Origin of the sequence: Enterobacter sp. 118C5 (assembly GCF_034107645.1) — a bacterium.
Classification (GTDB): domain Bacteria; phylum Pseudomonadota; class Gammaproteobacteria; order Enterobacterales; family Enterobacteriaceae; genus Enterobacter; species Enterobacter nematophilus.
In genome coordinates this window covers 1-57,268 of record NZ_JAWNEU010000012.1, presented here as the reverse complement: position 1 = coordinate 57,268, position 57,268 = coordinate 1, and the positions used below count along the sequence as shown (strand labels likewise).

The window sequence follows — 57,268 nt, the reverse complement described above, 5'->3', positions numbered from 1 at the left end:
TTTGAATCTAACGTCAGGAGTTATCCGCGCAAACTGCCTTTAGCGATTACTAAAGCAGAAGGCGTGTGGATCACCGATGCAGATAATAAAGAATACCTTGACTGTTTAGCAGGCGCAGGGACCCTTGCGCTTGGCCATAACCATCCTGATGTGCTGAAAAGCATCCAAAATGTCATTACCAGCGGCTTGCCGTTACACACTCTGGATCTGACTACGCCTCTGAAAGACGCGTTTTCTGAATACCTGCTCTCTCTGCTGCCAGGCCAGGGCAAAGAGTACTGCCTGCAGTTCACCGGTCCATCCGGTGCCGACGCCGTTGAAGCGGCGCTGAAGCTGGCGAAAAAAGTGACCGGCCGCAGCGGTATCATCAGCTTCTCTGGTGGTTACCACGGCATGACCCACGGCGCACTGTCCGTGACCGGCAACCTGTCTCCGAAAGAAGCGGTTGACGGCATGATGCCAGAGGTGCAGTTCATGCCTTACCCGCACGAGTACCGCTGCCCGCTGGGTATCGGTGGTGAAGCGGGCGTGAAAGCGCTGACTTACTACTTCGACAACCTGATCAACGACGTTGAAAGCGGCGTGCGTAAGCCTGCTGCGGTAATTCTGGAAGCCGTTCAGGGCGAAGGCGGCGTAAACCCGGCTCCGGCCGAGTGGCTGCAGCGCATCCGCAAAGTGACTCAGGAACACGGCATTCTGCTGATCCTGGACGAAGTTCAGGCTGGCTTTGCCCGTACCGGTAAATTCTTCGCCTTCGAACACGCGGGCATTGAGCCAGACATCATCGTGATGTCTAAAGCAGTCGGTGGCGGTCTGCCGCTGGCCGTGCTCGGCATCAAAAAGCAGTTCGACGCATGGGCGCCAGGCCACCACACCGGCACCTTCCGCGGCAACCAGCTGGCGATGGCAACCGGTCTGACGACGCTGAAAATCCTGAAAGACCAGAACATCGCAGGCAAAGTGGCTGCTCAGGGCGAATGGCTGAAAGGCCAGCTGAAAGAGATGGCGAAACGTTATCCGGTAATCGGTCACGTTCGCGGTCTGGGCATGATGATCGGTATCGAGATCGTTAAGCCGCACGAAGCCGCTGACCACATGGGCTGCTTCCCTGGCGACGGCGAGCTGTCTGCGCTGATTCAGAAGAAGTGCTTCGAAGCCGGTCTGATTCTGGAGCGTGGTGGTCGTAACGGTATCGTTCTGCGCCTGCTGCCTTCTCTGCTGATCAGCGATGAAGAGCTGAAAATCTTCCTGGATAAATTCGAGCAGGCACTGCTTGCTGCGGGCGTTCGCCCGGCGTAACCGGAGTAGTTGATTACGATGTCAGATTCAAACCCAATTTTGTTCTCCTCTGCGCAGAGCATTGAAGCTTACCAGCAGGCGATTGAACAAAGCACTCAGGCTGTGATGCAGTGGCTGAAGCAGCCTGAGATGTACCAGGGCAAAACGGTCGCGGAGCTGCGCGACCGTATTAAGCTGGATTTCAACCCGAAAGGGCTGGGCAACGAAGCGGCGATTGAACGCGCCGTAGAGTTCTTCCTGAAAGACAGCTTGTCCGTTCATCACCCGCAGTGCGTGGCGCACCTGCACTGCCCAAGCCTGGTGGTAAGCCAGGCGGCGGAAGTGCTGATCAACGCCACTAACCAGAGTATGGACTCCTGGGATCAAAGCCCGTCCGCAACCATTATTGAGATCAAACTGATCGAGTGGCTGCGTACCCGCGTGGGTTATCAGGCTGGCGACGCGGGTGTCTTCACCAGCGGCGGTACCCAGAGCAACCTGATGGGTCTGATGCTGGCCCGTGACGCGTTCTTCGCGCGTCAGGGCCACTCCGTTCAGCAGGACGGTCTGGTGGGCGATCTGCGCAAGATCCGCGTCCTGTGCTCTGAAAACGCGCACTTCTCCGTACAGAAAAACATGGCGCTGATGGGCCTGGGCTACCAGTCCGTGGTGCAGGTGAAAACCGACGAGTTCTCCCGCATGGATCTGACCGATCTGGCGGCGAAAATCGAACAGTGCAACGCGAACGGCGAGCAGATTCTGGCCATCGTTGCGACGGCAGGTACCACCGATGCCGGCGCTATCGACCCGCTGCGCGCGATCGCTAAACTGGCGGCGAAGCAGAACATCTGGGTACACGTTGATGCGGCCTGGGGCGGCGCGCTGCTGATGTCTGAGCAGTATCGTCACTACCTGGACGGCATTGAGCTGGTGGATTCCGTCACCCTGGACTTCCACAAGCAGTTCTTCCAGACCATTAGCTGCGGCGCGTTCCTGCTGAAAGAAGCGCGCCACTATGAGCTGATGCGCTATCAGGCGGCATACCTGAACTCTGAGTTCGACGAAGAAGCGGGCGTGCCTAACCTGGTGTCCAAATCTCTGCAGACCACCCGCCGTTTCGACGCGCTGAAGCTGTGGATGAGCCTGGAAGCGCTGGGTCAGGAGCAATACGCGGCGATCATCGATCACGGCGTAACGCTGGCGCAGCAGGTTGCGGCCTACGTGAAAGAGCAGCCTGCTCTGGAACTGGTTATGCAGCCACAGCTGGCAAGCGTGCTGTTCCGCTTCCGTGGCCAGGTGCAGATGGACGACGCGGGCATCGCCCTGCTGAACCAGAAAATTGGTGATGCGCTGCTGGAATCCGGCCGTGCAAACGTCGGTGTGACCGAGCATAACGGCATCACCTGCCTGAAGCTGACCCTGCTGAACCCAACCGTGACGCTGGAGGATATCAAAATCCTGCTGTCGTTGGTTGAGCGCACCGCGCAGGAAGTTCTGGCTAAGTAATACAAAACCCCTCTTCCGTCGGAAGAGGGGTTATCTTTATACGCCTGCCCACCACATTCTGATTTTCAATCCCCAGTAGCTCGTCCAGCCCGTTGTGGTACTGACTACTTTCCCCTTTGACACAATCACCAGCGTCGGCGTTACGCTCACCTGCCACTGCTGCGACAAGGCGCCGTTTGCATCGTTAATCACCGGCATACTCAGGTTTTTCTTTTCAGCCCAGCGGGCGAGCTTTGCATCGTCACCGGAACGCATGGCAATGCTCACGACGTTACCACCCTCTTTTGCCAGCTTATCGACCGCAGGTGTCGTATAACGACAGATGCTACACCAGGTTGCCCAGACGTAAATCAGCAGCGGGCGCTGCTGGCTGAGCGCCGCGATATCGTGAATGTTACCGTCGATGCTCTGCATGGGCGTTGCGCTAAAGCTGGCGGGTAATGACGGCTTTCGGTATTGATCCACACCCCACATGACCGCCAGCGTAAGCAGAATGAGTATGATCCCTTCCCGCGCCCAGCGGCGCAGGCGACTCAATTTACGGTTATCCATTATGACCTCTCGATTTAACGGAGGTCATCTTAACGGGCTATTCGGCGTTATGCTGTAAAGAAGTGTCGCGCCGCTTTTATTCCGGGGTATAGCCGTAGTCGTAATGGCTATAACCCGAGTGGTAATAGAACGCAGCGGATTTCACAATATCATTGAGAATCGCACCTTCAACCTGTACGCCCATCTGCTTCAGACGCTTCCGGCAATTCTCGATCTCTTTGACGCTGGTTTTACCGAAACGGGCAACTAGCAACGTGGTTGCCGCGGCTCTGGCGACGAGTAGCGCATCCGTCACGGCCAGCACCGGTGGCGTGTCGACAATCACGATGTCGTATTCTTTGTCTATTCGCGACATTACCGTCTGGAAGCGCTCATTCATAAGCAGCTCGACAGGATGCGAAGGCTGAGCTCCACAGGTCAACACATCAAAGCCACCTTTCTCGAAGCGTTGAATCGCATCCTGCCACTCTACATTTCCCCCCAGCACGCTGGACAACCCATGGCGGTTGTTCAATTTGAAAATGTTGTGGACATATCCTTTGCGCATATCCGCATCAATAAACAGCACACGCTGTCCGGCCTGAGCCGCAATCGACGCCAGCGAGGTGCTCACCAGGGTCTTTCCGCAGTCCTGCGAAGGGCCTGAAACCGCGACTATCCGGTTAGCGGCATCCATCATGGTGAAATGCAGACTGGTGCGTAACCCGCGCACCGCCTCGACAAACATATCTGCCGGACGTTCAACGGGCAGGAAAGGTACGTTTGACGTCCTGTGCTTCCAGTGGGAAGCAAACAGCGTCCTCCTGCGCAAATGCGTTTTTTTCCACAGCCACACCGAACGCGGGAGCGTAGCCAGAAGAGGCATTCCCTGCGCTTCCAGCGGTTCAGACGAGGTGATGCCCCGTTTAAACGCAGAGCGCACCAACACCGTTCCTGCCGAGAGCATCAATCCCACCAGCATACCGAGCACAATGATAATCACTTTGCGCGGTTTGACTGGGGCAGGCTGCGTTACTGCTGGGTCAATGATCCGCACGTTTCCGATGGCGCTGGAGCGCGAGATATTCAGCTCCTGCTGACGCGTCAGCAGCTGCAGGTAGATGGTGCGCCCGGACTCAACGTCACGGCTTAAGCGCAAAATTTCCTGCTGCGTAGAAGGCATGGATGAGACTCGGTTATTCAGGCGCGTACGTTCCTGCTCCAGGGTCTGTTTTTTCTCCCGTAAGGCGCGATAGGTTGGGTGATCCTTTTTGAAAAGCTGAGAAACTTCTGCTTCGCGGAACGTCAGCTCGTTAAGCTGGTTTTCCACATTAACCACCTGATCGAGAACCGTCTTCGCCTCAAGGGAGAGATCGACAGAATCGCGCTGCTCTCTGTAGGCGTTCAGTCGCGCTTCGGCTTCATCCAGTTCGCGGCTGATTTTAGGTAATTGATCCTGTAAAAACGCCAGGCTGCGGGTATCTTTAGCCTCCTGGCGCGCAATGTTCTGGCTGAGATAATTTTCAGCAATGGTGTTGAGCACCACGGCGATCTTGTCAGGGTCCTCGCCCGTCAGCGTTAAGGTGATAATTCCGCTCTGCTTCGCCGACTCCGAAACAGTGAGTCGGCGCTGAAGGGCGTTAATCGCTTCAAGCTTTGTGACGGTTTCGAGGGCAAACCGGGTCCCTGGCGCCGCATTGAGGGAGGTAACAAGCAGCGTTACTCCGTCTTTAACCAGCGTTTTCCCAACGACGCCATCAGCCTCAAGCGTTTTTCCTTCGAGGTGATACCGGCCCTGCTCCTGAACGGTCAGTAAAAGTTCCTGTGGCTTGTCTTCCAGAAGGGGGATGGTAAGCGCGCCAATTGTCAGTTCATCGGCTTTACGCCCTCGTTCCAGCAGCGCCCCAATGACGGACAGCACGCGCCGTTTAACGCTGTACGTTAGCCCCAGCTTGTCAACGGTCTCTCCCAGAATCATCCGCGACCTGAGCAGCAGGAGTTCGGGAGCTACATCAGGTGAAAGATCGGTCCCAAACTGGCTTAAGCTTTTGAGCAACGAATTGTCCTGCTTCGCTTCTATCTGTACAAGGGCATCAGCCTGATAGATCGGTGTGACGCTATACGCATAGATCCCGGCGCATACGGTGAACAGGAGCGTGATGCACGCTATCATTACCCGATGATCAAACATCTCTGCCATCAGCTGAATGAGATCAATTTCATTATTATGCGGTGTCGCAGCACCAAATTTGTCTGATTTATGAGACGACATTACTGCTTCATTCCTTGTTGACGCAAACGACGAGCCCATTCCTGGCTGGCTTTTCCTAACTGCTCGAAAACATATTCGAAGGCTTCCCGGCTTTTGCGATACGGATCGGGAATGTCCTTTGTTTCCAGCCACTGTCCAAACAACAGCGATTTCCCCCGATTCTCCGGCGCGATTGAGGCAATAAAACGGAGATGCTCTGGCTCCATCACCAGAATCAAATCGGATTTTTGTAACAGAAAACGTGTGACCTTACGCGCCACGTGACCTTCCAGCGAAACGCCATGACGTAAGGCGACAGCCCTTGCAGCCGCATCCGCCGGGCGTCCTTCAAGCCCGAAAATGCCTGCCGAGGTCACCTGCGCGTCGGGTAGCTGCTGGCGCAACAGCCGCTCACCAATCGGTGAACGGCAAATATTGCCGGTGCAAACCACGAGAATTGAATTGAACATTATTGCGGCCACGACCTGATGTAACGGACGGTTTCGGTCAGGTCATGTACGCCGCTGATGGTGGGTACCAGCTGGGCGATCACGCGGTTCCAGCGTGAAAGCGGTGCCGTCGTGACATAGACAATGTCGTACGGTTCCAGCTCGAATTCTGTACTCAACACCATGTCTGAGGCATCTTCCGCATTGAGTTGATAGATGTTGGCGATTTTGTCTTTCTCGCCTTTTCGTGAAACCGGGCGAATAACAAAAATCCCGGTTGCATCGGCCATATTCTGGTTCAGCCCGCCTGCATTCCCCAGGGCTTCGGCCAGCGTCATGCCGCTACGATCCATCTTAAGGGTGCTCTGTTTAACCACCTCGCCCATCACGAACACTTTCAGCGCGTCGTTCCGGGGAACAAACAGGATATCGCCCGGATAAAGCAGCTTATTTTGGGTCAAATCGCCATGTTGCATCAGAGCATAGAGTGAAAGGCGCGAGTCCTGGCCATCATGCGTGAGCACGACGTTACGCCAGTCGGCATCCGCAGAGAGACCGCCTGCGGCGTTCACCGCATCCATTACCGTCAATGGAATATTGGTTATTGGCTGCTGGCCCGATTTCTCAACCTCTCCAGTGATATAGGCTTTTTGAGAACGGAAGGAGGCAACGCTGACGTCCACCTGCGGGCTCTCAATGACCTTATCCAGCCGCGCGGTGATCTCCTCACGTACCTGCGAAACCGTTTTGCCCGCCACTTTCAGCCTGCCGACGTAGGGGTAGAAGAGCGTGCCATCGGCGTTAACCCAGTTACCCGCGTCGCTCGCGCTACGGTACTGCCCTGCAGGCGTTGTGAGTTCAGGGTGATCCCAGACGGTGACCGTCAGAATGTCCCCTGGGCCAATGCGGTATTCCCAGTTTTTGAGCTGCTCATCCAGATTAGGATTTGCCTGAGATTTAGAAACGGGTGGGCGCAGTTTTTCAATTAATTCCGGGGTTAAAGGAAAAACCTCCACGCGTTTGTCCAGCGGATCGTTAATTTCTTCACCGGTAGTGACTTTTTTACCGGAAAGACTTAAGTTCTGGCCTGGTGAAAATACACATCCTGTTAGCTGGCTGAGCGTCAGAAAGGACAGTAAAAAAGCAGTTGTATTTTTCATTTATATAAATTGTTGATTTATCGTTGCGCCGGGCATTTAACTTGCAAAAAAAACACAAGCAACACCTTGAAATATAGTTATTTATTATTTTTCCGCATTAGTGCAAAGCGCAAACCCGCTGTTGTTTAAAAAGTTAAACACAGCGCACAATTGCGCAAGAAAACGGAGAGTAATAACAGTTTATGCGCCGCGATATTAAATGTTATCCCTCGCGAAAGCATTCGCTTAACGGTGCAATTTTGACGTAAAAAGTTATTTTCAGAATAGATTAATAAAATGATAAAAATAATAAATATCCCGCACAACTAACATTCACTGCAATGATGAGCATCACCCTAATCGACTACCCAAACCCCTCCACTTTTGTTACATTTTTTATCAAACGCATCATGCTTTGATACTTAAAATAGACTGTCTGCCTTGTGCTGTGTGCCCTGCAGACGAAAGTCTCTGCAACGATATCACTGGAGAAAAAATGGCTAAGCGTAAATTGCTGCTTCTGGGTGTATTACTGTCTCTGGCGGGCTCTGCGTTCTCTGCCCCGCAAACCGCCGCTGCGCCATCGGGCATCAAGGCCTATGAAGAACAAGAGTTCATCGCCGATTTCACGAAGTTTAAAATCGGCGATACGGCACCGGCGCAGTATCAAACGCCGGAGTACACCATCAAACAGTACCAGCTGCGTAACCTTCCGGCGCCGGATGCCGGTACCCACTGGACCTACATGGGTGAAAACTACGTTCTGATTGGCGATGCCGATGGCAAAATCTACAAAGCCTACAATGGAGATATCTTCTATCATCGCTGATACGATCGTAATCCGTTCGTGGCAGGAGAGCGACCGCCCTTTCCTGCGCACGCTCTACCTCCACGCCCGGCGTGAAGCCTGGCCGTGGCTGGACAGTTCTGCGTGGCAACTGGAAGATTTTGACGCGGCAACCCTGGACGAAGAGATTTGGGTGGCGGAGCAGGATGGGCACCGACTCGGCTTCGCCTCAGTCTGGACGAACGATAATTTTCTGCACAACCTGTTTGTCGATCCGCAGTATCAGAGCCTGGGCGTCGGACATGTGTTGCTTGAGCACGTACAGAAGACGTTTACCAGCACGGGCTCACTCAAGTGTCTGGTGAAGAATGCGCGGGCTATTGCGTTTTACCAGCGGCACGGCTGGCACATTGAGGCGACGGGGAATTCTCCTGAGGGAGAGTACTATCTGATGCATTATCGGCTTGGGTAACGTCAGGTGGCGCTTCGCCTACCTGACCTACAAAACCGTATTTCGTAGGCCGGGTAAGGCGAAGCCGCCACCCGGCACTAAAGCGCAGAGGAATTACACCGCGCGGAAGGCGATTTCACCCGGGATCACTTCACCCTGCCAGTAGAGCTGCGCCGCAACGCGCCCCGCCAGCTGGCGATACATCTCCGCAAATTCGCTGTCCGGGCGGCTCACGACCGTCGGCTTTCCGCTGTCCAGATCTTCACGGAGGGAAATATGCAGCGGCATCTGCCCCAGCAGCTGGGTGTGATACTGCGCCGCCAGCTTCTCGGCACCGCCGGTACCGAAGATAGGCTCATGGTGTCCGCAGTTGCTGCAGATGTGCATGCTCATGTTCTCGACGATGCCCAGCACCGGCACTTCCACTTTCTCGAACATCACGATGCCTTTTTTGGCGTCGATCAGCGCGATGTCCTGCGGCGTGGTGACCACGACGGCGCCCGTTACCGGAATGTTTTGCGCCAGCGTCAGCTGAATGTCACCGGTGCCCGGCGGCATGTCCAGCACCAGATAATCCAGATCCGGCCACATCGTTTCCTGCAGCATCTGCAGCAGCGCTTTGCTGGCCATTGGGCCGCGCCAGACCATGGCGTTATCGTCAGTCACCAGGTAACCGATGGAGTTGGTCGCCAGACCGTGCGCCACGATCGGCGCCATATGCGTGCCGTCCGGCGAGGTTGGACGCTGATTTTCCGCACCCAGCATGTTTGGAATAGACGGACCGTAGATATCGGCATCCAGAATACCGACCTTTGCCCCTTCCGCCGCCAGCGCGAGCGCGAGGTTAACGGCGGTAGACGATTTACCCACCCCACCCTTACCAGAACTCACGGCGATGATGTTTTTCACCCCGTTGACGCCCGGCTGATTTTTCACACGCTTCAGCGTGGCGATACTGTGGCTCAGCTTCCAGTCAATCGCTTTCGCGCCGGTAATGCGCAGCAGCTCAGCGCTGGTCTGCTCTTTCAGCGCGTCAAAAGCGCTGGTCCAGACGAACGGCATCTGCAGCTCAACGTGCAATGTGTCGTCCAGCCATGCGACGTGGTGTAACGCTTTCAGCGCAGTGAGGTTGTGCTTCAGGGTTGGATGCTGAAAGTTAGCCAGCGTCCCGGCGACCATTGCTCGTAAGGCTTCCGGTGATTTGGCCTGGGATTGAGAACTCATCCCGACTCCTTTGTTCTTGTGAATAAGACCTTAGACAAACAAGTTTACCTGAAAGGCCGTGGTTTGTGCTTACTTAATAATGCCCCTTTTGGTAATATCGAAAACCCTTTTCACAGTTAAAAGAAGTAATGCCTACTATGACTCAAGTCGCGAAAAAAATTCTGGTAACGTGCGCCCTGCCGTACGCCAACGGCTCAATCCACCTCGGCCACATGCTGGAGCATATCCAGGCTGATGTCTGGGTCCGTTACCAGCGAATGCGCGGCCACGAGGTTAACTTCATCTGCGCGGACGATGCCCACGGCACGCCGATCATGCTGAAAGCGCAGCAGCTGGGGGTTTCCCCGGAGCAGATGATTGCCGAAATGAGTCAGGAGCATCAGACCGATTTTGCTGGCTTTGACATCAGCTATGACAACTATCACTCCACGCACAGCGACGAAAACCGCGAGCTGTCGGAGCTGATCTACACCCGTCTGAAAGAGAACGGTTTTATCAAAAACCGCACCATCTCTCAGCTGTACGATCCGGAAAAAGGCATGTTCCTGCCGGACCGCTTCGTCAAAGGCACCTGTCCAAAATGTAAATCCCCGGACCAGTACGGCGATAACTGCGAAGTCTGCGGCGCGACCTACAGCCCGACCGAGCTTATCGAGCCGAAATCCGTGGTATCCGGCGCCACGCCTGTGATGCGTGACTCAGAGCACTTCTTCTTCGACCTGCCCTCCTTCAGCGAAATGCTGCAGGCGTGGACCCGCAGCGGCGCGCTGCAGGAGCAGGTGGCGAACAAGATGCAGGAGTGGTTCGAATCCGGCCTGCAGCAGTGGGATATCTCCCGCGATGCGCCGTACTTCGGCTTCGAAATCCCGAACGCGCCGGGCAAATATTTCTACGTCTGGCTGGACGCGCCAATCGGCTACATGGGCTCCTTCAAGAATCTGTGCGACAAGCGCGGCGATACCGTGAGCTTCGACGAATACTGGAAGAAAGACTCTACCGCTGAGCTTTACCACTTCATCGGTAAAGACATCGTCTATTTCCACAGCCTGTTCTGGCCGGCAATGCTGGAAGGCAGCAACTTCCGCAAGCCAACCAACCTGTTTGTACACGGCTACGTGACGGTAAACGGCGCGAAGATGTCCAAGTCTCGCGGGACGTTCATTAAGGCCAGCACCTGGCTGAACCACTTCGACGCGGACAGCCTGCGCTACTACTACACCGCGAAGCTCTCTTCCCGCATCGACGATATCGACCTGAACCTGGAAGATTTCGTGCAGCGCGTGAACGCGGACATCGTTAACAAGGTGGTGAACCTGGCGTCCCGTAACGCGGGCTTTATCGCCAAGCGCTTTGACGGCGTAATGGCCGCTGAGCTGGCGGACCCTGCCCTGTACCAAACCTTTACCGACGCGGCGGCCACCATTGGCGAAGCCTGGGAAACGCGCGAGTTCGGAAAAGCCGTGCGTGAAATCATGGCGCTGGCTGACCTGGCTAACCGCTATGTGGACGAGCAGGCGCCGTGGGTTGTCGCCAAACAGGAAGGTCGCGATGCCGATCTGCAGGCCATCTGCTCCATGGGCATCAATCTGTTCCGCGTGCTGATGACGTACCTGAAGCCGGTTCTGCCGCAGCTGGCAGCCCGCGCGGAGGCGTTCCTGAACACCGAACTGACCTGGGATGCAATGGCGCAGCCGCTGCTCGGCCACAAGGTGAACACCTTTAAGGCGCTGTATAACCGCATCGAGATGAAGCAGGTTGAAGCCCTGGTCGAAGCCTCTAAAGAAGAGGTGAAAGCGGCTGCAGCACCGGTAACCGGCCCGCTGGCGGACGATCCGATTCAGGAAACCATCACCTTTGATGATTTCGCTAAAGTCGATCTGCGCGTGGCGCTGATTGAAAACGCAGAATTCGTGGAAGGCTCTGACAAGCTGCTGCGCCTGACGCTGGATCTCGGCGGCGAGAAGCGCAACGTCTTCTCCGGCATCCGTTCTGCCTATCCGGACCCGCAGGTGCTGATCGGCCGTCAAACCGTGATGGTCGCTAACCTGGCGCCGCGCAAAATGCGCTTCGGCATCTCCGAGGGGATGGTGATGGCCGCGGGCCCAGGGGGGAAAGATATCTTCCTGTTAAGCCCGGACGAAGGCGCGAAGCCGGGCCAGCAGGTGAAATAACAAAAAAGCCGGAGATGATCTCCGGCTTTTTTGTTCTCCCTCTCCCTGTGGGAGAGGGCCGGGGTGAGAGCAACATGCCGCACCCATGTCGCATTTACGCCTTTGGGTGATGCACCCGGTGGGTCAGCCCGCGCAGGAAATTACGCAGAAACTGGTCGCCGCACTCGCGGTAGTTTTTGTGGTCCGGCGCGCGCATCATGGCGGTGATTTCCGGCATCGACACGCGGTATTTCTGCTCGGTCATGATCGCCTGGATATCGTCCGTTTTCAGCGAGAAGGCGATACGCAGCTTTTTTAGCACCGTGTTGTTGTTCACGCGACGCTCCAGCGCCAGCTCGGGCGCGGAGTCATCTTTGCCACGCTTATCGTAAATCAGTCCGTTCAGAAAACCCGACAGAATGATGTCCGGGCAGCGGACGAAGCCCTCTTCGTCCTCTTTGGTCATCCAGGTATCAAAATTTGCAGACGTGGACTCCATGTCGGACAGCGCAAGAATGCGCACCATGTCGTTATTGTTTGCTTTCAGGGTGTAGCGCAGGCTACGAAGAATGTCGTTACTTAGCATAGAGCCTTCGAATGTCGATGATGCAATGGCGCGCAGTGTACCAGTTTTACAGGCCAATCGCCTCTTTCAAACTTTTCAGATAGCGGCGGCTGACGGGGACGGTCTGCCCGGCGCGCAGCACCAGCTCGGCCTGGCCGTTATCTTCCAGGCGGATCTCCTTCAGGTGCGCCATGTTCACCAGATACTGGCGGTGGCAGCGAATCAGCGGCGTGCGGCTCTCCAGCGTGCGCAGGGTCAGCTCGGTAAACCCTTCGTTCCCTTCCGCGCTGGTGACAAACACCCCGCTCAGGCGGCTGCTGACAAATGCCACATCATCCATCTGCAGAAGATAGATCCGGCTGTGCCCGGTGCAGGGGATAAATTTCAGCGGCTGCTGGTTCTCAGGCAGCAGCGTCACGTCCTGGACGGTTCGCTCCTGGCGTAAACGGGTGAGCGTTTTTTCCAGCCGCTTCTCTTCAATCGGCTTGAGTAAATAATCAAACGCGTGCTCCTCAAAAGCCTTAACGGCATATTCGTCGAACGCCGTCAGAAACACGATGTAGGGACGATGCTCCGGATCGAGCATGCCGACCATCTCCAGACCGCTGATGCGCGGCATCTGAATGTCGAGGAACAGCACGTCCGGGCGCAGCTTGTGCACCGCACCGATGGCCTCAATGGCGTTGGCGCACTCCCCCACAATCTCAATGTCTGGCTGCTCATGCAGCAGAACGCGCAGGTTTTCCCGTGCCAGCGGCTCGTCATCCACAATCAGCACTCTTAACATGCGTTTTCCTCCAGCGGCAGTCGAACGGTAATACGGGTAAAGCGGTCAGGCTCGCAGGCGACGGTTATGCCACAGTCGTCGCCGAAGTGGGCGCGCAGGCGTTTATCCACCAGGCTCATCCCTAATCCACCTGAGGTGGAAGGCTGGTAAAGCCCGGCGTTATCTTCAATATCCAGCACCAGATGGTGATTGAAACGGCTGGCGGCGATGGTGACCTCCCCTGTCCCCAGAAGCTGCGAGGTACCGTGCTTGATGGCGTTCTCCACAATAGGCTGCAGGGTAAAGGCAGGAAGATGCTGATGCGCCAGCTCGTCCGGAACGGAGAGCGACACCTGCAGGCGGGACTGAAACCGCGCCTGCTCAATTTGCAGATAGGCATTCACGTGCTCAATCTCGTCGGCCAGGGTCACGATCTCTGACGGGCGCTTCAGGTTCTTGCGGAAAAAGGTCGACAGAAACTGCACCAGCTGCGCGGCCTGATCGCTGTCGCGGCGGATCACCGCTTTGAGCGTGTTGAGGGCATTAAACAGGAAATGCGGATTAACCTGGGCATGCAGCAGCTTAATCTCAGACTGCGTCAGCAGGGCTTTCTGCCGTTCATACTGCCCGGCCAGAATTTGCGCGGAAAGAAGCTGGGCGATCCCCTCCCCCAGCGTGCGGTTGATGGAGCTGAACAGACGGTTTTTCGCCTCATACAGTTTGATGGTGCCCATCACCCGCTGATTTTCCCCGCGCAGCGGAATGACCAGCGTGGAGCCCAGCTTGCACTGCGGATGCAGCGAGCAGCGGTAAGGCACTTCGTTACCGTCGGCATATACCACTTCGCCGGTTTCAATGGCGCGCAGCGTATAGGTCGACGAGATCGGTTTGCCCGGCAGATGGTGATCGTCTCCGGTGCCGGTAAACGCCAGCAGCTTTTCGCGATCGGTAATGGCCACCGCGCCGATATCCAGCTCTTTATAGAGCACCTGCGCGACCTTCATACTGTTCTCTTCGTTAAATCCCTGACGCAGGTTCCCTTCGGTCGAGGCAGCAACCTTCAGCGCCGTGGCGGAAAAGGCCGAGGTGTACTTTTCAAACATGGCGCGCTTGTCGAGCAGAATACGCATAAACAGCGCCGCGCCCACCGTGTTTGTCACCATCATCGGGGCGGCAATATTGCTGACCAGGTGCAGCGCATCCTCGAACGGGCGGGCAATCAGCAGAATGATTGCCATCTGCGCCATTTCGGCCACAAAAGTAATGGCCCCGGCGGTAAGCGGGCTAAACACCTTGTCCGGGCGTCCGCGCTTAATCATGTAGCTGTGCACCAGGCCGCCGAGCAGCCCTTCGACGATCGTCGAGATCATGCAGCTGAGCGCCGTCATCCCGCCCATGGAATAGCGATGCAGCCCACCGGTTAAACCGACAAGGCCACCGACGACCGGGCCGCCCAGCAGCCCGCCCATCACCGCGCCGATGGCGCGCGTATTGGCAATAGAGTCTTCGATATGGAGACCAAAATAGGTCCCCATGATGCAAAAAATAGAGAAGGTGACGTAGCAGAGCAGCTTGTGCGGCAGGCGTACGGTGACCTGCATCAGCGGGATGAAAAGACGCGTTTTGCTCATCAGCCAGGCAATGACCAGAAACACGCACATCTGCTGAAGCAACAGCAGCACCAGGTTAAACTCGTACATACTCAAAACCGCACACGCTAAAAAACGCGTAACATACACGGATGCGGCTGAACTTTCTTTGAAGCACCCCAAAAAAGCGCAAAATCGTGTTCGTTATCACACCTTTTTCTGCACATCGCGCATGCTTCGCATTATTTGCTTAAAAATTAACCAACCCTTCCTGGTTCGGCAAAGTGGGTCTACAGTTAAGCTGGGGACGCGTAAGCCAGGGGGCAAATATGGCGCTTTACACAATCGGTGAAGTAGCACTCCTTTGTGATATCAATCCCGTTACCCTACGGGCGTGGCAGCGGCGGTATGGATTGCTCAAACCGCAGAGAACGGACGGGGGTCATCGCCTTTTCAACGATGCCGATATCGACCGGATCCGCGAAATCAAAAGCTGGATCGACAACGGGGTGCAGGTCGGCAAAGTGAAGTCCCTGCTGAGCCACGACGACCCGGACACGCAAAACCTCTGGCGTGAACAGCAGGAAACGCTGCTGCGGCTCCTTCAGGCGGGTAATCTGCAGCGACTGCGCGCCTGGATCAAAGAGCAGGGTCGCGATTATCCGGCGAAAACGCTTATCACCTATCTTTTCATTCCGCTCCGTCGACGCCTGCAGTGCCAACAGTCTACCCTGCAGGCGCTGCTCAGCATGCTTGACGGGGTGCTGATCAACTATATTGCCGTCTGTCTTGCCTCGGCGAAGAACAAGGCCGGAAAAGATGCGCTGGTGGTCGGCTGGAACGTGCACGATACCACCCGTCTGTGGCTGGAAGCGTGGATCGCCACCCAAAAGGGCTGGCGCGTGGATGTCCTTGCGCACTCGCTGGGTCAGCTCAAACCCGAGCTTTTCGACGGCCAGACCCTGCTGGTCTGGTGTGGCGAAGTGCCGTCCGCCACGCAGCAACAGCTGCTGACGGAGTGGCGTGAGCATGGTTATCCGGTTTATTCCCTTGGCCCGGATGAGCCCTAACGGCATTTAATGGTTCATTAACAGCTGCGCTTCACCGTATAATTGTTCCGTTAACAACAGGAGCACATGATGAAGGCAACCAAACTCGCCATTATTACCCTTTTTGTCCTGATGGCCGTAAGCGGTATCGGCGGCGTGATGCTGGCCGGGTACTCGTTTATCGTTCGTGGCGGTGTCGGCTGAGGTACAGCGCCAGCCGCTCAAAAAGGCGATCGACGACGATGGCCGCCAGCGCGACCAGCACCGCCCCCTGCACAATATAAGCCGTATTAAACCCGCTTAAGCCGATGATGATCGGCGTTCCCAGCGTATTGGCACCGACCGTAGACGCAATGGTCGCCGTCCCGATGTTAATAATCACCGACGTACGGATCCCGGCAATAATAACCGGCGCCGCAAGCGGCAGCTCTACCTTACGCAGCCGCTGCCAGCGGCTCATCCCCATCCCTTCCGCCACGCTTAAAACAGACGCCGGGACCGCCGCAACGCCCGCCAGCGTGCCCTGCAGAACGGGCAACACGCCGTATAAAATCAGCGCAATAATCGCGGGCTGCTGGCCAAAACCCATCACCGGCACCGCTATCGCCAGCACCGCCACCGGCGGAAACGTCTGCCCAATGGCCGCAACCGTCTCCACCAGCGGACGAAACTCCCGGCCCGCTGGTCGCGTGACCGCGATGCCCGCGCCTGTTCCCAGCACCACCGCGATGACGCTTGATAGCGCCACCAGCCAGAGATGCGCCAGGGCGAGGTTGATAAAGCTCTCCTGCTGATACACCGGCCGCGGTAGCCCCGGAAAAAGGGTGTTAAACAGCGCCGCGCTGTGAGGCATCAGAAACAGTAAGGCGACAAAGAGCGCTACCAGCCAGAGGAGCGGATCACGCAGTGCCTTCACGCGTCACCTCCCCGGCAAGCAGATCGCGAAAATGCAGGCTGCCGCACGGCGCGCCCCGGACATCCGCCACGGGCAGGACTTCGCACCGGCGCGCGACAAACGCGGAGAGGGCATCCCGCAGGCTCATCTGTTCCTGTAGCGGTTCCCCGTCGGGCGGTGCATTCTCCCGGCGCATATAGTCCCCGACCGTCCGCAGGGAGAGCAGCCTGACGCCCAGCTCGCTGCGGCCAAAAAACTCGCGCACAAAGTCATTCTTCGGGCTGGTCAGCAGCGCAAGCGGCGCGCCCTGCTGCACCACCTCGCCGTGATCCATCAGCACCAGATGGTCTGCCAGGCGCAGGGCTTCATCTATATCGTGCGTCACGAGGACGATGGTTCGACCAAGAATGCGGTGAATCCGGGTCATCTCCGCCTGCAGCGCCCCGCGCGTAACCGGATCCAGCGCGCCGAAAGGTTCATCCATCAGCAGCACCTGCGGGTTAGCCGCCAGCGCGCGCGCCACGCCCACGCGCTGCTGCTGCCCACCGGAGAGCTGGTGAGGATAGCGGTCGCGCAGCGCGGGCTCCAGCCCCAGCAGAGACATCAGTTCATCAACGCGGTCAGCGATTTTAGCCCGCGACCATTTCTCCAGCTGCAGCACGGTGGCGATGTTCTGCGCCACCGTCCAGTGCGGAAACAGGCCGATAGACTGAATGGCATAGCCCATCCGGCGGCGCAGCTCCAGCACCGGCAGGCTGCGGATCTCTTCCCCGGCAAAGCGAATTAACCCGCTGTCATGCTCCACCAGCCGGTTGATCATCTTCAGCGTGGTGGATTTTCCCGAGCCCGACGTGCCAATCAGCACGGAAAACGCCCCCTCGGCAAAGTTCAGGTTCAGATGGCTTGCCGCCGGGCGGCCGGCAAAGGTTTTACTGACATCGTGAAATTCAATCATTGGCTCTTCTCCTGAGCAGCGCGAGCCATAAGGCAAACAGCGCGTCGACGACAACCGCCAGCGCAATGGTGGGAACCACGCCTAACAACACCAGATCGAGGGCGCTGCTCAGCAGCCCCTGGAACACCAGCGCGCCAAAGCCGCCCGCGCCAATCAGCGCGGCAATCACCGCCATGCCAACGGTCTGGACCGCCACCACCCGCAGGCTACGCAGCAGCAGGGGCAGCGCCAGCGGGAGCTGTATCTTCCAGAAACACTGTCGCGCGCTCATCCCCATCGCATGGGCGCTTTCCAGCACATCGGGCGCGACCTGGCTTAAGCCCGCGACCACGCCGCGCACCAGCGGGAGCAGCGCGTACAGCACCAGCGCAATCAGCGCGGGCGTTAACCCCGTTCCGGCGATACCCACCGCGCCCAGCGCGGGAAACGACTTCACCAGCCCGGCCAGGGGGGCAATCAGCAGGCCAAACAGCGCAACGGAGGGAATGGTCTGGATGACGTTGAGCACGGCAAAGATGCTACCCTGACGTGAGGGATGACGATAACACCACATGCCGAGCGGTATCCCGACCAGCAGCGCCGGGATCAGCGTGCCGAAAAGGATCGTCAGATGCTGTGCCAGGGCATCATCAAACACCTCCTGACGGTTGGCGTACTCTTTTAACAGCGAGAGGTTGTTCAGTTCACCGCTGAACAATAACAGCAGCGGAATACACCATATCTGCGCATTGAGCACCCAGCGCCAGACAGAGCTGGCGATGAGGCGACGAATCGCATCGCTGCTCGCCAGCAAACACAGCGCCAGCCAGAGCCACAGGCCGCTGCCTGGCGTGGTTCGCGCCAGCGGGCTTTCCGCCGAGGCCATATGCGTTGCCGCCAGCCCCGCGCTCCAGAACAGCGCGATAAAGAGACCTTCCGAGAGCAGCAGCGTCAGCCACTGCGCCGCTCGCCCTTGCCAGAACGATAGCGCAACCCACGCGGCCAGCGCAGCCGCCAGCCACCACGGCGTGAACGGCCACACGTCCCAGAGAGCGCGCCCTTCCCCCGACATCAGGCGGTTAGGCGCGACGTTCACAAACGGTAACGCGACCGCCGCGATGGCCACGCAGGCCAACAGCAGCAGTACGCGGTTATGACATTTTATTGGCACAGCCCTTTCCCGTTACTTCACAAGCCCTTGTTGTTTCAGGAAGTCGGCGGCCACTTTTTTGGCATCCAGTCCCTCGACGGCAATGCTGGCATTCAGCTGTTGCAGCGTTTTTTCATCCAGCTTTTCGAAGACCGGCTTGAGCCATTGCGCAATATCCGGGTAGGCTTTCAGCACCGCCTCACGCACAACCGGGGTTGGAGCGTAAATCGGCTGAACGCCTTTGGGATCGGTCAGGGTTTGCAGGCCCAGCGCCGCGACCGGGCCGTCGGTGCCGTAGGCCATCGCCGCGTTAACGCCGGAAGTTTGCTGCGCCGCCGCCTTGATGGTTACCGCCGTATCACCGCCCGCCAGCGAGAGCAGCTGCGCCTGGTCGAGCTTGAAGTCGTACGCTTTTTCGAACGCCGGGAGCGCATCAGGGCGCTCGATAAACTCCGCGGATGCCGCGAGCTTGAAGTCGCCCTTCTCTTTCAGGTAGCGGCTAAGATCCGCAAGCGAGGTAAGCTTCCCTTTCTCCGCCACGTCCTTACGCACGGCGATAGTCCAGGTATTGTTGGCCGGGGCCGGTGTCAGCCAGACCAGCTTGTTCTGTTCCGCGTCGAGCTTTTTGACTTTTTCATAGCCAGCTTTGGCGTTTTTCCATGCCGGATCGTTCTCTTCTTTAAAGAAGAACGCGCCGTTGCCGGTGTATTCCGGGTAGATATCCAGCTCGCCGGAGGTAATCGCGCCGCGCACGACGGGCGTGGTGCCCAGCTGAACTTTATTGACGGTTTTCACGCCGTGGCTTTCCAGCACCTGGAGAATAATATTCCCGAGCAGCGCGCCCTCGGTATCGATCTTTGAGCCCACTTTTACCGGCTCCGCCGCCTGTAGCGGCAGGCTTAGCGCCGCGAATAGCGCCGCAGAAACTACCATCCCCGATTTAATCGTCATTCCACTATCCTCATTTTTTTGCTGCCTTTTTCAGAGGCTTGAGAGAAAAGCGTAGCTTAAAACGGCGGATTTACCCGGCAAAATGCCTTTTTAGCATAAGGTAAGACGCATCCCCCGGTGGACGGGGGATGCAAAGGAGGGAAAGGTTACAGCAGCTCGAACTCGCCTTTATTCACACGGGCGGAATCCACCCCGATAAAGACGTTAAACTTGCCCGGTTCCGCATCATATTTCATCTGCTGGTTCCAGAACTTCAGCGCATCCACGTCAATCGGGAAGCTGATGGTTTTGGTTTCGCCAGGCTTAAGGTTGACCTTCTCAAAGCCGCGCAGCTGCTTCACAGGACGACTCATCGAGGCAGTCACATCCTGCACGTACATCTGAATCACCGTTGCCCCTTCGCGCTTGCCGGTGTTGGTCACCTCGACGCTGGCGGTAACCTTGCCGTCACGCTTCAGGCTCGGCGCCGACATTTTCACCTCAGAGACCTTGAAGGTGGTGTAGCTCAGGCCGTAACCAAACGGATACAGCGGGCCGTTAGCTTCGTCGAAGTAACGAGACGTGTACTTGTTCGGCTTGTCGGCATTGTACGGGCGGCCGGTGTTCAGGTGGCTATAGTACACCGGGATCTGCCCGACGGAGCGCGGGAAGGACATCGGCAGCTTGCCAGAAGGGTTGTAATCACCAAACAATACGTCGGCGATGGCATTACCGCCTTCGGTACCGGCGAACCAGGTTTCCAGAATGGCGTCAGCCTGCTGGTCCTCTTTCACCAGCGCCAGCGGACGACCGTTCATCAGCACCAGCACCAGCGGCTTGCCGGTCGCCTTCAGGGCGGCGATCAGATCGCGCTGGCTCTGCGGGATGGTGATGTCGGTACGGCTGGAGGCTTCGTGCGCCATACCCTGCGCTTCCCCCACGACCGCGACAACGACGTCAGACTGCTTCGCCGCGTTGACCGCTTCGTCGATCATCTCCTTCGGCGTGCGCGGATCGACCTTCACCGCTTCCTCGTACTGGTTGAGGAACGTGACGATGTCTTTGTCGTCGGTGACGTTCGCCCCTTTGGCGTACACCACTTTGGCATTTTCACCGACGGCGCTCTTGATGCCGGTCAGGACGGTGACGGACTGATCGGCCACGCCCGCAGCAGACCAGCTCCCCATCACGTCGCGCTTGCTGTCAGCCAGCGGGCCGACTACAGCAATGGTGCCGGATTTTTTCAGCGGCAGCGTGTCGAGGCGGTTCTTCAGCAGCACCAGGCTTTCGCGCGCCACTTCACGCGCCTCTTTGCGGTGCAGGCGGCTTTCGGCGTTGGTGTCCGCCGGGTCAGAGTCTTTCGGCCCCAGGTGGCTGTACGGATCGTTAAACAGCCCCATGTCATATTTCACGTTCAGCACGTGGCGCGCGGCATCGTCCAGCTCCGCCATCGTTACCTTGCCGCTCTTCACCAGCCCCGGCAGGTATTTGCTGTAGTACTCGTCGCTCATGCTCATGTTGATGCCGGACTTGAGGGCCACGCGCACCGCGTCTTCCGGGTCGGAGGCGGTGCCGTGTTTGATCAGCTCTTTAATCGCGCCGTGGTCGGAAACGGTGATGCCCTTAAAGCCCCACTGGTCACGCAGGACGTCTTTCAGTAGCCAGGAATCGGAGGTCGCAGGCGTGCCGTTCAGCGAGTTCAGCGCCACCATCACCGCGCCGCTGCCCGCGTCCAGCCCTGCCTTGTACGGCGGCATGTAGTCGTTAAACAGGCGCTGCGGGCTCATGTCGACGGTGTTGTACTCTTTACCGCCCTCAACGGCACCATAGGCCGCGAAGTGTTTGACGCTGGTCATCACCGAGTAGCGGTCCGCCGGGCTCTTGCCCTGCATCGCTTCCACCATGGTTTTGCCCATCGTGGCGGTTAAAAAGGTATCTTCACCGAAGCCTTCCGAGGCGCGGCCCCAGCGCGGATCGCGCGAGACGTCGACCATTGGTGCCCAGGTCATGTTCAGGCCGTCGTCCGCCGCTTCATAGGCCGACACGCGACCGACGGTTTTCACCGCGTCGAGGTTAAACGAGGAGGCCAGGCCGAGGCTAATCGGGAAGACGGTACGCTGGCCGTGCACCACGTCATAGGCGAAGAACAGCGGGATTTTCAGACGGCTGAGTTCCATCACCTGATCCTGCATTTTACGGATATCCTGACGGGTGACGGTGTTAAAAATCGCGCCCACCTGGTTCTCTTTGATCATCTCACGGATGGCCTCTTTCGGGTTATCCGGGCCGACGCTGATCAGACGCAGCTGGCCGATTTTTTCATCGACCGTCATCTTCTTAAGCAACTCCGTGACGAACGCGTCGCGGGCTTCAGGCGTGAGCGGGTGATTACCAAACAAATCCTCTGCCAGCGCAGGTTGCAGCGCCAGGCTGACGGCGACACCTACAGAACATAGCCATTTCATGTTGTTATTCTCTCTCATCAATAACCGTGGGAAGCACCCGGCCAGACCGTGCGAAAAGCGCAGTGTGCCACAAACCCTCTGAACGTTGCAGGGTTATTCTCTGATTTTTCTCGTGAATACTCGACCGCTGAACAGTTAATCGCGCTATGCTTTACAGCGAGAAATTTGCCCCACCACAAGGAGTGGAAGATGACTTCTGTTCGAACTGACGATAACAATACTTTTATTAACGAACTGTCGCGCCTGGTTGGCTCCTCTCACCTGCTTACCGACCCGGCCAAAACCGCCCGCTACCGTAAGGGTTTCCGCTCCGGCCAGGGCGACGCGCTGGCGGTGGTCTTCCCCGGCACGCTGCTGGAGCTGTGGCGCGTGCTGAGCGCCTGCGTTGCCGCCGACAAGATTATTTTAATGCAGGCGGCCAACACCGGCCTGACCGAAGGCTCTACGCCGAACGGCAACGATTACGATCGCGATATCGTGATTATCAGTACCCTGCGCCTCGACAAGCTGCACCTGCTGGACAAAGGCGAGCAGGTGCTCGCGTTCCCGGGCACCACGCTCTACTCGCTGGAAAAAGCGCTTAAGCCGCTGGGCCGCGAGCCGCACTCGGTGATCGGCTCCTCCTGCATTGGCGCCTCGGTGGTCGGTGGGATCTGCAATAACTCCGGCGGCTCGCTGGTACAGCGCGGCCCGGCCTACACCGAAATGTCGCTTTTTGCCCGCATTGATGAAAACGGCAAGCTGACGCTGGTGAACCACCTGGGCATCGATCTGGGCGTAACGCCGGAACAGATCCTCAGCAAGCTCGACGACGACCGCGTGCGGGACGAAGACGTGCAGCACGACGGTCGCCACGCCCATGACCATGATTACATCACCCGCGTGCGCGATATCGAGGCCGATACCCCGGCGCGCTACAACGCCGACCCGGATCGCCTGTTTGAATCTTCCGGCTGCGCGGGCAAGCTGGCCGTTTTTGCGGTGCGTCTCGACACCTTCCCGGCGGAGAAAAAGCAGCAGGTATTTTACATCGGCAGCAATCAGCCTGAGGTTCTGACCGAAATTCGTCGCCATATTCTCGGCGAATTCACCCACCTGCCGGTGGCGGGCGAGTACATGCATCGGGATATTTACGACATCGCTGAGCGCTACGGGAAAGACACCTTCCTGATGATCGACAAGCTCGGCACCGACAAAATGCCGTTCTTCTTCACCATGAAGGGCCGCACCGACGCGATGCTGGAGAAAGTGCCGCTGTTCAAGCCCCACTTTACCGACCGCTTTATGCAGAAGCTGGGCAACGTTTTCCCGGCGCACCTGCCGGAGCGAATGAGAACCTGGCGCGATAGGTACGAACATCACCTGCTGCTGAAAATGGCCGGGGACGGAATCGCCGAAGCGCAGAGCTGGCTGACAGAGTTCTTCAAAACGGCTGAGGGTGATTTCTTTGTCTGCACGCCGGAAGAAGGGAGCAAAGCCTTCCTGCACCGCTTCGCCGCAGCGGGTGCTGCTATCCGCTATCAGGCGGTACATTCCGAAGAGGTGGAGGATATTCTGGCGCTGGATATCGCCCTGCGACGCAACGACACCGAATGGTTTGAGCATCTGCCGCCGGAAATCGACAGCAAGCTGGTGCACAAGCTCTACTACGGCCACTTTATGTGCTACGTCTTCCATCAGGACTACATCGTCAAAAAAGGGGTAGATGCACACGAACTGAAGGAGCAGATGCTCGCCCTGCTGCGCGAGCGTGGCGCACAATATCCTGCGGAACACAACGTCGGGCATCTTTATAAAGCTCCTGACGCTCTTAAGCAGTTTTATCGCGAGAATGACCCTACAAACAGCATGAACCCCGGCATAGGGAAAACAACGCGGAAGAAATACTGGCAAGAAAGTGCGGACGCGGAGCAGCACATCACGCAAGCGTCTGATTAAACCCTACAGCCAAATTTGAGAGATTGTTTAGCGCGCCTTAATCGTAATAGAGTAGCGGTCTGTCGCCGGAGAAACGTTTCTCCGGCATTCGCTAACGAGGAGCAGGCGCGTCATGTCGGCTGTTGATGTTTTATCCGAAACCGAACTGGAAGTGCGCGACGCCCTTCCCGATGATGTGCATGCCATCGCCGCCATCTATGCCTGGCATGTGCTTCACGGACGCGCGTCGTTCGAAGAAGTTCCCCCCACCATCGACGAAATGCGTCAGCGCATGAAAAGCGTGGCCGAGAACGGTTTACCGTGGCTCATCGCGCTCTATCGCGGCATCGTCGTGGGTTACTGCTACGCCACCCCTTACCGACCGCGACAGGCCTATCGCTATACACTGGAAGAGTCGATTTACGTGGATGCCAGCATCACCGGACGCGGTTTTGGCTCAACGTTGCTAAGCGCGCTAATCGCACGCTGCGAGCAGGGCCCGTGGCGGCAGATGATTGCCGTTGTGGGAGATGGCAATAATAATTCCGGCTCGTTACGGCTGCATAAAAAACACGGCTTCGAGATTGTCGGTCAGCTTCGCAGCGTGGGATATAAGAAAGGCGACTGGCGGGATACGGTGATTATGCAGCGCCCGCTCAACGACGGGGACTGGACGCTGCCGGAATAAACGCAGTGCGGTCTGGTTCCCTCACCCCGGCCCGCTCCCACAGGGAGAGGGAGAAAACATAAAAAACGGTAACATGCGTTACCGTTTTGCTTTTACCTAATCGTTCTGCGCCGTCGCCATCTGCTCCGCTTTCTGCTTTTTATAGGTCAATGCCGCGGCCGGAACGGGCTGCACTTTCCCGGTCTCAATCCAGCTCCGCAGGCGGCTCGCATCCGCGAAGTGGGTATATTTCCCGAAGGCATCCATCACCACCAGCGCCACCGGCTTGCCGTTAAACACGGTGCGCATCACCAGGCAGTGGCCTGCCGCATTGGTAAACCCGGTTTTGGTTAACTGAATATTCCAGTTCTCGCGGTACACCAGATGGTTTGTGTTGCGAAACGGCAGCGTGTACGACGGATTCGAGAATGTCGCCATGTCTTCACGGGTGGTGCTGAGCTGGCCGAGCAGCGGGTACTGCTTGCTGGCAATCAGCAGTTTCGTCAGATCGCGAGCCGTGGAGACGTTGTTAATCGACAGACCCGTCGGTTCAACAAAATGAGTATTGCTCATCCCCAGCGCTTTGGCTTTAGCGTTCATCGCGCGGATAAAGGCATCGTAACCGCCAGGATAGTGGTGCGCCAGGCTTGCCGCCGCGCGGTTTTCGGAAGACATCAGCGCCAGCAGCAGCATATTTTTACGGCTGATTTCACTGTTCAGGCGCACGCGAGAGTAGATCCCTTTCATCTCCGGCGTGTGGCTGATATCCACTTTCAGCTTTTCGTCCAGCGGCAGGCGAGCATCAAGCACCACCATCGCGGTCATTAATTTGGTTATGGAGGCGATCGGGCGCACCAGGTCCGGGTGGCTGGCGTAAATCACCTTATTGGTGTTGAGATCAACAATCATCGCGCTGCCGGACGCAATTTGCGGCTGGGCAGCAGCGGTGGTCACCGCGGGCGTTTTGGCGACGGCTGGCACGGCAGCGGACGCGCCCAGCAGCATAGCCAGGCTAAGTAAAGAGACTCGAAATTTCAGCATGGTGAGACTTCTGATAATTATTCACGCACGTAATGACGTACACCGCCTGTGTCAACGGATAAACACAGGCTGGCTTCGGCATCATAGCGGTCACCGTGCTTTGTCGCCAGCGGATAATCGTGAACAGATGCTGCATTGCTGGCATTTACGCCAGCAATGCAGTGAGCTTAGAAGAGACGGTATCCATAACCCCAAAGAATAACCGTCAGTGCCAGTAACACCTCCAGTACCAGCACCCCGATGGCAAGCGTGGATCCGGAGAAGCTCAGGCCCTCTTCTTTATTGATATTGAGGAAGGTAGGAACGCCCAGATACAGCAGATAACCGGTGTAAAAGAGCGCAACAGTACCGATCAGCGCGCACAGCCAGACCAGTGGATAGAGCGCAACAATACCGCTTAAGAACAGCGGGGTCGCGACGTATCCGGCAAAGACCATACAGTGTGCCAGCGATGGGCGCTGTGGGTAGTTACGCGCCATCCAGTGAATGACGCGCCCCATGACCGCTACCCCTGCCAGCATCAGGCCATAGAAGAGAACGGCCAGATAAAGCCCGGTAAACCATGAGAGCTGAACCACGGTACCGTCGCCGAAGTTCCAGCCGATTTGTGTTGTGCCAATAAACGCGCATATTACCGGCACCGCGGCCATCAGCAGCACATGGTGGGTGTAATGATGCGAGACCGTTTCGTTCTCACTTTTGATGACATGCATTTCACGATCGGGATGGGAGAAAAGTCCCCAGACATGGTTCATAGCGCCCCCTTGTTGTCGGCCCGTCAGCGATACCTTAAGTATAATGCAGGCTTTAGATTATTTTATGTACAGTGGGAAATTTCCGTTGATTGCCGCGCGGTTGATTCATGAGGTATATGATTAAACGAGGTACGCAGAGGGAGATAACCGTTACGTAATGGATATTAACGCACTCATTGAACAATATGGATATGCCGCGCTGGTCATCGGCAGCGTGGCGGAAGGTGAAACCATCACGCTGCTGGGCGGCGTCGCCGCGCATCAGGGCTTACTGAAATTTCCGCTGGTCGTCGCTGCGGTCGCGCTGGGCGGCATGATTGGCGATCAGCTGCTCTATTTCCTGGGGCTGCGCTTTGGCCCGACGCTGCTCAAGCGTTTCGCTAAACACAAAAAGAAAATCAACCGCGCGCAGCGCCTGATCCAGCGCCATCCTTATCTGTTTGTCATAGGCACCCGCTTTATGTACGGCTTTAGAATTATCGGGCCGATACTGATTGGTGCCAGTCGACTGCCTCCGAAAATTTTCCTGCCGCTGAATATTCTTGGCGCGATAGCCTGGGCGCTGATCTTCACGACGCTCGGTTACATGGGCGGCGAGGTGATTGGCCCGTGGCTGCATAATCTTGACCAGCACCTGAAGCACTGGGCGTGGTTGATTCTGGTGGTTGTGGCGGTGATCGGAGTCAGGCTGTGGATGCGGCACAGAGAGAAGAAGCGGGATGAGGAATGAGTGCGGTCTACTACCCCTCACCCTAACCCTCTCCCTGAGGGAGAGGGAACTAGATACACCCTCTCCCCTTTGGGGAGAGGGCCGGGGTGAGGGGTAAAACACTTACCCCTCCGGCTTAAACTGCGGGTTCGCCAGCATAAAGCCCCCGTCGACGATAAACGATTGCCCTGTGGTATAGCTGGCGTCGCTGTCACACAGCCACGCCACCAGGCTGGCGATTTCTTTGGTGTGGCCCGGCCTTGCCAGCGGGATTTCCGGCATTGACCCTTCCTTCACTTCGCTGTCGTCCATATCGTTCATCGGCGTGGCAATGGCCCCCGGCGCGACGGCATTCACCAGAATCTTGTGCTTCACCAGCTCCATCGCCATCGATTTGGTTAAGCCGCCGAGCGCATGTTTCGCGGACGTGTAGGCGCTGGCATCAGGCAGCGGCGTGTGCTCATGCACTGAAGTGATATTCACAATCCGCCCCCCTTCCCCCTGCTTCACCATCTGTCGTGCCGCAATCTGCGAGCAGAGAAACGCGCCGTCCACGTCGACGGTAAAAATGTTCCGCCAGTCGTCAAACGCCATCTCAAGGAATGGCGCTTTGGTCATCGCTCCGGCATTGTTAACCAGCACGTCCAGCCGGCCGAAGCGCGCAATCAGCGTTTCAATAGCTTCAGCGCCGTCCGGGAGCGTGCTTAAATCAAGATGGATAGCCTCTGCGCGCTGCCCACGCGCTTCAACTTCACGGCAGGTTTCCAGCGCCCCTTTTTCATCCGAATGCCAGGTGACGCCAATATCAAACCCGCGCTCTGCCAGCATCAGCGCCGTGGTTTTACCAATCCCGGAATCCGATGCGGTTACAATCGCTACTCTGGTCATACTCACCTCCTGAAAAACTACAAAGAGGTAAGTATAGATAATGGCCCTTTTTAGCCATGACGATAGCCGCCGCCCAGCGCTGAAGTCAGCTGCAGCGTGGCGTCGAGATACTGGCCTTTCAGCATCACGCCTTCAAGATGTTCTTCAAGCTCCGGTATTTTGGCTTCGCTGACCCGCGAGCCCGCAATGATACCTGCGCTAAAACGCGCCTGCGCCAGCGCCACCACGCGCGACGCGTCTTTTTCGACCTGCTGCTGGTGACGATTTTTTGCCGTCAGGGTTTCAACTTCACTTGCCGTACGCGCCACCTGATTGACCGCCTCCACCACCGCTTTGTTGTAGTTCGCGACCGAGAGATTATTCTGCGCCTGGGCGATATCCAGACTAGCGTTCAGCCTGCCGCTGTCGAAGATCGGCAGCGTCAGTCCGGCGGTCACGCCCATCTGCTGGGCTGAAGAGCGGAACAGATCGCTCAGGTGCAGGGCATCCTGCTGTAAGAACGCCATCAGGTTCACGTCAGGATAGAACGCCGCTCTGGCGGCTTCCACCTCGCTCATGGAGGCTTCGATATACCAGTGCGCTTCCTGCAGATCCGGACGGCGAGCCAGCAGTTCATATCCCAGCGTTGCGGGTAATGAGGCTTCTGCGTCAGGCAACGGGTGGCGCGTAAGATGTGCTGTCGGGGTGCCGGTCAGCGCCTCCAGACGCGCTTCAATGGCCTTCATTTTGCCCTTTACGTCGGCCAGCTGTTCATCAGTCTTGCTGGCGTGGATATCGGTTTCGACGCCCTCTACCGAGGAGGTAATACCGTGCTGATAAAGTTCGCGATCGGCGTCGATAATATTTTCCTGTTCCTGCTTAATCCGGGTAAGGACATCCCCTGCTTCGGCCTGGGTCTGCCACGCCCAGTAAAGGCGCGCAACGCTGGTTGAAAGCAGCTGGCGGGTCTGCTCCAGCTCCGCTTTTTGCGCATTCACCTTACCGATACGCGCTGCAATCCGGGCGCGATTTTTTCCCCACAGATCGAGATCCCAGCCCGCCGTCAGGCCAAAGGTGCCGTTGGTATACCATGGGCCGGTGGTACCCGCCGCCGGGTCGGTCAGGGCAAATGGCCCCATCAGCCCCTCTGCCGACATTTTTTGCCGTTCAACATCCGCAGAAAAATCCATTTGAGGGCCATCGGCTGCGATAGCGGCTCTGGCCTGCGCTTCGGCAAGCGTAATGCGCTGCCGGGCAATTTGCATATCGGGAGCATCCGCTATGGCTTTGGCAATAAGCGAATTTAACTGCGGGTCGTTATATTCTTTCCACCATTCATTTTTCGGCCAGTCCGCATGACGAAGTTGGGTATTAACGGACGCGGCTGTCGTTTGCGTTTGAATTGGCGACACCGTGGAATGTTCCGGTGCGCAGGCTGCCAGCATAAAAACAAGGGGAGCACTCAGAGATAAAATAAGAAAACGTTTCATTACGCCATGTACTCAGAAAAAATAAAGGCGCAACTTACGCTTGATGGCGTTCCATTTTTTAGTAACGCGTGGCAATCCGCAAATTGTCATACACTTACATAATCGGCAAAATATTCACCGAGTGAATTATTTATATTTAAATATAAATACTAATTATTTTGACTGTATAACCCGCGCAATATCAGCCGACGTTTGCAGCGTGCGGATCTCCTGAAATAACCCCAGCGCTTCGCTGTACTCTTTGCGTAAATAGCTCAGCCACTGTTTAATTCGCGCGACGTGATACAAACCGGTATCGCCCTGCTTTTCCAGACGGCTGTATTTTTGCAGCAGCGTGACAACGTCTGCCCACGGCATCCGCGGTTCGTTATATTTCACTACACGGCTGAGGTTCGGCACGTTCAGCGCGCCGCGACCGATCATCACCGCATCGCAGCCGGTGGCTTTCAGGCACGCCTGCGCGCTCTCGTAATCCCAGATTTCACCGTTGGCGATCACCGGAATGGTGAGTCGTTTGCGGATCTCACCAATCGCCTGCCAGTTAATGCGCTCGGCTTTGTAGCCGTCTTCTTTAGTGCGGCCATGCACCACCAGCTCGGTGGCCCCGGCCTGCTGCACCGCATCGGCAATTTCAAACTGTCGGGCGTCGCTGTCCCACCCCAGGCGCACCTTAACCGTCACCGGCAAATGCGAGGGCACGGCCTCACGCATGGCTTTCGCGCCGCGGTAAATCAACTCAGGATCTTTCAGCAACGTCGCCCCGCCGCCGCTGCCGTTCACCAGCTTCGACGGGCAGCCGCAGTTGAGATCGACGCCGTAAGAGCCCAGCTCAACCGCGCGGGCGGCGTTTTCCGCCAGCCATTCAGGGTACTGGCCGAGCAGCTGAATTCGTACCAGCGTGCCGGAAGAGGTCCGGCTCTGGTTGTGCAGCTCGGGGCACAGACGGAAGAAGGATTTTACCGGCAACAACATATCGACCACGCGCAAAAACTCCGTCACGCAGAGATCGTAATCGTTCACCTCGGTAAGCAGCTCGCGCACGAGAGAGTCGAGCACGCCTTCCATTGGGGCCAGTAAAACTCGCATAACAGTACCTGTGAAAAAAGACGCGCTATAGTATCTGCTCTGTTTGTGTGTGGAAAGCCCGACGTTCCATTCCGGAATGTCTGGTATGCTCAAAATTCATGATGTGATCCATGGCACATTTTCAGGTTTAATTGTATGATGAATGCGTTTCATCAAGGACTTTCACCATGAGCAAATCATTGAACATTATCTGGCAATATCTGCGCGCATTCGTCCTGATTTACGCCTGCCTGTATGCCGGCATTTTCATCGCGTCGCTGCTGCCTATCACCATTCCCGGCAGCATTATCGGTATGCTGATCCTCTTTGTTTTACTGGCGCTGCAAATTCTGCCTGCAAAGTGGGTCAACCCTGGCTGCTTCGTCCTTATCCGCTACATGGCGCTGCTGTTCGTGCCTATCGGCGTGGGAGTCATGCAGTATTTTGATTTGCTCAAGGCCCAGTTCGGCCCGATTGTCGTTTCCTGTGCGGTCAGCACGCTGGTGGTTTTCCTGGTGGTGAGCTGGAGTTCTCATCTGGTACATGGCGAACGTAAAGTGGTCGGGGAGAAAACAAAAAAATGATGGCTAATATCTGGTGGTCACTGCCGTTAACCCTGCTGGTATTCTTTGCCGCGCGCAAGCTTGCCGCACGGTTTAAAATGCCCTTGCTGAACCCCCTGCTGGTGGCGATGGTGGTGATTATTCCCTTCCTGCTGCTCACCGGCATTCCTTATGAGCGCTATTTTGCGGGCAGCAAAATTTTAAACGACCTGCTGCAGCCTGCCGTTGTAGCGCTTGCCTTTCCTTTATATGAGCAGCTGCACCAGATCCGCGCCCGCTGGAAGTCCATCATTACCATCTGTTTTGTGGGAAGCCTGGTGGCGATGATCACCGGCACGTCGGTGGCGCTGCTGATGGGGGCCTCCCCGCAAATTGCCGCCTCTATCCTGCCTAAATCAGTGACCACGCCTATCGCGATGGCGGTAGGCGGCAGCCTCGGCGGTATTCCGGCCATCAGCGCGATGTGCGTGATTTTCGTCGGCATTCTCGGCGCGGTGTTTGGCCACACCCTGCTGAACGGGATGCGTATTCACACCAAAGCGGCGCGCGGGCTGTCGATGGGCACCGCCTCGCACGCGCTGGGTACCGCCCGCTGTGCGGAGCTGGACTATCAGGAAGGGGCATTTAGCTCGCTGGCGCTGGTGATCTGCGGGATTATCACCTCCCTGCTCGCCCCGTTCATTTTTCCGCTGATTCTGGCGGTGATGGGCTAAAATTTGCGATGCGTCGCGCAAATTTCATTTTGATTTCATAAGTTGCATACATAATGAGAAGTGGATCACATATAAAGCCCTGGCGGCTCCGTAAACTACCGATCCATTAACCTTTATGAGGCAAACGCCATGCACCCACGTTTTCAAGCTGCCTTCGCTCAGCTTGCAGAGAATTTGCAGTCAGCCCTGGCTCCCGTTCTGGCCGATGCACATTTCCCCGCCCTGCTGACGGCGGAGCAGGTCACGGTGCTGAAACAGGCAACGGGGCTGGATGAAGACGCGCTGGCTTTCGCACTGCTGCCCCTGGCTGCCGCCTGCGCCCGGGCCGATCTTTCCCACTTCAACGTCGGCGCCATTGCCCGCGGCGTCAGCGGAACCTGGTACTTCGGCGGGAACATGGAGTTCCTCGGCGCAACCATGCAGCAGACCGTTCATGCCGAGCAGAGCGCCATCAGCCACGCCTGGCTGCGCGGTGAGAAAGCCCTGAGCGCCATCACAGTAAACTACACCCCCTGCGGCCACTGCCGCCAGTTTATGAACGAGCTGAACAGCGGGCTGCAGCTGCGCATCAACCTGCCGGGCCGCGCGCCGCACACGCTGGGGGATTACCTGCCTGACGCCTTCGGCCCGAAAGATCTTGAGATCAAAACGCTGCTGATGGACGAGCAGGATCACGGTTTCGCCCCGTCCGGCGATGACCTGAGCGAAGCGGCCATTCGCGCGGCGAACAAGAGCCATACGCCGTACAGCAAGTCCCCGAGCGGCGTGGCGCTGCAGTGCCGCGATGGCCGAATCTTTACCGGCAGCTATGCGGAAAACGCCGCGTTTAACCCAACGCTGCCGCCGCTGCAGGGCGCGCTCAACCTGCTGAGCCTGAACGGCTACGATTATCCGGACATTCAGCGCGCCATTCTGGCAGAAAAAGCCGATGCGCCACTGATTCAGTGGGATGCCACCGCCGCGACGCTCAAGGCGTTAGGCTGCACGACGATCGACCGCGTCCTGCTGGCGTAAACCTTATGGCGGACAGAAATGTCCGCCACGTTGCTGAAAAACCCCTCAGTTGAGTCGCTGTTTCTTGCGCTAACCAGGCGGGTAAAGTAGCCTGAGTTAAATTTCATCCACGAACGAGCCATCTCCATGTTAAAGCGCGTTTTTTACAGCCTGTCTGTCCTGGTCGGCATACTGCTGTTTATCGTGCTGGGTCTTGACCGCTGGATGAGCTGGAAAACCGCCCCCTACATCTTTGATGACCTGCAGGACCTGCCCTATCGCCAGGTGGGCGTGGTGCTCGGCACCGCCAAGTATTACCGCACCGGGGTGATCAACCAGTATTACCGCTACCGCATTCAGGGCGCGCTGAACGCCTACAACAGCGGCAAGGTGAACTACCTGCTGCTAAGCGGCGATAACGCCCTGCAAAGCTATAACGAGCCGGTGACGATGCGGAAAGATTTGATTGCCGCAGGCGTCGATCCGGCCGACATCGTGCTCGACTACGCGGGTTTCCGCACCCTGGACTCCATCGTGCGCACGCGTAAAGTCTTCGACACCAACGACTTCATCATCATCACCCAGCGCTTCCACTGCGAGCGCGCGCTGTTTATTGCGCTGCATATGGGCATTCAGGCGCAGTGCTACGCCGTGCCGTCGCCAAAAGATATGCTGAGCGTGCGCGTGCGCGAGTTTGGTGCGCGTTTTGGCGCCCTGGCAGACCTCTACATTTTCAAACGTGAACCGCGCTTCCTCGGTCCTCTGGTCCCGATCCCGGCGATGCATGAAGTGCCGGAAAACGCGCAGGGTTACCCGGCGGTGACGCCAGAGCAGCTGCTTGAGTTGCAGAAAAAGCGATAACCCCACGGCGAAGGCAGGCATAAAAAAACCCGCATCGCCGCGGGTTTTTTCATTGTTGCGCTTATTTCTTACGCGCGTACTTCAGTGAATCCAGGGCCACCGCGAAGATAATGATCGCGCCCTTGATGATGTACTGCCAGTACGGGTTCACGCCGATGTAGGTCAAACCGTAGTTGATGACGGTAAAGATGATCACACCGGTGACCACGCCGAGCACGGTACCCACGCCGCCGCTGAAGGAGACGCCGCCGACCACGCAGGCCGCAATCGCATCCAGCTCGTACATGAAGCCAAGGTTGTTGGTTGCGGAGCCGATACGGCCAGCTTCCAGCATCCCGCCGAAGGCGTAGAACACACCGGACAGCGCGTAAATCATCAGCAGGTTCAGGGCAACGTTTACCCCGGACACTTTCGCCGCTTCCGGGTTACCGCCGATAGCGAAGATATTTTTACCGAAGCGCGTTTTGTTCCACAGGATCCAGACGAAGGCCACCGCAATCAGCGCATAGAAGGTGATGTACGACAGGCGGAAGCTGCCCAGCGCGATAAACCCTTGCGTAAAGGTGGAGAAGCCGCTGTCAAAGCCCGATATCGGCGACGCGCCTACAAAGTCGTAGTACAGGGAGTTGATACCGTAAACGATGATCATCGTACCCAGCGTGGTGATAAATGGCGTCACGTTGAGGTAAGCGATGATAATACCGTTGATCAGGCCAATCACCGCCCCGATGGCGCAGACAATCAGGATCACCACGAAAATCGGCATGGTCGCCATTTCCGGGAACACCTTGTTGGCGTTTTCCATCGACTGCAGCAGGGTTGCCGCAATTACCGCCGCCAGGCCGACCTGACGACCGGCAGAAAGGTCTGTCCCCTGGGTGACGATAAGCCCCGCCACGCCCAGCGCAATGATGATACGCACGGAGGACTGGGTCAGAATGTTACTCAGGTTCAGCAGGCTTAAGAACGTAGGGTCCTGGAAAATAATAATGGCCAGCAGGACTAAAAGAACAACGTAAATACCGCCTTCTTTCAGGTAAGTGAGAAAACTTTTTTTATTTAACGCACTCATGAGGAGCCCCTGATCTTAAAGGTGCAAAGACGCAAGACGCAAAATTTCGTTTTGCGTTGTCGTTTTGGTGTCAACAATACCGGCAACGAGACCATTGCTCATAACCAGAATACGGTCCGTGATCCCTAACAGTTCCGGCATTTCGGAAGAAATAATAATGATCCCTTTATTCTTTTTCGCCAGCTCGGCAATCAGCTGATAAATTTCAAACTTCGCGCCGACGTCAATACCGCGGGTCGGTTCATCCAGCATCAGAATTTCTGGCTGGGTTAATAACCAACGGCCAATAATAACTTTCTGCTGGTTACCGCCGGAAAGCGAACCAATTTGGGTACGGTGGCCAGGCGTTTTCACGCGCATGGAGTCAATTACCCATTGGGTGTCGCTCTTCATGCGGGAATTATCCAGCAGCCCGACTTTGTTTTTGTAGTTACGAATATTAGAGATTAACGAGTTAAAGTTAATATCCAGATAAGCATAAATACCGGTCGAACGACGTTCTTCCGTCACCAGCGCAAAACCGTTATTAATGGCTTCGTTGGCATTATGGTTGTTAATTTTCTTCCCGTGCAGCGTGATGGTACCTTCGGCTTTCTCGCGGATGCCAAACAGGGTTTCCACGATGTCGGTACGCTTTGCCCCTACCAGGCCAGCAATGCCAAGAATTTCGCCTTTGTGAAGGTCGAAAGAAACATCGCGGATGGACGGCTGACGCAGCGAGGTCAGATTGCGCACTTCCAGGATCACTTCGCCCGGCTTGTTCTCTTTGTCCGGGAAGCGCTGGTTCAGGGAACGGCCAACCATCATGGCGATGATTTTGTCCATGTCCAGCCCTTCCAGCGGCTGCGTGGCAATCCACTGGCCGTCGCGCAGGATGGTAATTTCATCGCACAGCTGGAAAATCTCTTCCATTTTGTGCGAGATGTACACAATGCCGCAGCCGCGCTCTTTCAGCTTACGAATAATGGTAAAAAGGTGGTTAACCTCTTTTTCTGTTAATGACGAGGTGGGTTCGTCCATGATGACGATTTTCGCGTCATAGGAGAACGCTTTGGCAATTTCGATCATCTGCATTTGAGAGACGGATAATGTCCCCACGCGGGCGCGCGGGTCGATATCAATATCCAGCTCATCGAAAATCGCCTTGGTGTCGCGATACATTTTATCCTGATCGACAAACACACCTTTGGTTGGGTAACGTCCCAACCACATGTTATCCATTACCGAGCGTTGCAGTACCAGGTTTAATTCCTGGTGAACCATCGAGATACCGTTTTCCAGCGCTTCTTTCGCTGAATGGAAATCGATCTCTTTCCCCTGAAAAAGAATGCTGCCAGAATCTTTTTGATAGATCCCAAAAAGACATTTTAATAATGTTGATTTACCCGCACCGTTCTCCCCCATTAATGCATGAATAGAGTGAGGACGGACTTTTAAATTAACATTATCGAGTGCCTTAACACCGGGGAAGGACTTGTTGACGCCTGTCATTTCCAACAAGTATTCACCGGACGACTGAGTAGTTGTGCTGACCATAATTATACCTTGTTGGCCTCGCATATCGCGTTATAAAAGGGCGCAACGAATTGCGCCCAGTGAAGACAAAACAAAGATCTTATTTACCGATAAACTCAGCCAGGTTGGACTGGTCTACGCCCACGTAAGGCACGCGAACGATTTTGTTGTCAATTTTCCAATTGGTGCCATCTGCCGCGCCTTTACCGTCGGCGAGGTTTTTCGCCAGATCGAAGGTCGCTTTCGCCTGGTTGTTGGCATCGTTCAGAACGGTACCGGCCATCGCGCCAGATTTAACCAGCGCCAGCGCTTCAGGCAGAGCATCCACGCCAAATACCGGGATGGACGATTTATTGTGGGCTTTCAGCGCTTCAACCGCGCCCATTGCCATCGCATCGTTGTTAGCAATGACCACTTCGATTTTGTTCGCGTTCGGGCCAGACAGCCACGCGTCCATCTTATCTTTCGCCTGAGCGGTGTCCCACATCGCGGTATCTAACGCCAGCTGCTGGGTTTTCAGGCCCTTGTCGTTCAGCTCTTTAATAACATAGGTGGTACGCGCTTCAGCATCCGGGTGGCCAGGCTCGCCTTTCAGCAGCACGAACTGGATCTGACCGTCTTTGTTCAGGTCCCAGTTCGGGTTCGCCGCCCAGTGTTTCGCGATCAGATCGCCCTGAATAATGCCGGACTCTTTAGAATCAGTACCGACGTAATACGCTTTGTCATAGCTGTCCAGCGCTTTACGGGAAGGTTCTTTGTTGAAGAAGACGATTGGCACGTTCTGGCCACGCGCTTTCTCAATAACCGTGCCTGCTGCAGCCGGGTCAACCAGGTTGATTGCCAGGGCCTTAACGCCTTTTGCCAGCAGAACGTCGATCTGGTCGTTCTGTTTGGACTGGTCGTTCTGGGAGTCGTTCATCAGCAGCTGTACGTCTGGCGCTGCTTTCGCATCTTTCTCAATTGCTTTACGCACAACAGACATGAAGTTGTCGTCGTATTTATAGATGGTCACACCAATACGGGTATCCGCAGCGTGCGCTGCTGCACCAAAAAGCATGCTTGCCATTACAGCAGACAGGGTCAACACCTTCTTATTCATGGTATCTCCGGTTTTTTTATGCAGGGTAGTTCTTGTGAATAACGATCGGCAGGCAGGTGTTAATAAAACGTTACTGACAGCCGACGCTCACTTATAAAATTTCTATCTTCCGTGGTCGGTAACGCTCCAGAAATGCGTTTTATTCGTTGTTTGCGGCACATTGGCTATAGTGAAAGCGAATAATCACCGTTACATAGCGTTTCAGCCCCTAAAACGCTGACATCATAGTCAGCGCCTTGTTAAGATACTGTGAATTTACTCACAGATTGAAAACGGTTACATCACCTGATGTAATCAGTTAGTGATCGGAACCACAATTTGCCGGGCGGCAACGGAATGACGACGCACCAGCGTCGGCATGAAGCAGTGCGTGGCCCCTGGATCCAGCAGCCCTGCCGCCCCCTGTAGCGCCAGCTCGGTCGCCAGTTTTGCCATAGAAGCAATGGGATAGCGCACCGTGGTAAGCTGCGGGTCGGTGTAACGGGCAATCGGAATATCATCGAAACCAATCAATGACAAATGCTGTGGCACCGCAATGCCGTTATCCTTCAGCGCAGTCAGCGCGCCCGCGGCCATGCTGTCGTTATAGGCAAACACCGCAGAAAGCTGCAGGTTGCGGCCCAGCAGTTCCACCATTGCCGCCTCACCGCCCTGCATGTCCGGCGTTCCGGTGCCGATCCAGCTTTCTGATGGCGTAATGCCGTGCTCTTTCAGGGCGTTTTGCCACCCCTCACGGCGCAACGCGTCATCTTCAATTTGATGGCTGGAGGCCAGATAGCCAATCCGCTGATGGCCGTTATTAATGAGCATTTTGGTGGCCATCATGGCGCCGCTGACGTTATCCAGCCCGACGCAGCGGTGGGCATAGCCCGGGACGATGCGGTTGATTAGCACCATGCCCGGGATCTGCTCCATAAACCCGGCCAGCTCTTCATCGCTTAAGGCTTTTGAGTGGACAATCAGGGCGTTGCAGCGCTGGCGGATCAGCACTTCAATGGCATAGCGCTCCTTTTCCGCCTCGTGATAGCTGTTGCCAATCAGCACGTATTTCTGGTGCTGCTGGGCGACCACATCGACCGCTTTCACCAGCGCACCGAAAAAGGCGTCCGAGACATCCATCACCACCACGCCGATGGTATCGCTGACCTGCGTTGCAAGCGCCTGCGCGTTGGCATTTGGCCGGTACCCTAGCTGGGTCACGGCTTTCATTACGGTTTCACGGGTTTCAGGGCTAACCAGCGCGCTGTTGTTCAGCACGCGGGAGACGGTGGCCACAGAAACGCCCGCCAGACGGGCGACGTCACGAATGGTGATCATATTCACCATCCTTCAAAGAATTGCAGCAACTCACAGACACCCCCTGTGTTTAGCAAGGTGGCTATTTTGGCAGCGAGAGAAAGGGGACTACGTGAAGAAGGTCACACTCATGAAAACGCTTACATCCGTTTTGTTAATGATTGTGATCCAGATCGTTATCTGGATGTATTACTCAATGATACCCCTGAAGCATGTGCGGTTAACTGACGCCACGCCCACTCCAGCGGTCCCTGGCGGAAATAACGCAGCCAGATGACAGAAAACGCCAGGTTTACTACCCAGACCGGAATAACAAACGCCAGCAGCCCGAGGCGGTCGAATTTCATAAACAGGCCAAAGCGATAGAAAAGCGTGGTGCAGATCAGCGTTTGCAGGAGGTAATTGCTTAACGCCATCCGCCCGACGCAGGCAACGGCGCTGACGATCCACAGACGAGAAAGCTGCGGCCAGAAGCCATAGATCAGCGCCGCATAGCCGATGGTCTGGAACGGCGCGCTCAATTCACGCGGCGCCTGCAGCAGAAACGCGCACCAGCGGTAATCCCAGTGAAGGTGCCACTGCGCAATCACCGCCGGAAGGTTAATCAGCACGCCCAGCAGAACCAGCCCCGCGCCGGTGCGGCGGTAGTGCCGCAGGCTGAATTCCGCTTTCAGCCAGCCGGTGCGCATCAGCGACGCGCCCATCAGCATCATGCCCGCCAGCTGCCAGCCGTATTGCGCGCCCAGCGCAAGGAGGTTATCCCCCAGCATATCCGTACGGTTGCTTATCGCTTCCATACCGCCCTTCAGCTTCCAGTACTGCTCGTACTGCAGGTTAGCGGCATCCGGGATCCAGGAACGGTTAGTCGCATCACCGGAGATCAGCCCCAGTAAAAGCAGGACGCCGAGCCCCATGAGATAGAGCATCACGCCGGTGTTAAACAGGCTTTTCACGCTGTGCGCGTCGCGAATCAGCCGCCAGCAGATCAGCCCGACTAACCCATAAGCGAGAAGAATATCACCGTCCCAGAAGAACAGGCCGTGGATGAACCCGAGGATGACCAACAGCGTTAAGCGCGACTGGATCCAGCGCGTGCCGCGTTTGAGCAGAAGCTGCAGGCCCGCGCCAAACAGCAGCGCAAACAGCGTGAGGAATTTAACCTGGGCAAACAGGTCAAGGATCGCCCACGTCCAGGCATCGCTACGGGTGATGTCGCCGTACCAGGCGGGATTGAGATAAGCGGCCTTCGGCAGACCGAAGGCGCTGATATTCAGCAGCAGGATACCCAGTATGGCGACGCCGCGAACAAAATCGAGCGTGACGTTTCGCTCCATGGTCCCTGCCCTGTCTGATTAGTTGTGGTGACGCACGGCGCGCAGGAACTCCTGGCGGGTGTTCTGGCTTGATTTAAACAGGCCGCCCAGCGAGGTGGTGGTGGTCGCGCTGGTTGCATCACGCACGCCGCGCGCTTTCACGCAGTAGTGCACCGCGTCGATGGAAACCGCCACGTTATTGGTGCCCAGCAGCGTTTGCAGCGCGATCAGGATCTGCTGCGTCAGACGCTCCTGCACCTGAGGGCGCTGCGCGAAGAACTGCACAATGCGGTTGATCTTCGACAGGCCAATCACCGTGTCTTTCGGGATATACGCCACGGTCGCTTTACCGTCGATGGTCACGAAATGGTGCTCGCAGGTGCTGGTCAGCGTAATGTCACGGACCGTCACCATCTCATCCACCTTCATCTTGTTTTCGATGACGGTAATTTTCGGGAAGTTGGCGTAATCCAGTCCGGAGAAAATTTCGTCAACGTACATTTTCGCGATACGCTTGGGCGTCTCCATCAGGCTGTCATCGCTCAGATCGAGATTCAGCAGTTGCATGATCTCGGTCATATGCCCGGAAATCAGACTTTTACGGGTTTCATTGTCCATATCCTGAACGGGCGGACGCAGTGGCGTTTCAAGACCGCGCGCGAGCAGGGCTTCGTGGACCAGGGCAGCTTCTTTACTGAGTGATGACATTTTGTTCTCCTGCAGGTGTGGCGTCTTTTGCCCTCGTTGTGGCAAAAGTATGCGCTCATTGTGCGTGAGGCGACGCACATAATCCAGTATTCACGACGATAATTATTGCAATTGCTGTTGCCTTTCAGCGTGGCGATTCCAGACCAGGGCACCCGCGACAAACAGCGCAACGCCAGCCAGCCCCAGCGCAGGCTCCAGCCGGTGGGTTAGCCAGGTTGATAACGCCGAGGTCACCGGCCCCACCAATTGCCCGATGGCATACCCGGTGGTGAGCAGCCCCGCCATATAGCGCGTATGGTTCGGTGCCAGCTCGCGGCCGTATAAAAGAGAGAGCTGCACCGCACAGAGGAACCCGCCGCCCACCAGCAGCCCGCCCGTCAGCAAGCCGCCAATACCCGGCAGCAGCCAGGCCGCCAGCACGCCCGCGCCCTGTAACCACAGCACGATGGCCAGCCTGCGGTTAGCCGTTGAGGTGTGGCGCAAAAGAATGCTGAGCGCAATGCCCACCACGGCGGCGGCACCAAAAATCGGCCAGACAAACTGGGCAAACAGGCTGCCGGGAAAGCGCACCGCCGCCATTTGCGACAGGAAGGTCGCCGGAAGGATATAGCCAAATCCCGCCAGGCTGTAGCTCCAGACCAGGCGCTTTAAATCCGTCGTCAGCACCAGCGGCTCTGGCGCGGTGCCGTGTCGATGAAGCTGCCCGGAACGCGGCAGATAGCGCGCCACCAGTGCAACCAGTACCAGCGCCAGCACGCCGTAGATTTGCCACGCCGCACCGGCCGAAAGGGATTTCGCCTGAATATAGACCGCGAGCAGGCCGCTCAGGGCGATACCTGCCCCTGGTCCGGCAAACACGGCGGCACTGAGCCCCGGTTTACCCAGCTGCCCCAGCCGCTCGTTGCTCCAGGCGGCAATCAGCACCATTGACCAGCCGCTCATGCAGCCAATCACAAAGCGCAGCAGGCCGTGCACGACGGCGTTATCCGCCGCGGCGGAGAGCAGGGTCAACGCAACCGCACCCGTGATGCCGAGCCAGAGTCGCGTTTCAACAAAGCGGTGCGCCCGCATGGCATCCCATGCGCCCACCAGATAGCCCAGATAATTCATCGCCGCCACCAGACCCGCGCTGGTGAGCGTGAGTTGCCCGGCGGCAATCATCAGCGGCACCTGAGGCGTGAAGGCGAAGCGCCCTATCCCCATCGCGACCACCAGAACGACAAACCCACTAAGCGCAATACGCAGCGCCATGACCGCTCCAATTGTTAAAGAAAAGTAAATTTATGATGCAGCATCTCGCGGTTCCGCGAAAGTGAAAGTTGCTCACAGGTAAATGAAAACGCTGTATTATGGCTCTAATGAATAGCTATTCTCATTAAGGAGCCCTGCATGGAACTGCTCGAAGAGCACCGTTGTTTTGAAGGTCGACAGCAGCGCTGGCGGCACGACTCCACCACGCTGAACTGCGCCATGACGTTCAGCATTTTCCTGCCGCCGACGGAAAATCCGCCGGTTCTGTTCTGGCTTTCAGGCCTGACGTGTAACGACGAAAACTTCACTACCAAAGCGGGCGCGCAGCGCATTGCGGCCGAACTGGGCATTGCGCTGGTAATGCCCGACACCAGCCCGCGCGGCGATGATGTGGCGGACGATGCCGGGTACGATTTAGGTAAAGGCGCCGGATTTTATCTCAACGCCACCGAACAGCCGTGGGCGAGCCATTACCGCATGTATGACTACATTCGCGACGAGCTGCCTGCGCTAATAAAGACCGAATTTGCGGTGAGCGACCGCTGCGCCATCAGCGGGCACTCCATGGGCGGACACGGGGCGCTTATCATGGCGCTGAAAAACCCGGGGAAATACACCAGCGTCTCTGCGTTCGCGCCGATTGTGAACCCAACGCAGGTGCCGTGGGGGCAAAAAGCTTTCACAAACTATCTCGGTAAAGATGCCGAGAAATGGCAGGAATGGGACAGCTGCGCGCTGATGCTGGCAAGCGATTCGGCGAGCGCGATCCCGATGCTTATCGATCAGGGCGATGCGGATCAGTTCCTCGCCGGACAGCTACAGCCTGCGGTGTTGGCTGAGGCGGCACGCCAGAAGGACTGGCCGCTGACGCTGCGCATTCAGCCGGGATACGATCACAGCTATTACTTTATGGCGTCCTTTATCGAGGATCATCTCCGCTTCCATGCGGAGCATTTGTTTAGGTAAGTGCGCGTCATTGCCGGGTGGCGGCTTCGCCTTACCCGGCCTGCGTTCGCGGGTTTTGGATGCCCGGTAAGCGAAGCGCCACCGGGCATCAAGGTCACATCAGAACTTATAGTCCACGCCAACAAAGTAGCGGCGGCCATCTTCCGTGTAGCTGTAATCGTCGCGGCTCAGATCTTTATCCAGCAGGTTCTGCACGCCCGCGCGCAGCTTCACGCTTTTCGTCGCCTGCCACGCCGCGCCCGTATTCCAGATGACATAGCCACCCGGCGTTGGTGCACTGCTGGTCAGCGCGCGCTTCTCGCCGGTGTAGTTACCCTGAACATAGAATGACCAGTCCTGCGTCGCCTTCCAGTCAACGGTCCCGTTGGCGGTGTGGAACGGCAGCTCGGACAGCGGTTTGTTGCCGCCGTTGCTGATATCGCGGCCGTCGTTATAGGTGTAGTTCAGCGTCACTTTCCAGTCTTCGGCCAGCGGGAACTTCACTTCGGTCTCCACCCCACGGATGCGCGCCTTGTTGACGTTGTAATAGCGGAAAATCGGTTCACCGTCCGCGTTCAGGCCAACGTAGTTAGGGTAGCTCTGCGCCTGGTTCACGTTAGCCGTACGGCTGATGCTGATCCGGTCATCCACGTTATTCTGGAAGGTAGTGATGCTGGCCTGCACGCCCTCTAACCAGCCCTCCTCCCCGCTGTAGTAGAGACCAAATTCGAAGCTCTCGCTGGTTTCCGGCTTCAGGTCCGGGTTACCAACAATCTCGCAGGCGCCGCGGCACGAGCCGGTGACCCAGTCCGGGCTCAGCTGCAGCAGAGACGGCGCTTTAAACGCGGTGGCCCAGCCCCCTTTCACCGTCACGGTATCCGTTGCGTTGTATACCAGATAAGCACGCGGGCTCCAGTGGTCACCGTAGGTGTCATGGTCGTCCATGCGGATGCCGGTGGTCAGCGCCAGCGGCTCGAAGATACGCCATTCGTCTTCGAGGAACAGCGCGTACTGGCTTGTCGACGTACTGCTGCTGGAGCCTCCCGTCAGGTTGACCGGATCTTTCAGCTTATCGTGACGCCACTCGCCGCCAAAGGTCAGCAGCTGATTAATCTCGCCCAGCGGCAGCACGTATTTCCCGTCCACCGCGTTGCTCTCGGAGGTGATAGGGTTGCTGTTACCCGGATTTTTGTTATCCACCTTCTCACCGTAAACCTTCAGCTCGCTGTTGCCGACGCCCCAGCGGCCGTTATGGCTGAGAGAGTAGTTCTGACGCTCAAGGCGGTTTTTGTCGAGGGAGTCTGAATCGCGATCCTGGCGGTCAAAGCCGTAGCCCGCGGTGAAGTCGTGGTTTTCTGTTGGCGTCCATGCGAATTCCACGTTGGCATCGCGGCTGGTGAAGCCCTCAATGCGCGGCGTTTCACCGCTCGCCGTGGTGGAGGACTTCTGCTGCCCGTCTTTCTCACGCTTCGCGAGGCTGCCGTAGGCTTTCAGGCCCAGCAGGCCGTCCACCAGCGGACCGCTGGTATAAAACTGACCGTTATACGTGTCGCCACGATCGCGGTGTTCCTGAATGGTGGAATCCGCGCTCAGGGTGCCCCTCCACTTCTGGCCGATTTTTTTGGTGATGATGTTCACCACGCCGCCGAGAGCATCAGAGCCGTAGAGAGAAGACATCGGTCCGCGCACCACTTCAATGCGTTCAATGGCATCAACCGGCACCCAGTTGAGGTCGAAATCGTTATGGCGGAAGACCGCGTTGCGCGAGTTGACGCGCTTGCCGTCGATCAGGATGAGCGTATAGCTGCTGTCCAGACCGCGAATACTTACCCCTTTACGGTTGTCCCCTTCGCTCGTGAGCTGCACGCCCGGCACATCCCGTAACACATCTTTCAGGTTCTGAACGGGTTTGCGCTGCAAATCTTCCTGGGTAATCACGCTGATGCTTGCCGGTGCGTCTTTCAGGTTTTGCTCGTTCGCGGATGCCGTAACAACCATTGTGTCGCCAGATTCCGCTGCGATGACAGGCAGTGCCAGGGACATTGCAGACGCGCATAGTCCTCCCCTGACGACGGGATTCAACCTAAACATTCCATATCTCCATGAGGTAAATACAACTCAATCAAAAATCATCGCTCACAGTGCCTTGTTGTCCGCCCACGTCTGCGGTGGGTCGGTAGCACGCTTATTTTTTGATAACGATAAAGCAAACGATAATTATTATCAATTAAATTGTTAAAAAATATATCCGGAATTCATACTGTGGAGATAAAAAAGCCCGCTCAACTGAGCGGGCTGAAAGAGAGGAAGCGCGGTTATTGTTTAAATCGTTCCGGGAAATCCATTTCACTGTAGCGAACGAAGCGGGTTCCTTTCGTCAGTTTGTAGCCAAACCAGATGACCAGGAACAGCGGAATACCAATGTAGGTGGCCGTAACTGCGCCCCAGTCAATGGTGTCCGCAAGGAAAGCTTCATAGTTCTGTCCCAGGGTAATAATCAGGCACAGAATGAAGGCAAAAATCGGCCCCAGCGGGAAGAAGCCAGAACGGTACGGAAGGTTATTCAGATCGTGACCCTGCATAACGTAGCCGCGACGGAAACGGTAGTGGCTGATGGCGATGCCCAGCCAGGCGATAAAGCCCGTCATCCCGGAGGTATTCAGCAGCCACAGGTACACCGTCTGGTTGCCGAACATGGAGGTCAGGAAGCACAGGCCCGCAATGACCGTGGTGGCATACAGCGCGTTACGCGGGACGCCGCCGCGGGACAGTTTTGAGAAAATGCGCGGCGCTTTGCCGTCGCAGGCCAGGGTGTACAGCATACGGGTGGATGCGTACATGCCGGAGTTACCCGCCGACAGCACCGCCGTCAGGATCACCGCGTTCATTACCGCCGCCGCTGAGAGCAGGCCCGCATGCTGGAAGACCAGGGTAAACGGGCTGACGCTAATGTCTTTCACGTCGTTACGCAGCAGGCTTGGATCGGTATACGGAATGATCAGGCTGATAATCAAAATAGCGAACACGTAGAACAGCAGGATACGCCAGAACACCTGACGCACCGCGCGCGGAATGTTCTTCTCCGGGTTTTCGGATTCACCGGCCGCGATACCAATCAGCTCGGTGCCCTGGAAGGAGAAGCCGACAATCATCGCCACGCCAATCATCGCCGAGAAGCCCCCGGCAAACGGCGCATCGCCTATCGTCCAGTTGCTCCAGCCCGCAGGTTCAGCCCCTTTGAAAATCCCCACGATCATCGCCACGCCGACGACGATAAAGATGATGACGGTTGCCACTTTGATCAAAGAGAACCAGTATTCCGCTTCGCCAAAGCCGCGCACGGAGATGTAGTTCAGCAGGAAGATGACGGCCAGGAACAGTGCGCTCCAGATCCAGCCCGGCGTGTCCGGGAACCACCAGGTCATCACCAGCTGCGCGGCGACGAGATCCACGGCAATGGTCACCGCCCAGTTGTACCAGTAGTTCCAGCCCAGCGCGAAGCCGAAGCCTTCCTCAACGTATTTTTGTCCGTAGGTCGAAAACGAACCTGACACCGGCATGTATGCCGCCAGTTCGCCCAGACTGGTCATCAGGAAGTAAACCATCAGGCCAATGAGGATATAAGAGAAGAGTGCCCCACCCGGGCCGGCTGCCGAAATCGTTGCGCCAGAGGCAACGAAAAGACCTGTACCGATTGAGCCGCCAATGGCGATCATCGTCAGGTGACGCGCCTTGAGTTCACGACGTAGCGTGGGCGCTTCTGTGGTTTTAGTTTCTGAAACCATGTGAAAATGCTGTCCATTTAATAAATGAGGCGCGATTGTAGCAGACGATCTGCGTTCCTTCCGGCAGAAATACCCTGTTATAAGAGAGCTTCATGACTCGACCAGGATTATAAGTAACGCATTATTTTTCCCCTCACCCAGGGGAGAGGGGCGCTTTTACATCTCGCAGTAGCGCAGAAAACGCTGCAGCGAACTGGACAGGTGTTTCTGACGGTGATGAATGCACCACAGCGTGCGCACCAGCTTCGGCAGCGGAACGGGGATTTCCACCAGCGATCCGGTCTCCAGCTGTTCGGCAATCACCCGCCGGGAAAGACAGCTGATGCCCAGGCCATGACGCACCGCGTGCTTAATCGCCTCTGAGTTCCCCAGCTCCATTCCCAGCTGGAAATGCGGCAGATGCGACAGCAGCAGGTAGTCGACAATCTCACGCGTGCCGGAACCCTGCTCGCGGAGGATCCACTGCGCCTGCGCCAGCCGCTCCAGCGTCACCTCGCCCTGCAATAATGACGAGGCCGGAGATGCAAACACCACCAGCTCATCCTCCAGCCATGGCTCGGCAATGATATCGACGTTGTGGCAAGGACCTTCAATAAGACCGATATCCACGCGGAAATCGATCACCGCGTTGATCACGTCCTGGCTGTTGCCCACGCTCATATCCAGCGGCAGGGTCGGGAAATCCCGGCGGTAGCGGGCAATCACTTCCGGCAGGATGTAGTTTCCGATGGTGCTGCTGGCAAACACGCGGATCGCGCCGTTGTCCTCGCGGAACAGCTGCTCGATTTCAATAGCCTGCTCCAGCAGCGCCAGCGCGCGCGGGTAAAGCAGGCGCCCATGTTCGTTGACCACCAGTCGCTTCCCTACCCTGTCGAACAGCTGGACGCCCAGCTGGCCTTCGAGATCGGTCAACGCCGCGCTGACGGCAGACTGCGAGAGCGCCAGCATTTGTGACGCCTGGGTCGTCGAGCCGCTTTTCAGCACCTCGGCAAACACTTCAAGCTGACGCAATGTAATGTGCATGGTTACTTACCACTTATAGAGATTAATTATAAATATATAATCAATTTTATTTTTAAGCCAGAGCGCCGTAACCTTTAGCCAGACAAAGGAGAAGGTTATGTCAGAAATCACCTTACAACATCATCGTACAGTGTGGCACTTCGTGCCGGGTCTCGCGCTCAGCGCCGTAGTAACCGGCGTGGCCTTATGGGGCGGCAGTATTCCGGAAGTGGCGGGTGCAGGGTTCAGCGCGTTAACGCTGGCCATTTTGCTCGGCATGGTGGTCGGGAATACCGTTTACCCGCACATCTGGAAATCCTGCGACGGGGGCGTCATTTTCGCCAAACAACATTTATTGCGTCTCGGCATTATTCTTTACGGCTTCCGCCTCACCTTTTCGCAGATTGCGGACGTGGGCGTCAGCGGGATTGCCATCGACGTCCTGACGCTCTCCAGCACCTTTTTACTGGCGTGCTTTATCGGTCAGAAGATCTTTGGCCTGGACAAGCAAACCAGCTGGCTGATCGGCGCAGGCAGCAGCATCTGCGGTGCGGCCGCGGTGCTGGCGACGGAACCGGTCGTTAAAGCCGAAGCCAGTAAAGTGACGGTGGCAGTCGCGACGGTGGTTATCTTCGGTACGCTGGCGATCTTCCTTTATCCCGCGATGTATCCGCTGGTGGCGCACTGGTTTAGCCCGGAAACCTACGGCATCTATATTGGTTCGACTATGCACGAAGTGGCGCAGGTGGTGGCGGCAGGTCACGCCATCAATCCGGAAGCGGAAAACGCGGCGGTCATTGCCAAAATGCTGCGCGTGATGATGCTGGCGCCGTTCCTGATTTTCCTGGCCGCGCGGGTTAAACAGCTGGCACCGGCTGGCGGCAGCGAGAAAAGCAAAATCACCATTCCGTGGTTTGCGATCCTGTTCATCGTGGTCGCCATCTTTAACTCCTTCCACCTGCTGCCTAAAGCGGTGGTGGAGATGCTGGTGACGCTGGATACGGTGCTGCTGGCGATGGCGATGGCGGCGCTGGGGGTGACCACGCACGTCAGCGCGCTGAAAAAAGCCGGTGCGAAGCCGCTGCTGATGGCGCTGGTGCTCTTCATCTGGCTGATTGTCGGCGGCGGCGCGATTAACCTCGCCGTGCACAGCCTGATGGCATAAACCATCTCGTCCTTCTCCTGTTAACCCGCTATCATAAGCGTTTCGGGTTAACAGGAGTTTTTTTATGAAATACGTTGGAGCGCACGTCAGCGCTGCCGGTGGCCTTGCGAATGCCGCCATTCGCGCTGCCGAAATCGAGGCGACCGCTTTCGCCCTGTTCACCAAAAACCAGCGCCAGTGGCGCGCCGCGCCGCTCACCGCCGACGTGATTGACGATTTCAAAGCCGCCTGTGAAAAATACCATTACGGGCCGGGCCAGATCCTTCCCCACGACAGCTATCTGATTAACCTCGGGCATCCGGTTCAGGAAGCGCTGGATAAATCCCGCGAGGCGTTCCTTGATGAAGTGCAGCGCTGCGAACAGCTCGGGCTGACGCTGCTGAACTTCCATCCGGGTAGTCATCTGATGCAGATTGACGAAGATGCCTGTCTGGCGCGCATCGCCGAATCCATCAACATGACGCTGGATAAAACCAAAGGCGTCACCGCAGTGATTGAAAACACCGCCGGTCAGGGCAGCAACCTCGGCTTTAAGTTCGAACATCTGGCGGCAATTATTGACGGCGTGGAAGATAAATCCCGCGTGGGCGTGTGCATTGATACCTGCCACGCGTTTGCGGCCGGGTACGACCTGCGCACCACCGAGGCAACGAAAAACACGTTTGATGAGTTTGAGCGAATTGTCGGCTTTAAGTATCTGCGCGGCATGCACCTGAACGATGCGAAAAGCGCGTTCGGCAGCCGCGTTGACCGCCACCACAGCCTGGGCGAAGGCAATATCGGCCACGATGCGTTCCGCTTTATTATGCAGGACGCGCGCTTCGACGGTATTCCGATGGTGCTGGAAACCATCAATCCGGATATCTGGGCGGAAGAGATTGCCTGGCTGAAGGCGCAGCAAACCGCTGAACAGGCGGCATAAAAAAAGCCGGGTCGCATTAGCACCCGGCTTTTTTGTTGCTTCGCTTACGCTGCTTTTGCCACAACTTCCGCTTCAGGACGTTTCAGCACCGCGTAAGACAGACCCGCCACCAGCGTACCGGCAATAATCGCCAGCAGATAGCCCAGTACCGGGGTGATGGCGCCAGGGATCAGCAGTACAAACAGACCGCCGTGCGGCGCCATCAGCTTCGCGCCAATCGCCATGGAGATGGCGCCCGTTACCGCGCCGCCGACGATACAGCACGGCAGAACACGCATTGGGTCACGTGCCGCGAACGGAATCGCACCTTCGGTGATGAAGCACAGGCCCAGCACCAGCGCCGCTTTACCGCCTTCCTGCTGCGCTTTGTCGAACTTACGACGGGCAATAATCGTCGCCAGGCCAAGCGCCAGCGGTGGCACCATACCGGCCGCCATGATCGCCGCCATCGGCGCATAGGTCTGGGTACTCAGCAGGCCAACGCCAAACGCGTATGCCGCTTTGTTCACCGGGCCACCCATGTCGGTACACATCATGCCGCCGAGGATTGCGCCCAGCAGCACCGCGTTCGCCGTGCCCATGGTTTGCAGCCAGTGGGTCAGACCCGCCAGGATGCCCGCAACCGGCTTACCAATCAGGTAAATCATCGCCAGACCGACCACCAGGCTGGAGATCAGCGGAATGATCAGGATTGGCTTCAGCGCTTCCATACTCTGCGGCAGCTTCAGCTTAGAGCTGATCAGTTTCGCGACGTAACCTGCGAGGAAACCGGCGATGATACCGCCGATAAAGCCGGAGCCGGTGCTCACCGCCAGCATACCGCCGATAAGACCCGGGGTCAGACCCGGACGGTCAGCAATAGAGAAGGCGATAAAGCCCGCCAGTACCGGCACCATCAGGGCGAAGGCGGAGCCGCCGCCAATCTGCATTAACGCCGCCGCCAGCGTGCCCTGCTCTTTAAACGCTTCAATACCGAAGGCGAAGGAGAGCGCAATACACAGGCCGCCAGCCACCACCATCGGCAGCATGTAGGAGACGCCGGTCAGCAGGTGACGATACGCGCCCGCAGACTCTTTTTTCCCTTCGGTCGGGGTTTTCGCTGCGCCGGTCGCCTGATACGGCTTGGCTTCCACCAGCGCCTTATCAAACTCCTGCGCGGTCTTTTTCAGCGCCAGGCCGGTAGAGGTGCGGTACATCGGCTTACCGGCAAACTTCGCCAGATCCACTTCAATATCTGCCGCCACAATCACCAGATCGGCCTCAGCGACCTCTTCCGGCGTAATGGCATTGCCCGCACCCACGGAGCCACGGGTTTCAACCTTCACCCACCAGCCGCGTTTTTTCGCTTCGGTTTCAATGGCTTCAGCCGCCATAAAGGTGTGCGCCACGCCCGTCGGGCAGGCCGTGACCGCAACAACGCGTTTCGGACCCGAGACCGCAGCCGGAGCCTCCACGACGGGCGCGCTGTAGACGGTCGCGTGACCTTTCGCTTCGCTCAGGAACAGTTCCGGGTGTGCCACCGCGCGATTAATATCGCCCAGCCACACTTTTTTGCCGTTCAGCGCGCTGTCAGCGGGGATTTTATCGCCCAGGACAATCGCCAGCTCGGCATCGCCTGGGTTATCAATGATGTCCAGGTGTGCTTTTTGTGCCGCCGCGCCCAGCAGGGTCTTCGCCATGTAGGCGCGAGCCTGTCCGAGACCGGAGTCAATGATCAGCAGCGTTTTCATTATTCCTCTCCTGCTGTTAGTTAAAAGGTTTTAAGTCAACGCGCGCCATCATCGCGGCTAACTGGGTACGATCGGTAATACCGACATTGCTCTGGCTCACGGCCAGGGCTGCAACGGCGGTGGCAAGACGTAACGTATGTTCACTGGATTCACGCATCAGCAGGCCGTAAATCAGGCCGCCAACCATAGAATCCCCTGCGCCAACGGTGCTCACTACTTCCATTGACGGCGGTTTGGCAATCCATTCACCTGAAGCGTTAACCCACAACGCCCCTTCTGCACCCAGCGAGATCACCACGTGAGCAATACCCTGCTCGCGCAGCGCATGGGCGGCCTCAATCACATCTTTTAATTCCGGCAGCTTGCGGCCTGCCCAGATCTCCAGCTCGCGGCGGTTAGGCTTAACCAGCCACGGAGAGGCTTTCAGACCCGCCACCAGCGCATCGCGGCTGCTGTCGAAGATAATGCATGGGCACTGGCTACGCAGGCGAGTCATCCAGTCGGTAAACGCTTCCGGGCTGACGCCGGACGGCAGGCTTCCGCTGACGCACACCATGTCGAACTGGCCCAGCCAGGTCAGGGAGTCGGTCACAAAGCGTTCCCAGTCAGCTGGCGTCACTTCGAAACCGGAGAAGTTAAGATCGGTCACTTCACCGTCTTTCTCGGTCAGCTTGACGTTGATGCGGGTACGGCCCTGCACAACCTGAAAACGGTTGGCAATGCCCAGCTCGCTGAACAGCTGCTGGAAGCCATCCTGGTTATCTTTACCGAGGAATCCGCCCACGGTGACGTCGATACCGAGATCCTTAAGCACCTTCGCGACGTTAATCCCTTTGCCCGCGGCATGCAGGCCGGTGGTACGCACGAGGTTGACTTCGCCGCGCTCAATTTCCGGGCAAAATCCCACCAGGTCATAAGCCGGGTTCAGCGTAATAGTCGCAACACGTCTGCTCATTATGCGCCCTCCCCCAGACCTGCCGCGATGGCGTCGCCAATTGCTTTCAGCGCCTGCTCAGCATCTGCACCCTGCGCGGTGAAGCGCAGACGATGGCCTTTCTTCACGCCCAGCGCGACGACTTTCATCAGGCTACGGCCGTTGGCCGGTTTGCCCGAACCATCCAGGTTGGTCACGGTAATCTCGCTTTCAAATTGTTTAATGGTGTTGACCAGCATGGTGCCCGGACGGGCATGCAGGCCGTGTTCGTTACGCACCACGAACTCGGCGTTCAGCACGTCGTCCGTCAGCGCGTCGTCGCTGGTCAGCAGCGCCAGCACGGTCGCCGCATCGGCGTTCAGCAGTTTTTCAGCTTTATCGTTCAGCAGCAGATCGCCCAGACGCTTCAGCACCGAAACCGGCTGCTCATCGTTCATCGCCACGGTCACCAGCATGGCTGCTGTCTCGCCCTCAACGTCGAACGCTGTGGCCGCGCGGCTCACGGCAATCGCGCTGCGCAGGTTGCCTTCTGCGCTGTCGTTCAGCCAGATGCCCTGGCCAAGATTCAGCGGCTTATCGTTAATCACGCGCGTCACAAAGGTGGCATCAGCGGCACCCGCTTCTTTCAGGCGGCCCGCGTTCAGCGCCTGCAGCGTGACCAGGTCGGAGGCCACAACATCCAGCGTCAGCGTGTCGTTATCCAGCTTCAGCGCTTCACTCTGTTTTTCGCCCATCAGCAACGCACGCAGCTCTTCAGCAGTGGTTGCAGACTTCAGCTGTTCCGCCACGGAGTCATCGCTCAGAACATGCGTCAGCTGACGCAGCAGGCCCAAATGTTCGTCGCTGCTCGCCGCGATACCGATAGCAACATAAGCCACCTGGCCGTCGCCCCAGAGCACGCCCTGCGGGAATTGATAGACCTTCACGCCGGTTTTCAGCACCTGGTCGCGGGTGTCGGTTGTGCCGTGCGGAATGGCAATGCCATTGCCGAGGAAGGTGGAGGTCTGCTGCTCGCGCGCCAGCATACCGTTTACGTAGCCGTCCGCGACGTTACCCGCCTGCACAAGGGCAGCGGCAACCTGACGAATGGCCTCTTCTTTATCTCCGGCCTGAGCGCCCGGCTGAATATCCTGAACAGATAACTGGAACATGGTTCTCCTCTCCTGCTGAAAGTGAATCGTTTCAGCTTACATGAGAAAAAATACGCTAGCCTGCTCCGTTTGTTAAAACAAGATAGCGCTGAAACGTTTCAAAAAGTCTTGCGCTTTCTGCAATGGCTTGCAAGAAAAGTCGTGTTTCCGATATCAGAATTTAGAGATACTGCACATTTCTTCTGCGTTCAGCTGAATATTGCTGAAGTTCAGCAAACCAGTTTCAGCTAAGTTCAGCCAGGCGGGGCGTAAGTTGAAATGCCATTTTGATTTTTTGTGGGGTAATTGACTTCACCCACTGTTTATTTTTTAGCTAACGGCGTAAACTCCGCCCCTCTCTGTTATTCGCTAATTATAAAACATGCATAACACCCCTGCGGCCACCGCGCCAAAGCCCTTTGATTTGACGTCAACGGCGTTCCTGATTGTTGCCTTCTTCACGGGCATCGCCGGTGCGTTGCAAACCCCGACGCTGAGCCTGTTCCTGACTAACGAAGTTCACGCCCGTCCGGCGATGGTTGGCTTCTTTTTTACCGGTAGCGCCATCATTGGCATTCTCGTCAGCCAGTTTCTCGCCGGTCGTTCCGACCGCAAAGGCGATCGTAAAAGCCTGATCGTTTTCTGCTGTCTGCTGGGGGTACTGGCCTGCCTCCTGTTTGCCTGGAACCGTAACTATTTCGTTCTGCTGTTCATCGGGGTTTTTCTGAGCAGCTTTGGCTCAACCGCCAACCCGCAGCTGTTTGCCCTCGCCCGCGAGCATGCCGACCATACCGGGCGGGAAGCGGTGATGTTCAGCTCTATATTGCGCGCTCAGGTGTCGCTGGCATGGGTGATTGGCCCGCCGCTGGCCTACGCGCTGGCGATGGGGTTTGGCTTTACGGTGATGTACCTGAGCGCGGCGGTCGCGTTTGTGGCGTGCGGCGCGCTGGTGTGGTTCTTTCTGCCGTCAATGCGCAAAGAGCCCAAGGTGGCAACGGGCGTGCTGGAAGCGCCGCGTCGTAACCGCCGCGACGCCCTGCTCCTGTTTGTTATCTGCACGCTGATGTGGGGCACCAACAGCCTCTATATCATCAACATGCCGCTGTTTATTATTGATGAGCTACACCTGCCGGAGAAGCTGGCGGGCATTATGATGGGCACCGCCGCAGGTCTTGAGATCCCGACCATGCTGATTGCAGGCTATTATGCGAAGCGGTTCGGGAAACGTTTTTTAATGCGCATCGCGGCCGTCGCCGGGCTGCTGTTTTACGTTGGCATGCTGACGGTCCATACGCCAGCCCTGCTTCTTGCTTTACAGCTGCTGAACGCCGTTTATATCGGCATCCTGGCGGGAATTGGCATGCTCTACTTCCAGGATCTGATGCCGGGTCAGGCAGGTGCCGCCACCACCCTTTATACTAATACCACCCGCGTGGGCTGGATTATCGCAGGCTCGATGGCCGGTATCGTTGCCGAGATCTGGAACTATCACACGGTGTTCTGGATTGCGCTGGTGATGTGTACGCTGACGATGGGCTGCCTGGCGAGGATCAAAGACGTTTAAGGCGCGGTGAGCGCTTCCAGCTCAAGCAGCCAGGTCATCGCCTGCGCGCGCGTGCTGCCGCACATTTCGGACGAGGGCTGAAGCCCGGAACAGACCTTCGGACGCAGGGGAGACTCAAAGATCATACACAGGTTGGATTCAGAGAGCTGAACGCAGCGGGTATTGGCGGGCTTGCCTAATGAACCATTATTCATAGTTTATGATTAACATTGCTGCAGTTCATATCTGGTTTAATTAATTTATTCTATGCCACGCTAAGTTGATCGTATTATATATTTCCCAGCCTTTATTCGGCTGTAACTTACTAATTTATCGAAATATATAAAGTCAACCTAATCGAACATCAACACCGTTTGAATCTTAAATTCCAAAACAACATAAACTTCATACAACCATGTACCACATTCTTAGTATTTTCAGCATACACAGGAAAAACAGTTTGATTGGAAGCAACAATTTAAGAACTAAAAAAAAATAACAAAAACAACAAGAATCATCTAATCATTTGACAAACGAATAGAAAGCACAAATAAAATACAAACATTCACACAATGCCGCACGCCACGAAAAAAAAATATAAAATTGGAATTGGTTAATTCATTTTTTAAGACTATCAATGAAGGTGGCAAAAACAATCGCCACCTTCTAAGGCATCACTTGTAGATGTCAGCGTTAATAGTTTTATGCTCTTCTTTTCCTTCCTTCGAAGTAATAACGTAGTACTTTCCTCCCTTTTCATCAACCTTTTGCGAAAGATCATCGTCAGACATTGTAAAACCATCTTCAGTCACTGATAACGTTCCAATTTTGGTATATTTACTTGCATTTTCCGCATCAATTTCCTCAGCAGCAAATACAGTAGTATTAAATATTACCATAAAACAGCAGAAATATTTTGCGAGTTTCATTCGATTACTCCAAGTATTGTAGTAGTAGGTAATAATTTCATAGAAGAAAAATCGGTACTTTAAACTTTACGCGTAACGGGTTAGAGCAAACTATTTTTTAATCGACAGAAAATAACACTTGCACAGTATTAGATTCAGTAATATTAAATATTAGTTATTAGTACTATTATGTCAAGACGCACCTAAAAAATTACATTGTATAATCGAAAAATCAGATCGAGATCACACATACTTTGTTTTTTGAATTTCTCTTGAAAAAAATTAGATGTCTGCTACTTTGAATATTTGTATAGGATAAGAATATTGAAAAAGGACGCGATATATCATGCATAATACATGGTACAAATTTCACGTTTTTTCTGAATCTTTATAGGCCGTTAACATGCAAATACACCCAGTAGCGATAAAAGTAAACATCCTAGCCATTATTTGTTTAATTCTTCCGTTTGGAATAGCTTCTCATGCTGCAGTATCTGATGCAGAAATAAGTAAGCCGATTTTTTCAGAAAACAATGATTCAGTATATTTAAAATTTATAAACAACGACAATTTAAGTGGTGATGAGACTGCGCCGAAGTTGTTTGTCTCATTTCCTGACGGTGCTGAACGAGAGGTAGTAGTTGATACTGGCTCTACAGGTTTAGTGATTTCATCTTCAGCAATACCAAATGCAAATAATTTATCAGCTAGACCAGGTAAAATCACGTACAATAGTTCCGGACGTATTATGATAGGTTCTTGGCTCAATACTACTCTCACAATTGGTGATGGGGAAAAATTCGTATCTACGAATATTATCCCAGTATTGGCTGTTAACGAAATCCAGTGCCTTGCTAAGGCAAGAAATTGTAAACCTGAACTAAACCCTGAGCATGTATCAATGATGGGCATCGGTTTTGATCGAGAAAGTAGCTTGCAGAGCGAAAGCACTCCAAATACAAACCCCCTTTTAAATACAAAATCAGGAAGCAACAATGGATATACACTAACGCGCAATGGCATATATGTTGGAATTAATAAGGATACAGCCAAAGGATTTTCCTTTATTAAATTACAACCTTCAAATGAAAATAAACACGAATGGATCGCACCGCCAGCTTGTATCAAAATAACTGGTTGGCAAGGGTATCAATGTGGTACTGTCCTTATTGATACAGGAGTAAAAAGTATGTTTTTAAC

52 protein-coding genes (1 of these 52 cut by a window edge) are annotated in these 57,268 nt (G+C 56.2%); 19 read left to right on the top strand and 33 right to left on the bottom strand.

All coding sequences use genetic code 11. From position 1 onward, the window contains the following. Positions 1-1,299, top strand: partial view of a diaminobutyrate--2-oxoglutarate transaminase gene (locus UTO39_RS17715; RefSeq protein ID WP_014884533.1) — the 3' portion only. 78 nt of this gene lie to the left of the window's left edge; 1,299 of the gene's 1,377 nt are visible here — the last part of the coding sequence; its start codon lies beyond the left edge, outside the window; its stop codon occupies positions 1,297-1,299. 18 nt (positions 1,300-1,317) lie between these two features. Continuing rightward, a complete protein-coding gene (locus tag UTO39_RS17710; protein WP_320727702.1) occupies positions 1,318-2,784 on the top strand; it encodes an aspartate aminotransferase family protein in 1,467 nt (488 codons plus the stop codon). 36 nt (positions 2,785-2,820) lie between these two features. Here the strand turns inward: UTO39_RS17710 and UTO39_RS17705 are convergent, their stop codons facing one another. The 4 genes from UTO39_RS17705 to UTO39_RS17690 all read right to left on the bottom strand — a co-directional run bounded on the left by UTO39_RS17705 (position 2,821) and on the right by UTO39_RS17690 (position 7,175). Further along, a complete protein-coding gene (locus UTO39_RS17705; protein WP_320727701.1) occupies positions 2,821-3,336 on the bottom strand; it encodes a protein disulfide oxidoreductase in 516 nt (171 codons plus the stop codon). Positions 3,337-3,412: 76 nt separating this feature from the next. Beyond that, positions 3,413-5,587 carry a polysaccharide biosynthesis tyrosine autokinase gene (locus UTO39_RS17700; protein ID WP_320727700.1) on the bottom strand — a complete coding sequence of 725 codons (2,175 nt, stop codon included), beginning with the start codon at positions 5,585-5,587 and terminating at the stop codon, positions 3,413-3,415. Further along, positions 5,587-6,036, bottom strand: coding sequence for a protein tyrosine phosphatase (locus UTO39_RS17695; RefSeq protein WP_320727699.1), 450 nt, complete (start codon positions 6,034-6,036; stop codon positions 5,587-5,589). Before UTO39_RS17695 ends, UTO39_RS17700 begins: the two co-directional genes overlap by 1 nt. After that, positions 6,036-7,175: a polysaccharide export protein gene (locus tag UTO39_RS17690; RefSeq protein WP_320727698.1), complete on the bottom strand. Its 1,140-nt coding sequence runs from the start codon at positions 7,173-7,175 to the stop codon at positions 6,036-6,038. The genes UTO39_RS17695 and UTO39_RS17690 overlap by 1 nt, the downstream gene beginning before the upstream one ends. Positions 7,176-7,650: 475 nt before the next feature. Between UTO39_RS17690 and UTO39_RS17685 the strand changes: the two genes are divergently transcribed. Both UTO39_RS17685 and UTO39_RS17680 read left to right on the top strand, forming a co-directional pair. Next, positions 7,651-7,983: an RcnB family protein gene (locus UTO39_RS17685; protein WP_008500887.1), complete on the top strand. Its 333-nt coding sequence runs from the start codon at positions 7,651-7,653 to the stop codon at positions 7,981-7,983. Next, positions 7,934-8,413 (top strand): GNAT family N-acetyltransferase, encoded by a 480-nt coding sequence (locus UTO39_RS17680; protein WP_320727697.1) that lies wholly within the window; start codon positions 7,934-7,936, stop codon positions 8,411-8,413. The genes UTO39_RS17685 and UTO39_RS17680 overlap by 50 nt, the downstream gene beginning before the upstream one ends. Before the next feature lie 93 nt (positions 8,414-8,506). Here UTO39_RS17680 and apbC read toward each other — a convergent pair whose 3' ends face one another. Beyond that, complete coding sequence (gene apbC / locus UTO39_RS17675) at positions 8,507-9,616, bottom strand: iron-sulfur cluster carrier protein ApbC (protein WP_061097640.1); 1,110 nt, start codon at positions 9,614-9,616, stop codon at positions 8,507-8,509. A gap of 137 nt (positions 9,617-9,753) precedes the next feature. On the opposite strand from apbC, the gene metG reads away from it, so the two are divergent. Then, positions 9,754-11,787, top strand: a complete 2,034-nt coding sequence (gene metG, locus UTO39_RS17670; protein ID WP_320727696.1) for a methionine--tRNA ligase — start codon at positions 9,754-9,756, stop codon at positions 11,785-11,787. 94 nt (positions 11,788-11,881) lie between these two features. Here metG and UTO39_RS17665 read toward each other — a convergent pair whose 3' ends face one another. The 3 genes from UTO39_RS17665 to UTO39_RS17655 are packed head-to-tail and all read right to left on the bottom strand — an operon-like array spanning position 11,882 to position 14,797. Then, positions 11,882-12,352: a DUF1456 family protein gene (locus UTO39_RS17665; protein ID WP_061097639.1), complete on the bottom strand. Its 471-nt coding sequence runs from the start codon at positions 12,350-12,352 to the stop codon at positions 11,882-11,884. A 46-nt stretch (positions 12,353-12,398) separates the two neighbouring features. Then, positions 12,399-13,118: a two-component system response regulator BtsR gene (gene btsR, locus UTO39_RS17660; protein WP_218726949.1), complete on the bottom strand. Its 720-nt coding sequence runs from the start codon at positions 13,116-13,118 to the stop codon at positions 12,399-12,401. Beyond that, the gene (locus UTO39_RS17655; protein ID WP_320727695.1) at positions 13,112-14,797 is read right to left on the bottom strand and encodes a sensor histidine kinase; all 1,686 of its coding nucleotides are present in this window, start codon (positions 14,795-14,797) and stop codon (positions 13,112-13,114) included. The genes btsR and UTO39_RS17655 overlap by 7 nt, the downstream gene beginning before the upstream one ends. 218 nt (positions 14,798-15,015) lie before the next feature. Here UTO39_RS17655 and mlrA point away from each other — a divergent pair, with 218 nt between their 5' ends. Beyond that, on the top strand, positions 15,016-15,756 hold the full coding sequence (gene mlrA / locus UTO39_RS17650; RefSeq protein ID WP_320727694.1) for an HTH-type transcriptional regulator MlrA: 741 nt from the start codon (positions 15,016-15,018) through the stop codon (positions 15,754-15,756). A gap of 69 nt (positions 15,757-15,825) precedes the next feature. Beyond that, entirely contained in the window at positions 15,826-15,939 is a 114-nt protein-coding gene (locus tag UTO39_RS17645; protein ID WP_008500895.1) for a protein YohO, read from the top strand. On the opposite strand, the gene UTO39_RS17640 is transcribed toward UTO39_RS17645, so the two are convergent. The 5 genes from UTO39_RS17640 to bglX form a co-directional block, all read right to left on the bottom strand. Then, positions 15,914-16,651 (bottom strand): ABC transporter permease, encoded by a 738-nt coding sequence (locus UTO39_RS17640; protein WP_061097636.1) that lies wholly within the window; start codon positions 16,649-16,651, stop codon positions 15,914-15,916. The two genes, UTO39_RS17645 and UTO39_RS17640, sit on opposite strands and share 26 nt — an antisense overlap. Beyond that, positions 16,635-17,585 carry an ABC transporter ATP-binding protein gene (locus UTO39_RS17635; protein ID WP_061097635.1) on the bottom strand — a complete coding sequence of 317 codons (951 nt, stop codon included), beginning with the start codon at positions 17,583-17,585 and terminating at the stop codon, positions 16,635-16,637. Before UTO39_RS17635 ends, UTO39_RS17640 begins: the two co-directional genes overlap by 17 nt. Continuing rightward, a complete protein-coding gene (locus UTO39_RS17630) occupies positions 17,578-18,735 on the bottom strand; it encodes an ABC transporter permease (protein WP_320727693.1) in 1,158 nt (385 codons plus the stop codon). The genes UTO39_RS17635 and UTO39_RS17630 overlap by 8 nt, the downstream gene beginning before the upstream one ends. Before the next feature lie 12 nt (positions 18,736-18,747). Beyond that, the gene (locus UTO39_RS17625) at positions 18,748-19,665 is read right to left on the bottom strand and encodes an ABC transporter substrate-binding protein (protein WP_253542797.1); all 918 of its coding nucleotides are present in this window, start codon (positions 19,663-19,665) and stop codon (positions 18,748-18,750) included. A 146-nt stretch (positions 19,666-19,811) separates the two neighbouring features. After that, a complete protein-coding gene (gene bglX / locus UTO39_RS17620; protein WP_320727692.1) occupies positions 19,812-22,109 on the bottom strand; it encodes a beta-glucosidase BglX in 2,298 nt (765 codons plus the stop codon). Positions 22,110-22,298: 189 nt separating this feature from the next. Between bglX and dld the strand changes: the two genes are divergently transcribed. Both dld and UTO39_RS17610 read left to right on the top strand, forming a co-directional pair. After that, a complete protein-coding gene (gene dld, locus UTO39_RS17615) occupies positions 22,299-24,047 on the top strand; it encodes a D-lactate dehydrogenase (protein WP_320727691.1) in 1,749 nt (582 codons plus the stop codon). A gap of 112 nt (positions 24,048-24,159) precedes the next feature. Then, positions 24,160-24,714 (top strand): N-acetyltransferase family protein, encoded by a 555-nt coding sequence (locus UTO39_RS17610; protein ID WP_320727690.1) that lies wholly within the window; start codon positions 24,160-24,162, stop codon positions 24,712-24,714. Positions 24,715-24,810: 96 nt separating this feature from the next. Here the strand turns inward: UTO39_RS17610 and pbpG are convergent, their stop codons facing one another. Further along, entirely contained in the window at positions 24,811-25,734 is a 924-nt protein-coding gene (gene pbpG, locus UTO39_RS17605; protein ID WP_320727689.1) for a D-alanyl-D-alanine endopeptidase, read from the bottom strand. Between the two features lie 167 nt (positions 25,735-25,901). Then, positions 25,902-26,489 carry a Yip1 family protein gene (locus UTO39_RS17600; protein WP_061097628.1) on the bottom strand — a complete coding sequence of 196 codons (588 nt, stop codon included), beginning with the start codon at positions 26,487-26,489 and terminating at the stop codon, positions 25,902-25,904. Between the two features lie 157 nt (positions 26,490-26,646). Here UTO39_RS17600 and UTO39_RS17595 point away from each other — a divergent pair, with 157 nt between their 5' ends. Continuing rightward, positions 26,647-27,219 (top strand): DedA family protein, encoded by a 573-nt coding sequence (locus UTO39_RS17595; protein WP_320727688.1) that lies wholly within the window; start codon positions 26,647-26,649, stop codon positions 27,217-27,219. A gap of 102 nt (positions 27,220-27,321) precedes the next feature. Here the strand turns inward: UTO39_RS17595 and UTO39_RS17590 are convergent, their stop codons facing one another. From UTO39_RS17590 to dusC, 3 genes are all read right to left on the bottom strand, one after another. Then, positions 27,322-28,086 carry an SDR family oxidoreductase gene (locus UTO39_RS17590; protein WP_320727687.1) on the bottom strand — a complete coding sequence of 255 codons (765 nt, stop codon included), beginning with the start codon at positions 28,084-28,086 and terminating at the stop codon, positions 27,322-27,324. Between the two features lie 50 nt (positions 28,087-28,136). Further along, positions 28,137-29,555 (bottom strand): multidrug resistance outer membrane protein MdtQ, encoded by a 1,419-nt coding sequence (gene mdtQ / locus UTO39_RS17585; protein WP_320727686.1) that lies wholly within the window; start codon positions 29,553-29,555, stop codon positions 28,137-28,139. A gap of 153 nt (positions 29,556-29,708) precedes the next feature. Then, positions 29,709-30,641, bottom strand: a complete 933-nt coding sequence (gene dusC / locus UTO39_RS17580; RefSeq protein WP_320727685.1) for a tRNA dihydrouridine(16) synthase DusC — start codon at positions 30,639-30,641, stop codon at positions 29,709-29,711. A 167-nt stretch (positions 30,642-30,808) separates the two neighbouring features. On the opposite strand from dusC, the gene UTO39_RS17575 reads away from it, so the two are divergent. The 4 genes from UTO39_RS17575 (at position 30,809) to sanA (ending at position 33,750) form a co-directional block, all read left to right on the top strand. Further along, the gene (locus UTO39_RS17575) at positions 30,809-31,204 is read left to right on the top strand and encodes a CidA/LrgA family protein (RefSeq protein ID WP_049008205.1); all 396 of its coding nucleotides are present in this window, start codon (positions 30,809-30,811) and stop codon (positions 31,202-31,204) included. After that, positions 31,201-31,896: a CidB/LrgB family autolysis modulator gene (locus UTO39_RS17570; RefSeq protein WP_041909023.1), complete on the top strand. Its 696-nt coding sequence runs from the start codon at positions 31,201-31,203 to the stop codon at positions 31,894-31,896. The genes UTO39_RS17575 and UTO39_RS17570 overlap by 4 nt, the downstream gene beginning before the upstream one ends. A 129-nt stretch (positions 31,897-32,025) precedes the next feature. Continuing rightward, positions 32,026-32,910 carry a cytidine deaminase gene (gene cdd / locus UTO39_RS17565; RefSeq protein WP_061097621.1) on the top strand — a complete coding sequence of 295 codons (885 nt, stop codon included), beginning with the start codon at positions 32,026-32,028 and terminating at the stop codon, positions 32,908-32,910. Positions 32,911-33,036: 126 nt separating this feature from the next. Beyond that, a complete protein-coding gene (gene sanA / locus UTO39_RS17560) occupies positions 33,037-33,750 on the top strand; it encodes an outer membrane permeability protein SanA (RefSeq protein ID WP_253542804.1) in 714 nt (237 codons plus the stop codon). Between the two features lie 61 nt (positions 33,751-33,811). On the opposite strand, the gene mglC is transcribed toward sanA, so the two are convergent. The 7 genes from mglC to UTO39_RS17525 form a co-directional block, all read right to left on the bottom strand. Further along, positions 33,812-34,822 (bottom strand): galactose/methyl galactoside ABC transporter permease MglC, encoded by a 1,011-nt coding sequence (gene mglC, locus UTO39_RS17555; protein WP_013097952.1) that lies wholly within the window; start codon positions 34,820-34,822, stop codon positions 33,812-33,814. A 15-nt stretch (positions 34,823-34,837) separates the two neighbouring features. After that, on the bottom strand, positions 34,838-36,358 hold the full coding sequence (gene mglA / locus UTO39_RS17550) for a galactose/methyl galactoside ABC transporter ATP-binding protein MglA (protein WP_266178726.1): 1,521 nt from the start codon (positions 36,356-36,358) through the stop codon (positions 34,838-34,840). Positions 36,359-36,437: 79 nt separating this feature from the next. Next, positions 36,438-37,436 carry a galactose/glucose ABC transporter substrate-binding protein MglB gene (mglB, locus tag UTO39_RS17545; RefSeq protein ID WP_008500923.1) on the bottom strand — a complete coding sequence of 333 codons (999 nt, stop codon included), beginning with the start codon at positions 37,434-37,436 and terminating at the stop codon, positions 36,438-36,440. 294 nt (positions 37,437-37,730) lie between these two features. Beyond that, positions 37,731-38,753 (bottom strand): HTH-type transcriptional regulator GalS, encoded by a 1,023-nt coding sequence (galS, locus tag UTO39_RS17540; protein ID WP_061097619.1) that lies wholly within the window; start codon positions 38,751-38,753, stop codon positions 37,731-37,733. 155 nt (positions 38,754-38,908) lie between these two features. Continuing rightward, entirely contained in the window at positions 38,909-40,066 is a 1,158-nt protein-coding gene (yeiB, locus tag UTO39_RS17535; RefSeq protein WP_320727684.1) for a DUF418 domain-containing protein YeiB, read from the bottom strand. An 18-nt stretch (positions 40,067-40,084) separates the two neighbouring features. Further along, a complete protein-coding gene (gene folE / locus UTO39_RS17530; protein ID WP_023330924.1) occupies positions 40,085-40,753 on the bottom strand; it encodes a GTP cyclohydrolase I FolE in 669 nt (222 codons plus the stop codon). Positions 40,754-40,855: 102 nt separating this feature from the next. Continuing rightward, positions 40,856-42,004 (bottom strand): YbfB/YjiJ family MFS transporter, encoded by a 1,149-nt coding sequence (locus UTO39_RS17525; protein WP_320727683.1) that lies wholly within the window; start codon positions 42,002-42,004, stop codon positions 40,856-40,858. Between the two features lie 138 nt (positions 42,005-42,142). On the opposite strand from UTO39_RS17525, the gene fghA reads away from it, so the two are divergent. Next, a complete protein-coding gene (gene fghA / locus UTO39_RS17520; protein ID WP_320727682.1) occupies positions 42,143-42,970 on the top strand; it encodes an S-formylglutathione hydrolase in 828 nt (275 codons plus the stop codon). A 99-nt stretch (positions 42,971-43,069) separates the two neighbouring features. Here fghA and cirA read toward each other — a convergent pair whose 3' ends face one another. The 3 genes from cirA to yieE all read right to left on the bottom strand — a co-directional run bounded on the left by cirA (position 43,070) and on the right by yieE (position 47,757). Next, the gene (cirA, locus tag UTO39_RS17515) at positions 43,070-45,040 is read right to left on the bottom strand and encodes a catecholate siderophore receptor CirA (protein ID WP_320727681.1); all 1,971 of its coding nucleotides are present in this window, start codon (positions 45,038-45,040) and stop codon (positions 43,070-43,072) included. 224 nt (positions 45,041-45,264) lie between these two features. Next, entirely contained in the window at positions 45,265-46,734 is a 1,470-nt protein-coding gene (locus UTO39_RS17510) for an amino acid permease (protein ID WP_061097614.1), read from the bottom strand. 156 nt (positions 46,735-46,890) lie between these two features. Next, positions 46,891-47,757, bottom strand: coding sequence for a DNA-binding transcriptional regulator YeiE (gene yieE / locus UTO39_RS17505; protein WP_266178721.1), 867 nt, complete (start codon positions 47,755-47,757; stop codon positions 46,891-46,893). Between the two features lie 97 nt (positions 47,758-47,854). Between yieE and UTO39_RS17500 the strand changes: the two genes are divergently transcribed. Continuing rightward, on the top strand, positions 47,855-48,901 hold the full coding sequence (locus UTO39_RS17500) for a YeiH family protein (RefSeq protein WP_320727680.1): 1,047 nt from the start codon (positions 47,855-47,857) through the stop codon (positions 48,899-48,901). A gap of 64 nt (positions 48,902-48,965) precedes the next feature. After that, the gene (gene nfo / locus UTO39_RS17495) at positions 48,966-49,823 is read left to right on the top strand and encodes a deoxyribonuclease IV (RefSeq protein ID WP_266178720.1); all 858 of its coding nucleotides are present in this window, start codon (positions 48,966-48,968) and stop codon (positions 49,821-49,823) included. 44 nt (positions 49,824-49,867) lie between these two features. Here the strand turns inward: nfo and fruA are convergent, their stop codons facing one another. The 3 genes from fruA to fruB are packed head-to-tail and all read right to left on the bottom strand — an operon-like array spanning position 49,868 to position 53,638. Beyond that, positions 49,868-51,553: a PTS fructose transporter subunit IIBC gene (fruA, locus tag UTO39_RS17490; protein ID WP_320727679.1), complete on the bottom strand. Its 1,686-nt coding sequence runs from the start codon at positions 51,551-51,553 to the stop codon at positions 49,868-49,870. 16 nt (positions 51,554-51,569) lie between these two features. Continuing rightward, a complete protein-coding gene (gene fruK, locus UTO39_RS17485; protein WP_010433510.1) occupies positions 51,570-52,508 on the bottom strand; it encodes a 1-phosphofructokinase in 939 nt (312 codons plus the stop codon). Next, positions 52,508-53,638: a fused PTS fructose transporter subunit IIA/HPr protein gene (gene fruB, locus UTO39_RS17480; RefSeq protein WP_151413981.1), complete on the bottom strand. Its 1,131-nt coding sequence runs from the start codon at positions 53,636-53,638 to the stop codon at positions 52,508-52,510. The genes fruK and fruB overlap by 1 nt, the downstream gene beginning before the upstream one ends. 361 nt (positions 53,639-53,999) lie before the next feature. Here fruB and setB point away from each other — a divergent pair, with 361 nt between their 5' ends. Continuing rightward, positions 54,000-55,181 (top strand): sugar efflux transporter SetB, encoded by a 1,182-nt coding sequence (setB, locus tag UTO39_RS17475; RefSeq protein WP_320727678.1) that lies wholly within the window; start codon positions 54,000-54,002, stop codon positions 55,179-55,181. Here the strand turns inward: setB and UTO39_RS17470 are convergent. Further along, on the bottom strand, positions 55,178-55,375 hold the full coding sequence (locus UTO39_RS17470) for a Fe-S-cluster oxidoreductase (RefSeq protein WP_320727677.1): 198 nt from the start codon (positions 55,373-55,375) through the stop codon (positions 55,178-55,180). The genes setB and UTO39_RS17470 overlap by 4 nt on opposite strands. 459 nt (positions 55,376-55,834) lie before the next feature. Further along, positions 55,835-56,089 (bottom strand): DUF1471 domain-containing protein, encoded by a 255-nt coding sequence (locus UTO39_RS17465; protein WP_320727676.1) that lies wholly within the window; start codon positions 56,087-56,089, stop codon positions 55,835-55,837. 382 nt (positions 56,090-56,471) lie between these two features. Here UTO39_RS17465 and UTO39_RS17460 point away from each other — a divergent pair. After that, positions 56,472-57,268, top strand: a 797-nt coding sequence (locus tag UTO39_RS17460) for a hypothetical protein (protein ID WP_320727675.1), incomplete at its 3' end; no start/stop codon positions are given.

What these genes read in the sequence shown, in the direction of transcription:
- UTO39_RS17470 (WP_320727677.1), bottom strand. Translation starts at nt 55,375, where the DNA reads ATGAATAATGGTTCATTAGGCAAGCCCGCCAATACCCGCTGCGTTCAG.
- UTO39_RS17600 (WP_061097628.1), bottom strand. Translation starts at nt 26,489, where the DNA reads ATGAACCATGTCTGGGGACTTTTCTCCCATCCCGATCGTGAAATGCAT.
- fruB (WP_151413981.1), bottom strand. Translation starts at nt 53,638, where the DNA reads ATGTTCCAGTTATCTGTTCAGGATATTCAGCCGGGCGCTCAGGCCGGA.
- UTO39_RS17710 (WP_320727702.1), top strand. Translation starts at nt 1,318, where the DNA reads ATGTCAGATTCAAACCCAATTTTGTTCTCCTCTGCGCAGAGCATTGAA.
- yieE (WP_266178721.1), bottom strand. Translation starts at nt 47,757, where the DNA reads ATGCACATTACATTGCGTCAGCTTGAAGTGTTTGCCGAGGTGCTGAAA.
- bglX (WP_320727692.1), bottom strand. Translation starts at nt 22,109, where the DNA reads ATGAAATGGCTATGTTCTGTAGGTGTCGCCGTCAGCCTGGCGCTGCAA.
- UTO39_RS17695 (WP_320727699.1), bottom strand. Translation starts at nt 6,036, where the DNA reads ATGTTCAATTCAATTCTCGTGGTTTGCACCGGCAATATTTGCCGTTCA.
- UTO39_RS17700 (WP_320727700.1), bottom strand. Translation starts at nt 5,587, where the DNA reads ATGTCGTCTCATAAATCAGACAAATTTGGTGCTGCGACACCGCATAAT.
- cdd (WP_061097621.1), top strand. Translation starts at nt 32,026, where the DNA reads ATGCACCCACGTTTTCAAGCTGCCTTCGCTCAGCTTGCAGAGAATTTG.
- btsR (WP_218726949.1), bottom strand. Translation starts at nt 13,118, where the DNA reads ATGTTAAGAGTGCTGATTGTGGATGACGAGCCGCTGGCACGGGAAAAC.
- UTO39_RS17685 (WP_008500887.1), top strand. Translation starts at nt 7,651, where the DNA reads ATGGCTAAGCGTAAATTGCTGCTTCTGGGTGTATTACTGTCTCTGGCG.
- UTO39_RS17590 (WP_320727687.1), bottom strand. Translation starts at nt 28,086, where the DNA reads ATGACCAGAGTAGCGATTGTAACCGCATCGGATTCCGGGATTGGTAAA.
- fruK (WP_010433510.1), bottom strand. Translation starts at nt 52,508, where the DNA reads ATGAGCAGACGTGTTGCGACTATTACGCTGAACCCGGCTTATGACCTG.
- mlrA (WP_320727694.1), top strand. Translation starts at nt 15,016, where the DNA reads ATGGCGCTTTACACAATCGGTGAAGTAGCACTCCTTTGTGATATCAAT.
- UTO39_RS17665 (WP_061097639.1), bottom strand. Translation starts at nt 12,352, where the DNA reads ATGCTAAGTAACGACATTCTTCGTAGCCTGCGCTACACCCTGAAAGCA.
- cirA (WP_320727681.1), bottom strand. Translation starts at nt 45,040, where the DNA reads ATGTTTAGGTTGAATCCCGTCGTCAGGGGAGGACTATGCGCGTCTGCA.
- folE (WP_023330924.1), bottom strand. Translation starts at nt 40,753, where the DNA reads ATGTCATCACTCAGTAAAGAAGCTGCCCTGGTCCACGAAGCCCTGCTC.
- dusC (WP_320727685.1), bottom strand. Translation starts at nt 30,641, where the DNA reads ATGCGAGTTTTACTGGCCCCAATGGAAGGCGTGCTCGACTCTCTCGTG.
- UTO39_RS17595 (WP_320727688.1), top strand. Translation starts at nt 26,647, where the DNA reads ATGGATATTAACGCACTCATTGAACAATATGGATATGCCGCGCTGGTC.
- UTO39_RS17645 (WP_008500895.1), top strand. Translation starts at nt 15,826, where the DNA reads ATGAAGGCAACCAAACTCGCCATTATTACCCTTTTTGTCCTGATGGCC.
- yeiB (WP_320727684.1), bottom strand. Translation starts at nt 40,066, where the DNA reads ATGGAGCGAAACGTCACGCTCGATTTTGTTCGCGGCGTCGCCATACTG.
- fruA (WP_320727679.1), bottom strand. Translation starts at nt 51,553, where the DNA reads ATGAAAACGCTGCTGATCATTGACTCCGGTCTCGGACAGGCTCGCGCC.
- metG (WP_320727696.1), top strand. Translation starts at nt 9,754, where the DNA reads ATGACTCAAGTCGCGAAAAAAATTCTGGTAACGTGCGCCCTGCCGTAC.
- UTO39_RS17610 (WP_320727690.1), top strand. Translation starts at nt 24,160, where the DNA reads ATGTCGGCTGTTGATGTTTTATCCGAAACCGAACTGGAAGTGCGCGAC.
- UTO39_RS17500 (WP_320727680.1), top strand. Translation starts at nt 47,855, where the DNA reads ATGTCAGAAATCACCTTACAACATCATCGTACAGTGTGGCACTTCGTG.
- UTO39_RS17705 (WP_320727701.1), bottom strand. Translation starts at nt 3,336, where the DNA reads ATGGATAACCGTAAATTGAGTCGCCTGCGCCGCTGGGCGCGGGAAGGG.
- mglB (WP_008500923.1), bottom strand. Translation starts at nt 37,436, where the DNA reads ATGAATAAGAAGGTGTTGACCCTGTCTGCTGTAATGGCAAGCATGCTT.
- UTO39_RS17575 (WP_049008205.1), top strand. Translation starts at nt 30,809, where the DNA reads ATGAGCAAATCATTGAACATTATCTGGCAATATCTGCGCGCATTCGTC.
- nfo (WP_266178720.1), top strand. Translation starts at nt 48,966, where the DNA reads ATGAAATACGTTGGAGCGCACGTCAGCGCTGCCGGTGGCCTTGCGAAT.
- pbpG (WP_320727689.1), bottom strand. Translation starts at nt 25,734, where the DNA reads ATGCTGAAATTTCGAGTCTCTTTACTTAGCCTGGCTATGCTGCTGGGC.
- apbC (WP_061097640.1), bottom strand. Translation starts at nt 9,616, where the DNA reads ATGAGTTCTCAATCCCAGGCCAAATCACCGGAAGCCTTACGAGCAATG.
- mglC (WP_013097952.1), bottom strand. Translation starts at nt 34,822, where the DNA reads ATGAGTGCGTTAAATAAAAAAAGTTTTCTCACTTACCTGAAAGAAGGC.
- UTO39_RS17625 (WP_253542797.1), bottom strand. Translation starts at nt 19,665, where the DNA reads ATGACGATTAAATCGGGGATGGTAGTTTCTGCGGCGCTATTCGCGGCG.
- UTO39_RS17510 (WP_061097614.1), bottom strand. Translation starts at nt 46,734, where the DNA reads ATGGTTTCAGAAACTAAAACCACAGAAGCGCCCACGCTACGTCGTGAA.
- setB (WP_320727678.1), top strand. Translation starts at nt 54,000, where the DNA reads ATGCATAACACCCCTGCGGCCACCGCGCCAAAGCCCTTTGATTTGACG.
- UTO39_RS17525 (WP_320727683.1), bottom strand. Translation starts at nt 42,004, where the DNA reads ATGGCGCTGCGTATTGCGCTTAGTGGGTTTGTCGTTCTGGTGGTCGCG.
- UTO39_RS17690 (WP_320727698.1), bottom strand. Translation starts at nt 7,175, where the DNA reads ATGAAAAATACAACTGCTTTTTTACTGTCCTTTCTGACGCTCAGCCAG.
- sanA (WP_253542804.1), top strand. Translation starts at nt 33,037, where the DNA reads ATGTTAAAGCGCGTTTTTTACAGCCTGTCTGTCCTGGTCGGCATACTG.
- mdtQ (WP_320727686.1), bottom strand. Translation starts at nt 29,555, where the DNA reads ATGAAACGTTTTCTTATTTTATCTCTGAGTGCTCCCCTTGTTTTTATG.
- dld (WP_320727691.1), top strand. Translation starts at nt 22,299, where the DNA reads ATGACTTCTGTTCGAACTGACGATAACAATACTTTTATTAACGAACTG.
- UTO39_RS17655 (WP_320727695.1), bottom strand. Translation starts at nt 14,797, where the DNA reads ATGTACGAGTTTAACCTGGTGCTGCTGTTGCTTCAGCAGATGTGCGTG.
- UTO39_RS17570 (WP_041909023.1), top strand. Translation starts at nt 31,201, where the DNA reads ATGATGGCTAATATCTGGTGGTCACTGCCGTTAACCCTGCTGGTATTC.
- mglA (WP_266178726.1), bottom strand. Translation starts at nt 36,358, where the DNA reads ATGGTCAGCACAACTACTCAGTCGTCCGGTGAATACTTGTTGGAAATG.
- fghA (WP_320727682.1), top strand. Translation starts at nt 42,143, where the DNA reads ATGGAACTGCTCGAAGAGCACCGTTGTTTTGAAGGTCGACAGCAGCGC.
- UTO39_RS17465 (WP_320727676.1), bottom strand. Translation starts at nt 56,089, where the DNA reads ATGAAACTCGCAAAATATTTCTGCTGTTTTATGGTAATATTTAATACT.
- UTO39_RS17680 (WP_320727697.1), top strand. Translation starts at nt 7,934, where the DNA reads ATGGCAAAATCTACAAAGCCTACAATGGAGATATCTTCTATCATCGCT.
- UTO39_RS17635 (WP_061097635.1), bottom strand. Translation starts at nt 17,585, where the DNA reads ATGATTGAATTTCACGATGTCAGTAAAACCTTTGCCGGCCGCCCGGCG.
- galS (WP_061097619.1), bottom strand. Translation starts at nt 38,753, where the DNA reads ATGATCACCATTCGTGACGTCGCCCGTCTGGCGGGCGTTTCTGTGGCC.